This is a genomic window from Marinobacter sp. L-80 (genome assembly GCF_056859395.1).
This window is the reverse complement of sequence record NZ_JBSXOI010000070.1, coordinates 461,373-506,915: the sequence shown is the minus strand read 5'-3', so window position 1 is coordinate 506,915 and position 45,543 is coordinate 461,373. Positions and strand designations below refer to the sequence as shown.

Here is a 45,543-nt window from a genome sequence, read left to right as displayed (position 1 = left end):
CGCTTCTCTGCGCCACCGGGATAACAGGTTGGGATTGATGCCGATCTCTAAGGCTACCTGGCGACAACTCACACCGGGTTGCCGGGTTAAGGCGATGGCTTCGCGTTTGAACTCTGGGCTATATTTTCTGCGTCTGGACATGAACACTCCTTTGGCACAGTGTGCCTCTTTTTAGGAATGTCCGCAGTAACGGGGTAGAACCCCACCAGCTGAAGGAGAAGCAAGACCTATTGAGAAGGGAATTGACCAAAGCCCAGATAGCAGAGCTTATTAAGCTTGAACAAGCTTTACCGTATTGGTTTTGAGAAGTTAAAAATCTAGCTTTGCAGCCAAAGCAGCGCCCTTATGGCTGCTGACCTGCTCCCCTCTAGCTTAACCGTTTTCAGCTTAGTAATGTTCATCACAGCAGAGGACGATGAACATGAAAAAGCGATTTTCAGAAGAGCAGATCATCAGCATTTTGAAGGAAGCCGAAGCCGGCTTGGCGGTGAAAGAGCTGTGCCGCAAGTACAACATTTCTGACGCCACCTTCTACACCTGGCGCAAGAAGTTCGGCGGCATGGAGGTTTCAGAGGCACGCCGGTTGAAGACTGTCGAGGATGAGAATGCCAGGCTCAAGAAGCTGCTGGCTGAGTCTCTTCTGGACAACGAGGCCCTGAAGGCGGCCCTCAACCGAAAGTACTGACCGTCGAGAACAAGCGCGAGGCCGTGCGGGCGATGCAGGAGCAAACGCCGATATCCCAGCGCAGGGCCTGTTTTCTCGTCGGGTTATCCCGCGCTTCGTTTCACTATCGCTCCACCGTTGCTGCTGGTGACAGTGCGCTCACCGAGCGCATTTCGGAACTGGCCCATGAACGCCGTCGGTTTGGTTATCGACGGGTTCATCAACTGTTGCGACGGGAAGGAATCGATGTGAATCATAAAAAGGTTTACCGGCTGTATCGGGAGGCCGGTCGGGCCGTGCCGAAACGCAAGCGCCGAAAGGGTATCGCCATGGAACGTCAGCCGCTGGTGTTGCCGGAAGCTCCGAATCAGACGTGGTCCATGGATTTCGTTATGGACGCGCTGGCGTGTGGTCGGCGGATCAAATGCCTGACGATTGTTGATGACTTCACCAAGGAATGCCTCGACATCCCCGTAGCTAACGGAATCTCGGGTGACCAGGTTGCCCGCACTCTGGATGCCATAGCCGCCTTCAGAGGCTACCCTCAGGCTGTCAGGACAGACCAGGGGCCGGAATTTACCAGTAAGGCTCTGGATCAGTGGGCTTATGACAACCGGGTGGAGCTAAAGCTGATCCAGCCCGGAAAGCCGACTCAGAATGGCTTCATCGAAAGCTTCAATGGGCGTTTCCGAGACGAGTGCCTGAACGAACACTGGTTCCGGGATCTGGCCCATGCCAGAGAAGTCATCGGTAACTGGCGACGAGACTATAATGAAAACCGACCCCATTCAGCGTTGAGCTACCAGACACCACTGGAGTTTGCGGCTGGCTACCGGACTACGGAAAAAGGGTCAAAATTAACCGACATTACTAAGTAGTGAGTGGTTTAGTGATTGGGGGCAGGTCACTGCAGGCAAGCCTGTACGCACATTTACAATTCAGAATTGCAATTGAGGACTGCGTTGGCTATAACTCGGGTTAACTACAAAAAGTTGACTTTGCCACGCCTCCAAGTTAAAAGGCGTCACGTCTGATGCGCTGCATTGCCAGCGAAAGGTCACTCATCGAACTAGCAGGGAGCTGTCATGTTAGCTAACAAACGTAGGACTCTCTGGAACACAGATTCCAGACAGTGGTCGAAGCTTCCCAATTTTGAGCAAGAAGTCTCACGCGAACTGGCCGCTCGCCTTGTCGACCAAGTAAGCCGCCGGTTGAAGGACGATGAGGTCGAGGAACGAACTAAACCCTACCGCACTCCGGTAACGGAAGAAGAGCTGAGATACACAATCAGGTAGTAGCGAAGCGCTATCGTTTGGATCAAAGATTTCGAAGGGTCGAGCTTTATCAGTCGGCCCTTTTTCTTTTTGAGAATCAGGGATTGATATGGCCAACACTCCTAAAAAGCTAGAAATTCATAAATTCGACAAAGCCAGCCCCCTTCACAAGCTGCCTGATTTTCGTCAGAAAAATTATCTAATTAGATACTTGGCTGATTTAGGCGCTCAAACTGTCCTTGAAGAACCGAATTATTTCGATCGAGATTATCTTGCAGAATTTGCAGCTTTCTATTGCAAAAGCACTGCGGGTTACCCCAACACTTGCCGAAGGCTGCATTTCTTCGCTGGGGCAGCGTTTAATCGCTCCACGCTGCGATCAGCAGCAGCAGGCCGTGAGCGCGCTATTAAACGTCTTCAAGAAAATTATCTTGGGTTCGTAGTGATCCGACCAATCCCCGCAACCCCGTTAGGGAGGACCGTGCTGGCTTGGTACGAAGATTTGAAGCCCGAAACCCCACGGGTAGTTACACCATCTCGCGACTACCACGCCCACGTTGCCGGAATCAGATTGACGGTCCACGGTCTTGCGTGGCAACAACAGGACACTGGCGTCGGAGCCTGTGCAACTGTCGGGCTGTGGTCGATGCTGCACTCATCTGCCTTCGATGATCACCACGCTATTCCGACGACCGCAGATATAACTCAGGCAGCACATCAAACAGCTTCTATGGGAGATCGAGTTTTCCCATCCTCAGGGCTAAGCATCGAACAAGTCCGCGAGGCAATTAAGGAACATGACCTGTCACCCATAGTATTCAACGGTGACCTTGCGGCAGTTGCCGGCGTTAAGGGTTTCAGCATTGAGCGATTTTCAAGCTCTTGCGCTTCTTTGATCAGATCAGGGTATCCTGTATTGATTGTCGGCCAACTTGGCACTGCTGGCCTGCATGCCGTATGCGCCGTTGGCTTTAGATCTTGCCCTCCAAGCACAGTAGCATCCGGCCAAATAAATCTTCAGGACTCCCATATTCCCAATTTGTACATTCACGACGACAACATTGGACCCAGCGCAAGATTGAAAGTTGTCAACAAGGGGCCGACCGCCCCTGTAGAGCTCGTTCCTGACAGCCCACCATCACTGACCAAACCAGCTTTACCGGACCCCATTGGCGATTACCCCCCTTTCACACCACACCTACTCCTGGTAGCCGCACACAACGATCTGAGAACTTCTCCAGACACACTGCATAGGTGCGGCATTACAACAGCAAAATACTTGGCTCAGATACTTCAGCTCTACTATCAAAACACTGGGAAAAGCTCTCCAGGCCTTACGCTGAGTACTCGATATCTTAAGCTGTCAGAATATATGACCTATGAGTTACATGGACTCCTCAAAGATCGCCCTCAAATTCTGGCGAGGGTGCGGCTACAATTGGCAGAAAAAGTACAGCCAATGAGCCTTCACTTGGGAATTGTGCGAATAGGTCTAGACGATGCCACTCCGCTGGCGGACATTCTCTACGACACAACCGATAACGATCGAAATCATCCAGCATTTGCACACGTATTTTACGCTGATGCTATTGGAGCTTTTATGAGCAGCCTGCATTCACAAGGCGTTTTAGATTTAGGAGTAGGGGTTTCTGCGTGTTAAAACTGGCAAGTGATAAAGAATGATTGGGGGCATATTTGGGGGCACATTTACTATATAAAAAATTAATTTTTATATTTTACATTGGCTTAGGTATTTTTTTCGGTTGTCGCCGTCCCAAACAACCAAGAGAAAGCCCCTGATTTCAGGGGCTTTTTTCGTTACACGCTGTCCAAAAGTTTTCCGAACGTCAACGCATAGCCAAAGGGCATGCGCCCATACCCGCCTGCGCCTCAGCCAGCCAAGAATCGCCGGTACCGCAAACATACCGATTCACAATGGCCGCAAAGGTCCCATCGTCCAGCATCGCTTGCAGCACACGATCAAAATCCGCCACAAACTCGGAACTGACCGATGCTTTGGAGAAAACGAAGAACGCGGGTTTATTAGAGACAACCATCGAGCTGGGCGTAGTCGTGCCCGACAATCCCAGCGCCTGAATTTCGTACAGGCCAGTTAGCCTGCTGGCAACCACGCCATCCACCCGGTTCCGGGCCAGCATTTTCCAGAGCGACTCTCGGCGGGAAAGATACTGAATGTTTTTTTCGTAGTCGGGATTCTGGATGAGGGCACTGTATTCATCACTGTAGGACACATGAATCTGGGCACCAAGCCTGAAACCCGATTCCAGCAACTGCCGCAAGCCATTCAGCTCGAACCTGGACTCGTCAGATCAACGAATAAACAGGATATTGGGTGATACCAGACCGACCACTTCGGAGTAATGGGCATACTCCTCTCGCTCCGTAGTCCGGTAGGCGCCGGAGAGCATATCCACATGCCCGTCACGCAACTCCCGAAGCGCCCTGGCCCATGGCATCTTCTGGAAGGAAAGTCCGCAGCCCAGGCGTCCCATGGCCTCACGGACCAGGTCGGCATCAATGCCGACCAACTTACCCTCCTGAACCATGAAATAGGGCGGATCATCGTCCCAGCGCAGTGAGATGTCGCAGTCCCCATAGCTTGGGGCGGAAAAACAGAGAATGAACGCGAGCACCAAAGCAGATCTGCGCCGTGCGGGCGTCAAAAAATGCGGGTGCAACAACTTTGAGAACGGCAACCCGTTGCTCTGGCCTGGATACATCTTTGATGCCGCCGAGGAGGGGAGGTCTAATTAATATAGACTAATTAGTCAGGCACTCAATATTCTGAGCGGCAACGCCCGGGCTAACTCCCTGTCATCTTGTGTTCATGCACTCGTTGCCCAATCAAGGTAGTGTCTGCAAAACCTGTTCAATAGGAGACCACGAGCACCACCATGAACCAGCCAGACGATCCGGCCAGTCTGACAGAACTTCTGGAACGCCTTCGCGCAAACACCGGGGGACAGGTTCAGGTGTCTGTGGGCGATGTACTGGCAGCTGTTGGTGAACGTTCCTTCGGGCCGATGGTTCTGATCGCCGGCGTAATCACCCTGGCCCCGCTGATAGGTGATATTCCGGGAGTACCGACGCTGCTTGGTCTGATGGTGCTACTCACCCTGGGGCAACTGATTTTCCAGCGCCACTCGATATGGATTCCCTCAAAGCTGGCGCGCCGGAACATCGAAAGAGAAAAGCTTGCCAGGGGGCTGGACTGGATGAACAAGCCCGCCCGATTTGTGGATCGATGGACAAAACAAAGGCTGCTCTGGCTGGTTCGCGGGCCGGGGCAATACGTTATCGCCATCATTTGCATGGCCGTAGCGGCTGCCATGCCACTGATGGAAGTGATTCCATTCAGCGCCAACGGTGCCGGAATCGCCCTGATGGCGTTCGGCCTCGCCATCGTGGCGCGGGACGGTCTGCTTGCCCTGGTGGCAATCCTGGCGACCGGCGGCACCGCCTGGTTCATCCTGAATAACCTCCCCTGGTAGGCAGCACCTCCGGCAGGGATCGCCAGAGACCTGTGCTACTGTTGAGCCTCAGCCACAAGGAATACAAACATGACCATTCTTATCACGGGCGCCAATCGCGGCATCGGCAAGGGCCTGGCCGATGAATGGAGAGAGGCGGGCGAGCATGTCATCGGCACGGCCCGCAGCGAACCGGGCATGGAGGTGCTGGATGTCGCCGACCCCGCCAGCGTGACCGCGCTGGGCGAGCGCCTCGAAAATCAACCGATCTCAACCCTGGTCTGTAACGCCGGCATTCTGCTTGATCGCCATGAACAGCTGGAAGGCGGCTATCCGCCAGAACTCTGGGCGGAGCACTTCCAGGTCAATGTGACCGGCGTATTCCTCACCATACAGGCGCTGCTACCCAATCTCAGACTGGCATTGGCCGGGGTCGGCACCCCGAAAATCGCCATCATATCCAGCAAGCTTGGATCCCAGGCTTCTGCCGGTGGCGGCCGGTACATATATCGTGCCTCAAAAGCGGCGGCGCTCAATCTCGGGCGAAATCTGGCCGTGGACCTGCGTGAGCAGGGCATAGCCGTGGGCATCTACCACCCGGGCTGGGTGGCCACGGACATGGGCGGCAGCGACGCCGAGGTATCGGTTGAACAATCGGTTGATGGCCTCAGGCGGCAGATTGATAGCCTCACCCTCGCCGAAACCGGCTGCTTCAAGGCCTGGGACGGCAAGGACATGGCGTTCTGAGGGCACACTGGTATGGCAACACAAGGCCTCGCGCGGAGTGTTTCTGTCACCATTTGAAACAATCCTTCTGAACCCCGATTCACGGTAAAGCTGCTACTATTGCTACATACCTCAGGCTTATTGGCTTGGCAGCGTCCGCCCGCCAGACAGCCTGCTGAATCCAATTCTTGAAAAGCTCCTGCGGCAGGGGCTTTTGCGTTTGAAAGGACCCGGTTGTATGTCCAGCAAAGCGAAGCAGACCCAGAAACTTCTGCTGTTCCGGCTTTCCGGCGAGCGTCTGTTCGGGATCGGAACCCTGAAGATCCGGGAAATCCTGCCTTTCATGCGGCTGACGAAACTGCCCCACAGCCATCACGCCGTCATCGGCACGGCCACCTTCCGGGGTTCCGCCGTTCCGGTGATCGATATGGCTGCCGCGGTCGGCTATCCGCCGCTGACGCAGGAAGAACGGGAAAAAGCCTCGATTATTGTCACGGATATCCAGCGCCAGGAGATCGGTTTTCTGGTGCGCAGCGTGCAACAGATCATCGAGACTGACTGGAAATCGGTGATGCCGCCACCCAAAGCCCTGGGCAGCAAGGCGTTTATCACAGGGCTGCTGGACGTGGAGGGCGATATCATCCAGCTGCTGGATGTGGAATTGCTGTTGGCGAAGGTGTACCCGGAATCCCTGGACACCCAGGAGGTGGTTCTCACGGATGTGCAGAGTGAGACGCTCAAGTCCCTGAACATTCTGATGGTCGACGATTCCCAGGTGGCCCGTAAGCAACTCTCGGACGTGCTGGACAGCAAGGACATCCCCTACCAGGTGACGTCGAATGGTGATGACGCGCTGCAGATTCTGCTGCGCGACCATGAACTGGGCCGGCCCACGGACATTCTGGTCAGCGATATCGAGATGCCGGGGCTCGATGGGTACGAACTGGCGTTCAATGTGCGGGACAATTCAGCGCTGAAGCAGCCTTACATCATCCTGCATACGTCACTGAACAGTGAGATGAGCCTAAGCTATGCCAATCAGGTGGGCGCCAACGAAGCGCTGACGAAATTCGATGCCGAGGAGCTGCTTCAGGCCATGCTGCGAGGCGCCGAGCAAGCCCGCTAAAGTCTGAGCTGCTCGATAAATTCGTCCGCGTCAGCGCGCATCTCAGCCAGCCTCTGCTGCCACTCCTCCCGGTAACGATTCAGCGTTTCCTCACTCAGGCGCGTGAAGCGTTCGCCGGTTTCGGCCACGGTGCGGCTGGCACTGGCGATCGATTCCATGGTGGGCTCGTTCAGCTCATCGGCCTGGCGATCCAGATCCCGGGCAGCCTGCTCCAGAATCACCCGGTCCTCTTCCGGTGTCGGCTCACTGTCTTTCAGGGCGTCTTCCACCGAGCGCTCAAGCTCCCGCATGGCTTCCTGCAACTTCTTGCCGAACGCCTCCATGGCGCCCTCTGCCTCGCGGCCGATTTCCTCGGAGTAGGCTTCCAGATCCCGCGCCAGCTGCTCCATCTGCTGCTCAAAGTCATCCGAAGACGATGAGAAACGGGCGCTGAGCTCGTCACCGAGCCGGCTGAGCTCGCCCATGATGCTGCTGAACGGGGAAGGATTAAGGATGGCCTCGCCAGTACGGTCGTAATCCACCAGCCACTGATCCTGGAACCGTACGAGATAGGTGACCAGCTCCAGCCGCTCACCTTCGGTTCCGGCTTCGGCCGGCAGGCGGGTCACGATAGTGGCTTCGCGATCTTCAATGACGACCCGGCCGAAGGATGGCACAGCGTCGGTCCAGCTACGCTTGTAACCGTCGAACGCGGTGGCTTCTGCCAGGGTGGAGTATTCCATCACATCACCGGCGTCGTTCTCGGCCATGGCCTGCCAGAAGGCCGCCGCCACTTCCTGGGGTGTCTCGGGGTTGCTGCAACCGGCGAGCAACGTCAGTGTCGCGATGGCCACCAGGCCGCGAAAAAAGGAACGGATCATTGCAGTGCTACCTCGGGTTCATCATCCATGGACGCATAATACACCCCTCAGAGTTTGCAGGTCAGTTCCGCCAGCTCCTCATCAAACACCCGTCGGTTTTCACTGTAATCCACGGGCACGTCCACCACATGAACACCGCCTTCAGCCAGGGCACCTTCCAGGGTTGGCCGAAGGTCCTCTGTGCGGGTCACGCGGTGACCCTTGGCGCCATAGGATTGGGCATAGGTGACAAAATCCGGGTTGCGATAATCCAGGCCGAAATCGCTGTAGCCTTCCTGGCCCTGCTTCCACTTGATCATGCCGTAGGCACTGTCATTGATAATCAGGACCACCAGATTCAGGTTCAGTCGAACCGCCGTTTCCAGCTCCTGGCTGTTCATCATGAAGCCACCATCGCCACAGATCGCCATCACTTTCAGATCCGGATACAGCATGGAGGCCATCATGCCGCTGGGCAAGCCGGCGCCCATGGAGGCCAGGGCGTTGTCGAGCAGTACCGTATTGTTGTCGTAGGCGCGGTAATTGCGGGCAAACCAGAGTTTGTACATGCCGTTGTCGAGCGTGATGATGCCGTCATCGGGCATTACCTGGCGCACATCATGAACAATGCGTTGGGGGATCACCGGGAAACGATCGTCTTCAGCTCGTTCCTGCAGGTGCGCATCCACCGCCTCCTTCACCTCCATCAGGCGGGTGAAATCATGGTTGGCGCACTGGCCACAGTTCTCGGCCATGTATTCCACGCTGTTGGCGATATCCCCGACAACCTCGTGCTGGGGGAAGTACACCGGGTCCACGTCGGCCGCACTGAAGTTCACATGAATGACCTTCTTGCCGCCGGGGGTCATGAAGAAAGGTGGCTTTTCCACCACATCATGGCCCACGTTGATCACCAGGTCGGCGCGGTCGATTGCACAGTGAACGAAGTCCCCGGCCGACAGGGCAGCGTTGCCCAGGTAGCGCGGATGTCGCTCATCCACCACGCCCTTGCCCATCTGGGTGGTGAAGAACGGGATGCCGGTGACATTCACGAGATGCAGCAACGCCTGGGAAACCCGTTTCCGGTTGGCGCCGGCGCCGATCATGATCAGCGGATGCCGGGCCTCGCGCAGCATTTCGCACGCCATTTCCAGGCTTTTCGGGCTGGCCGAGGGCCGCCGGGCGTCACTGGGTTTGAAGATATGGGTATCGGATTCGGGCGCCTCATCGGCGATGTCCTCCGGCAGCTCCAGATGCACGGCACCCGGGCGCTCTTCAGAGGCCAGGCGGAAAGCTTCCCGAACCTTGGCGGGGATGGTGTTGGCATTGCTGATTTGCCGGGTGTACTTGGTGAGCGGACGCATCAGGTCCACCACATCCAGAATCTGGAATAGCCCCTGCTTGGAGGACTTGATGGGTTTCTGGCCCGAGATCATCATCATGGGCATACCGCCCAGCTGGGCGTAGGCGGCGGCAGTCACGAAGTTGGTGGCGCCGGGCCCGAGCGTGGAAAGGCAGACTCCCACGCGCCCCGTCAGGCGGCCGTAGGTGGCGGCCATGAACCCGGCAGCCTGTTCATGGCGGTTGAGGACCAGCTGAATACTGGAGGTCCTCAAAGCCTCAAGGAAGGCTAGATTCTCCTCACCGGGCACCGCGAAAATGTATTCAACGCCTTCGTTTTCCAGCGCCCGGATAAACAACTCGGCCCCATTACGGGCCGGGGTCTGTTCGTTGGCCATGGCCTTCCTCTTGATCTGTGGATTCCGGGTGATCGGCAGGTTCCGGGATCAATCGGTTATGGGCGGCTCCGCCTGCAAAGCATCCGCCGGCACGCGATCCAGACCCCAACTGCGATACACACCCTCTGTTACGCGCCGAAGGGCATCCTCGTTCACTTCCGCAGGCTCCCCCCGCTCCAGGGGATCGTAATGGAAGATGTACAGTCGCGATGTGAACTGTTCGAAAGGCAGCGACGACTCGCCAAAACGCTCTCCGTTGCCCGAGGTACTGACTTTGACTCCATCGCCCCAGTTCTGGCCGCTGTCGTTATTGGGATTGAAGAAATAAATCCGCATCTCACCTTCCGGGTCGAGCGCGGCCCGGAGAATGGTAATGGCGTGCCAGCCGATAAACCGGGCGGCACTGTCGGTCACTGCAATACCCGCAGGCTGCGGGTGGATCAGCGGCTGATTGCCGTTGTAGTAGGGGTGATAGCTGGCATAGAAATGCCGGATAAAGCCTTCCAGATCATGCAGCTTGCCAGTGGCCACATCCACGTTAATAGCAAATCCGCGCCCGGCAGACCAGCCGTGGAACTCCGGGTTCACCCATTTGTGGGGATCGCCCTGGCGGCCGACGCACAACCGGCCCATCTCCACATAAATGCGGTCCAGATGCGGCACTACAACCAGGGAGACAGGATCCAGATCGAGGGTTACCTCGGACGCGACACCGCCGACACTGCGGGCCGACGACACCGGCTGGCCTTCAAAGTGAATGACGATCTCATTGTCTCGGGCAGCCCAGGCAACCATCTGCAAGAGATAATCCGGATCGTTATAGGCCCACATCGAGAGAGCACGGGCCGACTGGCAGGTAGGATTGTTGCCCTGCCCCACGCCCAAAGGCTGGCCCAACATGTTCAACACGCCCTGAATCAACCAGGCATTGGGTTGCGGTTGGTAGCCATAGGCCAGTTCAAGTCGCTCCCGCGCATGGGGGCACAGAGAGAGCCGTGCCTGGCGCCACAGACCCGGCGCAACAGGAGGTTGATAAAGAATACCCCGCTCCAGCAGTAGCGCCAGGCCGTAGATGCCCTGTGCCGTTTCCGGATAGATACCTTCTTTAATCAGGGTGTGGACCAGCTCCCGATAGCACATCAGGCAATCCCGGCCGGTACTGGACAGCCCCAGCGCCTCGCTCAGCAAGGTGTCCTGGTCCAACAGGATGAAACGTATGAACGAGGCATGGTAAGGCGAGACCAGGCCGGTATCGTGCATGGAACGCGCAAACCCGGTGGCTTCGTTCTGCAGGGCCTGGGCGTCCATGGTTTCCAGCCGCTGCTCGTAGACCACGGTTCCGGGGTCTTCACTGCAGGCCCGGGTGGGCCCATAGAGGCTGGAGATCAACCGGTCGGCACCGCGCCCGGCACTGCCCAGATCGGCCTGCGGATCGGCCCGGCAAAGGGCAATCTGGGTAATCATCTTGCGTACGTCCGATACCTGGATCGGTCGCTGTTCAAGGATGCGCCAGATCTCCTCGATCAGACTATCAATGACATGTTCGTAGCCGATGTGGTGGGCCACGTACTGCACAAGGTTCTGGCTGATCAGCGCGAGCTTGCCCTGCTCCCGCTCAGCCTCGCCGGTCATGCCAAACAGCAGGCCGAGGTTGATGGCAAGAACCTGGGTCAGATAGTGGTGGGCCTGTTCAGCCGACACCGAAGGGTGCAGATAGCTGCCCCGGGCGACGGCAAGCAGCCGCAATTCGCTGAAGGCCTCAATGACGACGGTATCGGCATTCTGGCTCTGCAGCGAATAGGTTGTCAGCGTGGGAAGGAGAATACCGGGTTCGGCCCAGTCGGTGCCGGCAAAGACGCCCGCCAGCTCAAGGCGCTCAGCGCGCTCCTCGATGATCCGGCAGCCATCCGGCTGCAGCAGGACCCGGCGGGCAATATCCAGCACACGCGGCAGTTTGCCGGCCTTGGTAAAAGACCGGCTTTCTTCCAAAGCCTGAATGGCGTCATCCAGGCGTTGAGCCAGCTTGTCAATGTTTACAGCTGGCGCTGCGCTGCCCGATTGGTGATCGTTCAAACGATAATCCTCAGGGCCTGGCACCAAACCCGGTTGTTGTTAATGCTTCTCCTGATTATACATAGAAATCGAGGTCTTCCTGATGTTTCAGGAGGTCCCGCATGACATAGGGGTCTTCACCGAAGAAATACACCAGCCCCCAGTGGGTACCGAAAGCGGTACGCTTGGTGACCGTTTCTTCAAGCGGCGCAGTCAGCTCGTGAGACTCGAAATACTCGTGATTTTCGGTCTCCTCCGGGATTTCCAGCTTGCTGACAACCCGGCGGCGCGGATACACACCGAAACAACCGGCGTAACCCTTCGCATCCACCACTTCCTTCGGGAAGAAGGCCTTGATTTCCTCTTCCGTGGTCTTCGGGTCAAAGGCCAGGATCATGCCCTGATACGCGTTGAAACCATAGGCACGCTCAAGCAGCTCGAATACCTTGAAGCCCGGTGGACGATAGGCCACCTCGCCAAAGTACATGGTCCGGTCGCTGGTCACGAAGTACTCCGGGTGGATAAACCCGAATTCGATATCGAAGGTCTTGATCAGCTTCTCGATTTCGCCGCGAATCTGGTCGCGATACTTCTCCAGGTCCGGTGTTGCGGGCACAAATACCGAATAGCCCAGCGTCACGTACTCGGAAATGTTCAGGAAGGCGATCTTGCCGTTGTGAATCCAGGCCTCGACCGCAAACTCCCAGCCATCCAGGTGCGACTCCATCAAAACCGGGAATTCTTCTTCCGGGATGGTATCGACTTCATCAGGCGTACGGATCACCCGGTGGCCAAGGCAGCCGGCCTTATCAAAGGCCTTGAGGTGAATCGGATCGTTGGGGTCACCATCCAGTTTCAGCAGAGTCTGGTTAACCCGCTTGAGGAACCGGATAACATCACCCTTGTCGTGCGCTTCCTCGAAGATACCCACCCGGATACCACCGAGCTGGGCACGGCGTTTCATCAGGGCCTTGTCACGCAGCAGCATGGCCTGACCGAACAAACGAGGCTTGTCCATCAACACCGAGTTAATGGCACCTGCCCACTCCACAGTCTCCTCAAACAACGGGATGGCAACGTCTACGCCCATCTCCTTGAGGGTCTGCGCAATTTCTACCGAACGGTCATTCAGGCGCTCAAAATTCCAGGGCACGTAGGGAATGTCATGCTCTTCGCAATAGGCTTCGGCCCAGTCCGGTGCCACGACAACATACCGACGATCGAATTTGTCGGCCGCTTCAACCGCATTCAGGCTCCAGCCCAGTAATGCAATATACCCTTTCTCAGGATTGTACTTTTGCTCACTCACAGGCTCTCTCCTTTCATAAGGGTTGACTTATAACCCTACGCATTAGCTGTGAAATCGCAAATTTCGCCCCCATTTGAAACGCAAAAAGCACTACGACAGCCGGGAGTGAATCCAGCAATCGCAGTGCCTTAGGCTTTCTTAGATCGATTGGGAATATCAGCCCAGTTTCAGGGTCGACAGGGTCCTCTCGCGAACTTTGGTAAGCAGTGCTTCGTCCTCTACCAGGGACTGGCCATAGGACGGAACAAGCTCTTTCATCCGTTCCTGCCACTCCGGCGTCTTGATCTTCTCCGGGAAACAGCGCTCGATCACGTTGATCATGGCATTGGCTGCGGTGGAGGCTCCGGGCGAAGCACCCAGCAGCGCCGCCAGCGTTCCATCTTTTGCCGCCACAATTTCGGTGCCGAACTCAAGCTTGCCACCGCCACCATCGACCTGCTTGATGATCTGAACGCGCTGGCCGGCCATGCGCAGTTGCCAATCCTCTTCCATGGCGTCCGGGAAGAAGTTGCGCAGCGATGCCACCCGGTCACCGTGGGACTGGAACACTTCCCCGATCAGGTAGCGGGTCAGGTCCATGTTGCTCTTGCTCACCGAGAGCATGGGCTTCAGGTTGGTGGGCTTCACCGAACCAATCAGATCAAAGATCGAGCCCTGTTTCAGGAAGCGGGTGGTGAAACCGGCGAAGGGGCCAAACAGAAGGGCCGGCTCGCCATTAATGATGCGGGTATCGAGGTGCGGTACCGACATGGGCGGTGCCCCGATCGGCGCCTTGCCGTATACCTTGGAGTTATGCTGCTTGACGATGTCGGGCTTGCCACACACCAGCCACTGACCGCTCACCGGGAAGCCACCGTAGCCACGGGCTTCGTCGATACCGGATTTCTGCAGCAGCGGCAACGCGCCACCGCCGGCGCCGAGGAATACGAAGCCGGTCTCGAGCTTGGTCAGCTCGCCGGTCTTCTGGTTCTTGACGCGGATCTTCCATCGGCCGTTGTCCCGCTGGTCGATGTAGTGCACCGGTGAGCTGAGCATCAGCTCGAAATTCGGCTGGGTTTCCAGCCAGCTCACCATGCTGCGGGTAAGCGAGCCGAAATCCACATCGGAACCGTGCTTGATCCGGGTCGCGGCAACCCGCTGCATGGGGTCCCGGTTATTGACGATCAGCGGCATCCATTCCTCGAGATCCTTCGGAGACTCGGTGTATTCCATGTCGCGGAACAGGTGATGGGCACTCAGGCGTTCATAACGGCGCTTGAGGAAGGCCACATCCTTCTCGCCCCAGACAAAGCTCTGATGCGGTGTGCGATTAATAAAGCTGGAGGGTTCGGGCAGGATGCCCTGCTCCACAAGGTAGGACCACAGCTGCAGTGACACCTCGAACTGGGCGTTGATCTGCAGGGCCCGATCGATGGTGACATCGCCATCACCGGTCTCGGGAGTGTAGTTAAGCTCACAGTATCCGGCATGCCCGGTACCTGCGTTGTTCCATCCGTCTGTGCTCTCATGGGCAACGTGGTCGAGACGCTCCACCATGACGATGTCCAGGGACGGATCAAGCTGCCTGAGCATCATGCCGAGAGTGGCGCTCATGACGCCACCGCCGACCAGCACTACGTCTGCCTGTCTAACGGCCATTGGTTTTCACCCTAGCTAGTGTTGAGCCTTTTGCCCTCTCACGATCAGCAAGAGAGCCTGTCGGAAGCCGGCCGGGCGCGAGGTAAACGGCGCCGCCGTCTGCTTCCGGTCTGAATGTGCGCGCAATTATCCCGATTTTTGCCGGGATAATAAATTGCGATTGTCAATCGTTGCGTCTTTCTTCGGCATCTAGTTGCTTCAGGGGCAGATACGTGCACTTACGAACAGTGGTTTGCTACGGGTCAAAGGTCTAAAATCCAATCCGCCCACGTGATCTGTCTGGCCGGCTCAGGCCTCCACTTTGACAAACCAGGACGGGATTTCCCCAATGTCTGCCCTTGATGCGTTTCTGATTATGCTCGCGGTTCTGGCACTGCTTGGCGTCATATTTGAAGAGGTCATCCACATCAACAAGGCCAAGGTAACGCTGTTCTTTGGCACCATGAGCTGGATGCTGCTGTTCCTGTTCAGTGATAACGCTGGTGAAACGTCTGCCATTTCCGATGGTCTGTCCGAGAGCATCGCCGAAATCGCCGGGCTGTGGCTGTTTCTGGTCGCAGCCATGACGTTTGTCGCCTACCTGAACAAGAAGGGTATGATCGAAAACGTGATTTACCTGATCATGCCGAAGCAGGTAAGCGAGCGACGGCTACTATTCCTGACCGGTCTTTTTTGTTTCATTTTCTCCTCTTTAGCAGACAATATCACCGCCACTTTAGTCTCATGTTCGCTGATTCTGTCTCTGGATCTGGAGCTGAAAAAACGTATCCAGTTCGTCACGCTGGTTGTGTTTGCGGTCAACTCGGGAGGCGTTTCTCTGATCACCGGCGACGTCACTACGTTGATGATTTTCCTGGCGGAAAAGGTTGAAATACTGACCCTTCTGACCCTGGCCATTCCGGCCTCGATCACCGTTTTCATCCTTGCGGTTTTCCTGTCGCGAGGGCTCACAGGAACCGTGACACTGCGCTCCAACACCACCCCGGTGCGACGGGTGGACGCGATCATCAGCGGGCTGTTTTTGTTAACAATCCTGAGCACCATTGCCGGTAATGCCCTGTTCGGGATTCCACCGGTACTGACCTTTCTGTTCGGCCTGTCCATCATGTTCCTGGTGTCTCGATTCATGAGTGACGACTCCGATCTGGACCCGATTCTCGAGTACATCCGCATCATCGAGTTTGAAACGCTCCTGTTCTTTCTCGGCATCCTCCTGCTGGTGGGCATGCTCAAGGAGATCCATGCGCTGGATTCGCTGGTGGCGATTTACGACATCCTGCCGCCGCTGTACGCCAATTACCTGATGGGCATCTTCTCGGCCGTTATCGATAACGTGCCTCTGACGGCGGCCCTGCTGAAGGCCGGCATCGACATGAGCCCCGGCGAGTGGATGGGCCTGACCTATGCCGTGGGTGTGGGTGGATCGCTCCTGGTGATTGGCTCAGCCGCCGGTATAGTGGCAATGAGCAAGATTCCGGGGCTGACCTTTGCCGCCTATATGCGGTATCTTGCACACCTTCTGGCGGCCTATACCCTGGGCTACGCCGGTGTCTACATGCTCGGGCGTTTCATCAACTGAGGTCTATCTATGCTAATGGCATTTGGCGCAATCATCGCCGGCCTGGTCCTCCTGGTCTGGAGTGCCGATAAATTTGTGGAGGGCGCCGCGGCGACCGCCAAACATCTCGGCATGCCCACCCTGCTGATCGGCATGGTGATTATCGGTTTCGGTACCTCGGCACCGGAACTGGCCGTGTCTGCCATGGCAGCCTCCGATGGCAATCCCGGGCTGGCACTGGGTAACGGCTATGGCTCCAACATTACCAACATTGCGCTCATTGTCGGCCTGACAGCCATCATCGCGCCCATCGCAGTGCACTCTCAGGTAATCCGTAAAGAACTGCCGCTGCTGATCGTGCTCACCCTCATTGCCGGCGCCCAGCTGCTCGACGGGCAACTTTCACGTATGGATGGCTGGGTGTTGCTGGCGGTATTTGCAGTGGTTATGGGCTGGTCAATCTTCCAGGGCCTGAAAGGCAAGGCAGACCCCCTGGCCGGTGATGCCGACGCCGAGATCATTGCGCACCCCATGCCCCTGAAAACCGCCGTGATCTGGCTGGTAATTGGCCTGGTACTGCTGATCGTCAGCTCCCGGATGCTGGTCTGGGGTGCCGTGACGATTGCCCAGAGCCTTGGAGTCAGCGATCTGGTGATCGGTCTCACCATCGTTGCCATCGGCACTTCCCTGCCCGAACTCGCCTCGGCTCTGGCCGCGGTCAAAAAGAACGAACACGACCTGATCCTGGGCAATATTCTGGGGTCGGGCATTTTCAACACCCTCGCCGTGGTGGGTCTCGCGGCTGTTATCGAACCCCTCGCGGTGGACCCGGAAGTGCTCTACCGTGACTGGACGCTGATGCTGGCGCTCACGGTGGGTCTGTTCCTGATGGGTTACGGGCTTACCGGATGGCGAAAACTGGTGAGCCGTGTGGATGGTGGCATCCTGGTGCTGGTGTACGTGGCCTATACCGGCTATCTGCTCTCCACGCTGGTGGCTGCCGGTACGGCCTGATCTGCGTGCCGATGTGAGGCCGGTGCTAACCGGCTTCACCGTCTCCCAACAGCTCCGTCAGCCTTGCGCGCACCTCGGTCATGACTTCGTCCAGGTCGGCTTTGGTCTTTCCTGCCGTATCCAGCGGTTCTCCTACCCTCACATCCACCGGCTGCCCGAGGTTGATCTGCCAGGTGCGGGCCGGTAAAACACGGTGGATACCCCGCACGGCCACCGGCACGATCACCGCCTCAGTATCCAGCGCCAGGTGAAAACAGCCTTTCTTGAAAGGCAGAAGTTTTCCGTCCGGCGAGCGGGTTCCCTCGGGCGCGGCCCAGAGCACGATTCCACTTTCCATCATCGCCCGCGCCTTCTCCAGATCCCTGACTGCACGTTGCCGATTGGAGCGGTCTACTGAGGGGAATTCCGCTGCACGCATGGCCCGCCCCAGCAGCGGGATACTGAACAGCTCCTTTTTTGCCAGCATACGGATCGATCCCGGCAACGATACGAAGGTGACCGGAATATCATAGTGGCTGGCATGAGTGCACATGATGATGTACCGGCGCCCGTCGCCGAAATCAGGCACTTGCCCGCGTACGGTGAGGCTGGCACGAACCAATCGTAACAGCGAGGCCGACCACTCGCGGCAGTATTTGTCGACGATGGGCCGGTTCAACCTCCCGAACAGCGCCCTCAGCAAAACCAACAGGGAAAAGAGTGCTGTCAATCCGACACTGCCCAGAACCACACCCGCCCGCCGAAGAAGCGTTGCTGACTCCGTTAGCGGATTCATCTTCAATCGAATCATCTCAGCTACCCTTCTCTGTTTCCCGGGTTCGTTCGCGGCCTCGTTGCTGCGCGTTCAATAGGGGGCGAATTATAGCGACTGAAAAACCCGTTGAATAACACACAAAAGTATTGATTAATTTTTGACCATTACCTATAAGGTATAAGGATATAACCGCGAAGAATTGAAAAAGCAGTCCCACCGTCCGACGACAACCCTAAGAAGGAGACGGATAATGAAGCAGGAATCAGCGCTGATGCGAGGCCCGAATGACCCGGGCCTTCAGAACCCCTCCCGCCGCACCCTGCTACTTGGCAGTGCCGGCGCCATGGCCGCGGTAAGCGTGCTGGGATTTACGCCCCTTGCCAAAGCCGATGAACCAAAATCACTCCCGGATTACGCCGCCTGGAAAGAACGCAACGCCCTGATTGTTCACAGTGCAAACACGATGGAAACCCAACGGGGGGCCATCGGCAATGGCGTTATTACCTCAAGTGACCGCTTGTTCGTTCGTAATAACCTGCCCGCGCCACCAGCCTCGGTAACCGATAACCCCGATGTCTGGGAGGTGCGGATCGAGGGCGTGAAAAATCCCCGAACCCTGACGGTCGGCGACCTGAAACAGATGGGGGTTACCACCGTTGCCTCCGTATTACAATGTTCCGGTAACGGTCGCGCCTTCTTCCCCCATGGCGCGAGTGGTACCCAATGGTCTGTTGGCGCTGCGGGCTGCATCATGTGGACCGGTGTACCGCTGAAAGATGTTGTGGAGGCTCTTGGCGGCCCTGTTGACGGTACACGGTACATCACCAGCACCGGCGGCGAGACACTTCCCGACGGCCTGGACCCGAAAACGATTATCGTGGAACGTTCCGTTCCCACCCGTGCCATGGAAACCGCATTGCTGGCCTGGGAAATGAATGACGAGCCTCTGACCCACACGCACGGTGGCCCGCTAAGAATGGTTGTGCCGGGTTACTACGGCGTGAACAACGTGAAGTACGTCAAGAACCTTGCCTTCACCGAAAACCAGACGGACGCCAAGATCCAGGCTTCAGGCTACCGGGTTCGTGATGTCGGCGTGAAAGGCGCCCCGGATCAGCCTTCCATGTGGGAAATGAACGTCAAATCCTGGGTAACATCGCCTCTGGAAAGCGGTCAGAACGGTCGCAATATGATTTATGGCGTCGCTTTCGGTGGCACTGTTCCGCTCGAAAAAGTCGACGTTTCAGTGGATGGTGGTAAAACCTGGAAACAGGCTCGTTTCCTGGGACCGGACCTTGGCCCCTATGCCTGGAGGCCGTTTGTCCTGGCAGCGGATCTCGCGGCCGGAGAGCACCGTATTGTCAGCCGGGCGACCGACGTGCAGGGCAACACCCAGCCTGAGGGTCGGACCGAGAATGAACGTGGCTACGGTCACAATGGCTGGAGCGACCACGGAGTCACGGTTGCCATCAGTTGATCATTGGCGGAGCCGACCCGGGAGTAAGGCGGCTCCGACCTATCCGGAAAGCAATGATATGAGAAAAACTGCAGTACTGGGCGCCATAGCTCTGATCGGACTGTCGCCCCTGACGATGGCCAGCGACTTTGACAAGGGGAAACAGGTATTCACTCAGGAGGCTCAACCTTCCTGCACCATATGCCACACCCTGGCGGACGCCGGTTCGGCTGGTGCCATCGGCCCGGATCTCGATGAACTCAAACCCACGATGGAACAGGTGGTCAATGCCGTAACCAGCGGGGTGGGTGTCATGCCGGCGTTCAACGAGTCGCTGTCTGAGGAACAGATAAATGCGGTGGCCCACTACGTGGCGACTGTGACAGGCGGCAATAAATAGAATCGGGGGCCCTGCGGCCCCCTTTTTTCGTCTCAGGCGTTTTCCTGAAACACCATGGCAACCGAGTTCAGGCAGTAGCGCTGCCCGGTTGGCGGCGGGCCGTCAGGAAAGACATGGCCGAGATGGCTGTCGCAACGGGGACAGCGGATTTCGGTGCGGGTCATGCCAAGACTTGTGTCCTCAATGTATCGGATATGCTCCGGATCAAAGGGCTGGAAGAAACTCGGCCAGCCGGTTCCCGAGTCAAACTTCGAGTCCGAGCTGAACAAAGGCAGATCGCAAAGCCGGCAGTGGTAAACACCGGCTTTTTTGTTATCCAGCAAGGTTCCGCAAAACGGATGCTCGGTGCCATGGTCGAGCAGCACGCGCCGCTCTTCCGATGTCAGATCCGCAGCTTTCTCCTCAACCTGTGCTTCGTTTAGTGGTGTCAGGTCATAACCTGCAGCGGAAACTCCCATAGTCTGCCTCCTCAGGCGGTGCTGCCTGCGTCGTTGTCTGTAAATTCCGGCTTCAGGCGATCAGGATAGCTGTCTACAAGCTTTTCCATTTTCGGGGCGGCCACGGCCATGATGTATGGCTGGTAGGGATTCCGGGCAGCAAAATTCTGGTGGTACTCTTCTGCCGGGTAAAATGCCTCCAGCGGCTCCAGCGTGGTCACTATCGGATCCGGGTACACTTCGGCCTGATTGAGCTGGTGGATGTAGGCCTCGGCTACCCGCCGCTGTTCGGCAGTCTCGTAGAACACAGCCGAGCGGTACTGGGTGCCCCGGTCGTTGCCCTGGCGGTTCAACTGGGTGGGATCGTGAGCAACCGAGAAGAACACCTTTAGCAGTTCGCCAAAACTGACCCTGGCAGGATCATAGTGAACATCCACCACTTCTGCGTGGCCGGTAGTACCTGAGCATACGGCCTCATAATTGGCAGAGCTGGCGTGACCGCCAGCGTAACCGGACTCAACCCTGGTTACGCCATCGATGGCCAGGAAAACGGCTTCCACACACCAGAAACAGCCGCCAGCCAGCACGACACGCTGTTCGCCCTCGGCCGCAGGCAGGTCCTGTTCAGGATCGGGAAAACGGCTACGTGGTACGTTGAGACCCGGGATACTGCAGGATGTCGTCATGGTAACCTCTGCGTTCGAATTATCTGCCTTTAACCGCTCGATTGTGGCTGGAAACCTGCCGATTTGCCAACCCATGTGCCGGCTCAGGAAGAAGGGATTATATGTACGTTGATCAGGACAGCAGGATCACTCCAGCCAGCGCACTCAGCGGCGCCAGTACCCAGACCGGAACCCGCCAGACAGCGAGACAGACCCAAATGGCGAGCACGAGTGCCAGATCATGCGCACCATGGACGGCGGAGACCCAGACCGGATCGTAGAGAGCCGCCAGCAACAACCCCACCACGCCTGCATTCACGCCGGCCAGCGCTGACCGGGCGCGACGATGCTCCCGAAGCCAGCTCCATAGGGGAAGACCGGCGAATACAAGCAGGGTTCCCGGGAGGAACACAGCCAGTACCGCAATCACACCACCGAGAACACCGGCCTGTGAACCACCCAGAAATCCTGAAAAGGAAAACAGCGGTCCCGGCATAGCCTGGGCAACGCCATACCCCGCCAGGAAAGTGTCCGCCGGCATGGCACCGGAGGCCACGAAGCCCTCCTGCAGCCAGGGCAGCACTACATGTCCGCCGCCAAACACCAGGGCACCGGCCCGGTACATTTCAGCGCCTATCCAGCCAAGACTGCCGGTGGCCTGAGGCAGAAAGGAAACCAACAACAGAATCAAAAAGGCCCCCGCAAAAAGCGCAGGTTTCCGGGATTGCAGTGGCACATGCAGCGGCTCAGATGCCTCTCCGCTCCCCAACCCCAGAAAGGAACCCACAGCCCCGGCAATGACCAACGCCAGTATCTGCATCCAGGTTTCGCCCATCATCAGAAGGCTCACCGCTACCAGCAACGCCATGGCGATTCGGGGACGGTCCGGGCACAGGGTTGTTCCCATCTGCCAGACCGCCTTGGCCACCACCGCCACCACAAACAACTTGAGACCCTGTACCCAGCCGCCACTGCTGGCCTCTGGCCAGGCGTTCAACCCCAACGCAAGACCAATCATGATCACCGCCGATGGCAGGGTGAACCCCAGCCACGCTGCGAGTCCGCCGCGGTAATGGCCGCGCAGGAACCCGATGGTTAGACCGACCTGGCTGGAAGCCGGTCCCGGCAGCAACTGGCAGAGGGCCACAACTTCTGCGTAGGCACTGTCTGAGAGCCACCGCCGACGTTTGACAAATTCATCGTGAAAGAATCCGAGATGCGCTGCCGGACCACCAAACGACGTCAGCCCCAGCCGAAGGAACAGCAGGAAAATCTGGCTGAACGACAGCCTGTCATCACTCGATGGTTCCGTCATAAATCTCCTGAGTCTGTTGCTCCGCCGGTTTCACCGCCAGTGTGTCATCAAACATGAACATTGTGTCGTTTTGGTTGCATACCTTCGAGGGCCATCCATAATGACAGACAGGGTTTGCCACTTAGCACATCGGCCATGCCCGGCTCGGCATATAAGGGAAGAAAAATGACGGCAAGGGCTCGTACACCGGAGAACCAGGATGAACTCCTGGAATACCGCCTGAGCCTGAGGCTCGGCCCTGTTCACGCCCGCCAGAGGCTCGGCATTGAACGGGAAGCTGAAGCGAAGGTATTCGGGCAGGATCACAGCTCATTCCATCTGGAAAACTGGGCCACCGCGCCCGGCTTTATCCGTACCTGTTTGCGCATGGTTGGCCTTTGGGGCCGGGGCCAGAGCAACAGCCGGCGTCTGAACACCGTGCACAATCATTTCCAGCTTCCCGGCCTGCCGGAAGCCTTCGAGGGCTTTCGCATTCTGCATCTGACCGACCTGCACGTAGACATGGACGAAGCCAACCTGCAGGCAGTCCTGCGCCAGATCGAACCGTTAGACTACGATCTGTGCGTGTTGACCGGCGACTACCGGAAACTCACGTGGGGCCCGATTGAGGGCGCCCTGGACGGCATGGCGCGGCTGAGGGACGGTATAAAAAGCAAGCCCTATGCGGTTCTGGGTAACCACGACAGCGTTCGCATGGTACCGGCATTGGAAGACATGGGTTACCAACTGCTGATGAACGAAATGGCGCCCATTGAACGGGGAGGCCAGACCCTGTACCTCGCGGGTGTGGACGACGCCCACTTCTTCAAGGTCCACAACCTGCACCAGGCGGGGGACAATATCCCTGCGGGAGGCACCAGCATCCTCCTCAGCCATACGCCGGAGATCTGGCGCGAGGCTGCCCACGCCGGCTACGACGTCTTTCTCTGCGGACACACACACGGCGGCCAGATCTGCCTGCCCGGAGGTATACCGGTGACTCTCGACTCTGACTGCCCGCGCACACTCGGTCGAGGTTACTGGCGGATGAATGGCATGCAGGGCTACACCTCACCGGGTTCCGGAACGTCCGTGGTAAACGTTCGCCTGAACTGCCCGCCGGAAGTAACCCTTCACACCCTGACTCGCGGCCCGGTTTAGTGGGGCTGCCGGCGTATACCGAGACGGTAGAGCAGCGGTGAGCCATAGATGTTGGACAGGGTAAAAACCACCACGACAACCAACACTACCCACAGGCTCACCGGCAGCCACCACATCGCCAGCAGCATGGGCAGGAGGGCTTCCGGGATCTGATCCAGCCCGACAGCCCGGGCACTTGATGCCAAACCCATTCGACGCTTCATGAAGCTGCTCAGAAGATCTCCTCCCAGCCCCAGCAGGCCGAACAGAAGCCCGAACACGAATCCCAGCCCGGTAAACAGCGCAAAAAGCCCGCAAGCCAGTGCACCGGATACAACACCCCGCCAGGTTTTGCTTTCACCAAATACGGGGCGACCATCGGACAGCAGTCGACCGCCGTCCACCGGGGCCGACCAGCGGTTTTTCAGCAGCCCGGCCGCAACCACCGGCGTGCCGTTGGCCAGCACCAGCATCACAAACAGCTCCAGGATGATCAGCAAGCGTTTGCGCCCCTCTGAAACGACCGATCAGGCGATACCGCCCCGGGTCAGCTTGAGCGGATCCATCAACTCCTCGAGCCGCTCCCGGCTCAGGCCGCTGCGTTCCTCCGCCACATCGATGACTGGCCGGCCCGTTTTATACGCTTCCTTGGCGATGTCTGCCGCCAGGCTGTAGCCGATCTCGGGATTAAGCGCTGTCACCAGTACGGGATTCTTGCCCACACCTGCGTTCAGGTTGTCGGCATTGACCGTGAAATCCTTGATCGCCTTGTCCGCCAGCATGATGGCCGCATTGGCGAGCAAATCGGTCATGTCCAGCAGGTTGCCGCCCACCAGAGGGAGCATGACGTTGAGCTGGAAATTACCGGACTGACCGGCAATGGCCACGGCGCTGTCCAGCCCCATCACCTGGGCGCCAACCATGGCCACGGACTCCGGGATGACCGGATTGACCTTGCCCGGCATGATACTGCTGCCCGGTTGCAATGCCGGAAGACTGATTTCAGCCAGGCCGTGAATAGGGCCGCTGTTCATCCAGCGTAGATCGTTGGCGATCTTGGTCAGCACGATGGCTGCACCGCGCAATTGTGCGGAGAGGGCCACCGGGGCATCCACCGCGCTCTGGCCGGTGAATTTGTGATCGAGCGACGTAAAGGGATAGCCGGTGTTGGCCCGCAGGAACTTGACGAACTGGCCCGGAAATTCCGGGAGCGCATTGATTCCGGTACCCACCGCGGTGCCGCCCTGGGGAACGGCCAACAGCTCATCAGCTGCGGCTTCTACCCGCTTTTCCACGGCCAGAAGCTGTTCGCGCCAGGTTTTCAACTCCTGGCCGAGGGTCACCGGCATGGCATCCATCAGGTGGGTGCGGCCGGTTTTTACCTGGCTGGAAAATGCCGCTTCCTGCTCGTAGATCACACCGCAAAGATGCGACAGCGCCGGCAGTAGCTTCTCCTTGGCTGCAATCACGGCACTCACGTGGATCGCCGTTGGAATCACGTCGTTGGAGCTCTGGCTCATGTTCACGTGATCGTTCGGGTGCACCTCGAAGCCTGCGTTGCGGGCGATACTGGCGATCACCTCGTTGACATTCATATTGGTGCTGGTGCCGGAGCCGGTCTGGTAGCGGTCTACCGGAAACTGATCTGCGTATTCGCCCTTGACCAGATCTTCGCAAGCCTGGGAGATCGCATCCCGCAGATCGTTGTCGAGCAGGCCCAGGCTGGTATTGGCCTCGGCGGCTGCGCGCTTGATCTGGGCAACGGCGGCAATAAACGGCTGAGGCATTGGCTGGCCACTGACCGGGAAGTTTTCCACCGCCCGCTGGGTTTGAGCGCCCCAGAGCGCATCAGCAGGTACCTGGACGTCCCCGAGGCTGTCGGTTTCCGTTCTGAATTCGCTCATATTCCCTCCTGTCCGTGCATTTGCACTGTGGGCTTCTTGGCGTGTACGCCAGGGGCCCGGCCATGGCTCAGCCGCCGCCCTGGGATCTGAGCCGGACATGGTCGCAGATGCCCGTAACCTGTTCAAAATTGAGGATCAGGGTATGAACGGTGTTGGTGTAGGTGTCGTGCAGGTGAAACTTGTAACGGTGCTGCTTTTCACCCTGCAGAAACGCATCGTACTCGCGGACCAGCTCACGCACATCCCCACCGGAATCCTTGCTCCAGGTCGCATTGAACGGACCCAGCACGGCACCGCCAGCCAGGCAGATGGTGACTTCGTGATTCGTCAGACCATTCTCAGGAACTGTCATGGTTATCTCCCTTTCGATGAGCCTCTGGTAAGTGTAGTCGCTCCTGACGCCAGGACAGTCCATAGTGCCAAGGCTGTCACAGAACCAGGTTTTCATTGCCGGCAAAGGCACTGCTGTAGGAAGTTCCTACACCGCTAAGCCACTGTTGTTGCTAATCTCTTCCCTACCCCATTAACAGGATACAGAGTAATCATGGCGACCAGCGGAGCGGCGGAGATCCTTCTCCGGTATGACGACGACCAGGACCGACAGCACTTCGAAACCTTGTTTGCCAGCGATTTCGTTATTCACGCGTTCGCCACTGACCAGGGGGCACTCGACTACCTGCCCTCGGCTGCCACCATACCCACCGCCATCGTTCTGCTTCCGAACCGCGCTGATGACTATCTTGAGTCGTCGCTACTGGCACGGGCCAGGGACCACCACCCCCGGATTCTGAAGATCCTCATAGGAGATGCCATTGCGCTGAACCTCCTCGTGAAACTGCTCGACCATCAGCTGGTCGATCGCTGCTTCGAACAGCCGGTCAATCCCGATGTTATCCGGTCGCACGTGCTCACAGCCGCGCTTACCCGCGAAGGACAAACCTTCTCTCCGGATACCAGCGAGGCCCACGAGGGCCCCAAACCGGCGATTCTGATCGTGGATGACGAACCGACTGCCACCCGTTATCTGTCGAGGCAGTTGGAGCGCATGCAGGACGAATTCCGCGTGCTGAGCGCCATCAGTGCAGAAGAGGCTCAGCTCGTGTTGCAGAAAGACAGCGATGTCGCGGTGGTGATGACAGACCAGAGAATGCCCGGGATGCATGGCAAAGAGCTGCTGGACGAACTACGCCAGTCGCACCCGACAATTGTCCGAATTCTCACGTCAGCCTGGGGCGAGGTTGATGTGGCCATGGATGCAGTTAACGAGGGCCGGATCTTCCGCTATCAGAAGAAGCCATGGAACGCAGCCGAATTGCTGTCGCTCTTCCGCAAGGCTCTTGTCCAACATCGCACCCTGGTCTCTGCAAGAGACCGTTCACGCTCAATTGCAGAACAACAGTTCGCGGAGCTTCGCCAGCAACGACGAGCCAGACTGCTTGAACATCTAAACGAGCGAGTGGACGGTTTTACCGGCGAACCGATCACCGCCGACTTTCTGGATGCCCTGGCAACCGTTCGCACACTTCCTGCCCAGCCACCCCATCTGCGCGCAAGCCGGGAAACCGCGCTTGAGCATGATCTTGTAAGAGACTTTGCCGGAATGGCGGGCAGGCAGCTCAGCACCCTTCAGCCAGGCCACGTGCACGGCATCCAGAACCGGCAAGCCTTTGACCAGGCTCTCGCGAACGCCTTGGAGAACCCGGCAGGCACGAGCGAAACACAAACACCGTTGATGGCCCTTTGCCAGGCACTGGCAACCCTGATGAAGGCCTCCGGGCTGGAGCGCTCTGCTCTGGAATTGACCCGGACCGAAAGCGGCCTCATGGTCGCCAGCGCCAGCCCACTTCACATGTACAGCCATCTGCTGGCGCCAATCACCCGCCTCTCCCGCCCCCTGCTGGAGCAGCAGAGCGCTCTTCTGATGCTCTTCGTAAGCACCCGACTGCTTGCTGGCGATATCGACGTGACCGGAGGCGACCAGTGTCTTCGATTGAGTCTCCATCTGCCGGCCAGGGCAGACTGATGGCGTCAGGTCAGCGCAGGCTCAGGTTGTACGTCACCATGGGGCAGCGACTGCTCCGTGACAGCCTGCTATTCCAGATCCTCTTGCACGATGAGGTCGAGCTGGTTGGCGAATCGGAGACCGGAGTGGCAACGCTCAATCGGCTAAAGAGGGCCACCCCTTCGGTACTGCTGATTGAGGAAAACCTGCAGGACAACGACGGGCTCACCATCGCCGAGCATGCATTGGCGGTGAATCCGTCATTGTCCGTGCTGCTGATATCGGACACGCCGGTCAGCAGCGGGCGGATGGCGATCTATCTGGAAGCAGGCATCAAGGCCGTGGTGTCCAAGGACCAGCCAGTGCAGGAGTTGATCAAGACGCTCTTCTACATTCGAAACGGGCAGGTTTATGTCGGTAACTGGCAGCAGGAACCAGCACCGGCCGCCATGCTCGCCTATCAGGCCTTGTCCGGACGGGAGCGGGAAGTGGCACAGCTGATGGCCAGCCGGCTGCCGGTACGCGATATTGCAGGCAGGCTTGGCGTTTCCTGCAAGACGGTGCATTCCTACAAGGACCGGATTTTCGTGAAATTGGGCTTCGAGCGCCTGCCCGAGCTCATTCTCTTTATGCAACGACACCAACACGGAGCCGCCGAGTGAAACTGCTTTCCGGGATGGATCAGATCCGCCAGCTGCCCGCCTACCGACAGCGACGCTTCGAACGCTTCTACCACACCCAGTATCGGTACCGGGTGCTGCCCCTGTTCGCCGACGTTTACCTGGTGATTGCCTTTATCGGTACCCTGCTGTTTCTCGGGGGCCTGGCCCTGAACCCGGATGCACCGGACGTATTCGGTATCTACCTCATCTACACCGCGATTCTGACCGGTCTGATCGCCGCTCACCGGTTCACGCGCCTGCGCCGGTCAGCGCCGATGATTGTCTACCTGGTGTTTTTCAACATGGCGGCGTTCAGCTACCTGGGATACATGACAACGGGCGCGTCGCTCGCTCCCATCGTGGGCTTGTTCTTTTTCATCAGCTCCGTGGGCATCATTACCCTGTCCCTGTTCCACACCAGCGTGATTATCCTGATCAACCTGACACTGCTGGTACTCGCCACGTTCGTGGCGGTCGACAGCACTCAGGTAAGCGACACCCTGATCGGCATTCTGACCAACTGGCTGATTCTGATGTGCCTGGTGGTCGCACCGCTATCGGCCTGGTTCCTGTCGCAGTTCCTGCGCAACCTGCTGGCGCTCCAATTCCTGCTCCGAGACCGGAATCGACAACTTTCCCGCACTTTGGAAACCCTGAAATCAACGGAAGAAAGACTGGCCCAGGAACAGAAACATCAGGCCCTTAGCCATATGGCTAAGGGGCTGCTCCACGAGATCATGAACCCGTTGAACTGCGCCAGCCAGGCCGTGGATTTTGCCAACTCGGTAAACCGGGATGTCGAGGTCGCAGACGCCCTGACCGACGCTAGCACCCACCAGAAACGCATTGCCGATATTGTGTCTGACCTGATCGAGTTTTCCCGCCCCGTCCCTGAACACAGCCTGGAAACGGCAGACCTCGGCAAACTGGTGACCACCGCCACCCGCTTCTGCCAGCATCAGCTACGAGGTGTCGAGCTTCAGACTGACATCCCGGAGGGAACGACCGTTCCCTGCTATCCATCTGCCCTGACCCAGGTGTTCGTTAACCTGCTGCTCAATGGCGTCTCTGCCGTGAGCAAAAACCGGCAGCCCGGCAAAATCGAGATAACGGCCGAAAGCGCTGACAGTGCCCATCGAATCGTAATTCGGGACAACGGCCAGGGCATCGCGCCAGACGATATGAAGCGGCTCACTGATCCGTTCTATTCCACCAGTGATACACCGGACAACCTGGGGCTGGGCCTCAGTATCTGTCAGACCATCATGCGCCATCACAAGGGCAACATGTCGATTACCAGCGAACCCGGCCAGTGGACGCAGGTGACCCTCACGCTGCCTAGAACCGCAGCACAGCACGCAGGGTAACAGCGTCTCCGTCCGGCACGGCCATCAGGGTATTGCCGCGAATATCCGGCATCAGGTAATTCAGGCGCAGCTGGAACAGCTCGCCCAGATACCAGGCAAGACCCAGCAGCGTCACACTCGCCTCGGCGCCCAGGTTCCGGTCTCTCAGGTCCACAGCACTGTGCCGTGCGACCAGTTCCAGGGCGCCCGCCCGGTGCCGGGGCTCTATCCAGTCAAACTCACCCCGGCTGTAATAGCGCCGATCATCGGTCAGGAACACACCGGCCTGGAGGTAGGCGCCACCGAACTGCCAGCGTGACCCGTCGGTTCGACGCACGCTCTGAGCCATGGCCTCCGCCACGAGGGTCAGACGATGATAAAGCCAGGCGGCCTCGAGACCTGCCAGCCAAGCATCACCAGCCTCGAATCGTGGGCTGCGGATGACATTATCGGCACTGAACACCTCTCCCTCATCCTTGATCTGAAAGCGGCTGTCGCCAAGATCACGATAAGAGGCCGCGGCGCCCAGATGTAGGGTCTGGTTTTCTGAACGAATGGGGGCACGGGTCAGTCTCGCGGTTATAGCGTGAGTGGAGCCACCATCGGGCTCATCGGTGAACAGACCCAGGGACCAGGTGCCGCGTTTGCGGTACTGCCCCGCCATAACACCGATGGAACGCCCCGGTGCGAACGCCGAGGTCACCAGCGAACGTTCGCTGGTGTTCAGGCTGGTGTAGCTGGCGAGGCGTTCCAGGCCAAAAGGCTCCTTGAAGCGCCCAATTTGAGCCTCGAAACGGCTCTCCCCGTCATACAGGAGATAGGCATCGCCCAGATCCAGCTCTTTCTTGTCGCCTTCAATCTTGTAGCTGCCATCCAGCTCTGCCTCCCAGCGCTTGCCCAAGGCCAGTTCCAGTTCAATTTTCGCATTTCTCAGGACGCCCCGGGCTGTGCTGCGCTCACCGTCTTCATCATAAAATGACCCGTAATGGTCAACACCGGCGGCGACGTAACCGCCCACTTCTGCCTCGACAGGGGAAGCCACAGCGAGCAGAGGCTGTAACATGAACGCCAGTGTCAGACCGATCACCATCCACGCCCATTTCAGCTCAGCGAGCATGATCGGCCTCCTGACGAAAGTGCATACGCAACATGGCGGTGTCCCTCAGATAGCTGACAGACACCACATCCACCCGAAACACATCCAGACCGGTGCGCTCTCGCAGGTCCGCAATGAGCAACTCCCGGCGGTCCCGGTGAACGTTCTCTATCTTTTCGTACTCCACCTCTCTCTCACTGTGTCGCGGCAAAAGCACACGGGTTTCGAGCACCAGCGCCAGAACAATGACCAGCAGGTTCAGAAACACCAGCTCCAGGTGGTGCATGTTGCCAACTGCTGCCAGCAGGGCCATGGCGATCACCAGAAACAGGTAGGTCATTTCCTTTATGCCCAGGGCCTCGGTTCGGTACCGGAGCATCGAGAAAACGGCGAACAGACCGAAGGCAAAGCCCATGGTGACGGTGACCGAATGAAGCAATGCGGTCACCAGGAAAACGCCGACACCAAACAGAATGAACGAGGCGGCATTCTCCCGGTGACGGGAAAACGCGTAGTAGCAGCGAATCAGCACAAACACGGAGGCGGTATTGATCAAAAGCCGGATCGCAAAATGGACATCAACTGCAGATTCCATGAAGTCTCCTTAACAGCGGTTTGAAGCGATTGGTTTTGCATTCGTGGCCGAACAACAGGCTTGTGCCGATGCAGTATTTGCTGAACTGCACGGGGCGGCAGCCGAGCTGACCAAGACGTTCCAGGAAAGGGGAATATGGGACCTTGCGATCGTACTTGACCTCGAAAACGGCAACATCAGGCAGGCACAGACCGCTGCGACGGTCGGCCGAGTGAAAACCCAGCCCTGTATCCACCGTAATACGCTCGGTCCCCCGTGCGCTCATGAAGGTCATCCGGCGGTAGCCGACAAAAAGAGCCGGCAGCATCCCTGCCACCGGTCGGCCCAATTGCTCTTCAAGGAAAGGGACCACCCGGCTGCTCGCAACGGTTTGCGATGTCAGCGGCAAACGGTTCTTGATGGTTCTCTCCCTGTTGTTCTTTTTCTTGACCTCCAGGAAGCTGTCCCCGGTTTCACGGTAGTGCCGGATACGGAGCTTGAACCGGTTCAACTTGCCGTTGTGGTGATCCAGGTAAAGCTGGCGTTCCGGTGTATCGAAATACAGGGTGTCGTAGGTAAACCGCCGGCGCCCGTCGATCTCCAGGATGGAGTAATGGTGCTCCAATCCACGCAGACAGGCATCCAGCAGGTATGCAGGCACCAAAAACTTGGTGTCGACCCGATTCATCAAACGGGCCTGCATCTGTTCGGCCAGACAATGCCCGCGGAATCCTTCCAGCGGGCTGGCGACAGCCATGTTCATCGAATCGCCGAATCGTATTCCAGGGTGGCGTTCAGGCTCAGTTCCACGTCGCCCTCACTGGCCCCGGATCCCACCCCGATGACAGTAATACTGCCCTCTGCGCCAAGGGCCAGGGTGCGCACATCCCCGGGCTGGCTTTCATCCACCTCAAACAACAGAGCGTTGGTGGCAAAGCCATGGAACTCGTGTGTGCCCGGCACGTAATCGGATGCCTCGATAAACAGTTGCAGCACATAGGGCGTGAAGTTGTCGTTGATATCCGCGCCAATCAGCAGGAGGCTGATCACCGCCGGCTTTGATTCGCGATCAACCGAGTAAACCAGGCTGTCCACCTCGAAGGCGGCAAAAGTCAGGCTCGCGTTCACCGCCCGACCTCCGGGCAGCGTGAAGCGGAAGGCACCTGTGTCGGCACCGTCCTCGGACTTGATGGTGCCGGTCAGGCTGGTTGTCGCCGGCACGCTGCAATCCGGTTGCGTGTCCGCAAGCCGGTACACTTCCCCGGAGGGCGTCTCCTCGGCGATGGCCTGTTCAATAACAGCTCGGCGGGCAGGCCGGAAATCGTCATCACCGGCCACGCCGCGGCCACCAATGAAGGCATTCAGGCTGGCAGTCGCCTCCGCGCTGGTGCCGGTGAGTTCACGTATCCGCTCCACTTCCGCCAGCAAATCGGCCTCATCCCACTGGGTGGCCAGCAGGTCTTCAAGCTCGGCCTCATAGCGCGCCCGGTACTCGGGAATGCTGAAAAGCCGGTCCGCCAGCGAGAAGTTGCGGTATAGCACCCCCGTGAGCGGCTTCAGGGGATGCGCCCCACGAAAGGCCGTATCAGCGCCCCAGGGAATAAAATGGAACAGGCCGTCTCCGGGATCCCGATAGATGTGGAAATTGTTGGCGTTGCCAGTGGCGGAATCCCAGGCGCCCAACAGGGTTTCCAGCGCCCAGAACCGGATAAATTCATCCACATCCACCAGCTGCGGCAATACATTCACCATCTGCTCATCGGGCAAGTCCAGAGCATCGGTAACGGCCTGCAGGTCAGTCCGGTCGTTTTCTTTTTCGTTGGTCTTTTTCTCGAAACGTTCGCTCAGCCAGGTACCGAAGTCCGCCGTTTGGGCTTCGTACTGGTTACCGTCGTCGTCCCCGAATACCCGTGCCAGAAAGGGCTTCTTGATAGGCTCGACATTGGTAAACACACCCAGATCCTCGCCATTAACAGACACTCTGGCGTAATTGCATTTCGGCGCCGCGAGCCCGGCCTGCCGAAACTGGTCATAGGCCATGCACTGGCGGGCATTGGAGGGGTCCTGGCGGTTATTGTTCAGGGTCATCCGGGTCATGTTCTGATAGGTGCGGCCAGGCCAGAGATCGTTAAAGTCCAGCTTGAGAGAGGGGATACTGGGGCTCAGGGAGCCCATGTAGCCCTTCTTGCGCACGATCACCCGGTCCATACGGTCACCGTCGATGGTGACGCTGGCCGTGAATTCCGTGTATTCGAACTCGGGCACACATTCCCGGTCGGTGCTGGCCAGGGTTCGGGCTTCCGATTTCAGTTTGCTGAAATCGGCGGAGCTCATGGAGACCGACACATCAATCAGCCGCTCGGGATCATAAAGCTCGGCATCGCCCCCTATGTTCACGGGCTCCGCCGGGGGGTCGAAATCCGAGGGGCTGGACACCTCCGTCTCGCCGCCCCCACCGCCGCAACCGGCCAATAGCCCGGCGCCGATCATTGCCAGCCACCAATGCCCAAATCCACTGCCGGCTTTCCGGCCAATCGTTGTTGTTTTCATCTGTTACTCCCTCAGATGTTTTGAAACCTGCCGGTATCGGAGACCGGTTGAGGGAGTATTTCGCGAAGGGCTTCAGAGTGTATGTAAGAAGGTCTTACAGGACGGGCGAGAAGGGGTCACGCCGAGGCAGAGGTCAGCAGGCTGGTCATCAGGGCCCTGAGCCGGTTGGGTTTCACCGGCTTGTTCAGTATTGGCAGGTACTGGGCGCGCAGTATCTTGCGGGTGTCATCGCTGCGATCTGCGGTAATGATGGCGGCGGGAATATCCCGACCAAGGTGGCGGCGAACCCCGTGAACTGCATCGTAACCGGTTCGCTCATTGTTCAGGTGATAGTCCGCAAGGATAAGGGCCGGTATCTGGCCGGTTTGCTCGAGAGCCTCCACGGCCTCTGCCTTGCTTGCGGCTGTGAGCACATCACAGCCCCAACGCTCCAGCAGCAACTGCATGCTCTCCAACACCGCCGGCTCGTTGTCGATCACCAGCACCGGCACACCATCAAAGCCATCGGCGAAATTCTGGAGCGAATCTGTACGGGCCATATCCGGTCTGGCCTGAGCGGGTTCAAGCGGCAGGGTCAGCACGAAGCGGGAGCCACGACCGGGCCGTGATGACACATCAATGTCGTACCCCAGCACCCGAACCATCCGTTCCACGATGGCCAGCCCCAGGCCCACACCCTGCCGGCCGCCGGTGCCCTGGGGCAACAGCTGGTGAAACTCGGTGAAAATGTCCCGCAGCTTGTCTTCCTCGATGCCAACACCGGTATCCCAGACTTCAATCCGCAGACGGTCGCCGCGGGATCTCAACGCCATGACAACACCGCCCTTGCGGGTGTACCGGAAGGCATTGCTGAGAAGATTTCGGAGGATACGGGTCAGCATGCGCTGATCTGTTCGCACCATCGCCGGAATGGTGCGTACCCGGAACCCGAGGCCGGCATTGCTGGCAACGGCCTCGAACTCCTCCCCGAGGGATCTGGCCAGGGCGGCCACATCGGTATAAACCAGATCAGGCTTCATTGCCTGCTGGTCGAGCTTGGAGATATCCAGCAGGTCCGCCAGCAGGTCTTCGGCGCCCTCCAGAGCCCGATGTACCTGGTGCACCATGCGGGTTTCCTGTTCCGGCAGCGTGCTGTCCTGGAGCGCGGATATCATCAGCCGGGCTGCATTCAGGGGCTGGAGCAGGTCATGGCTGGCCGCCGCGAGATATTTATCCTTGCTGCGGTTGGCCTCTTTGGCGGCTTCCATGGCAACAAAGAGCTCGCGCTCAACCTTCTCGCGCTCCTCAATCTGGTAGCGCAGGCCCACATTGGCATTCTGCAGTGCTTCGGTCCGCTCTTCCACGCGCCGCTCGAGGGTGGCGTTCAACTGCTCCAGTTTCTGCCGGGCCAACACTCGCTCGGTAATGTCGGCAACGAAGGCTTCCACCACTTCCGGTCCGAGGTCCGGGCGTCGCAGCAGGGTGACAGCAACGTGGACCGGCGTGCGATCAGCACGCTGGAAACGGGTTTCCCGGGCACTCAGACTGCCCTCGTCGAGAAGCTCCTGACGTATGGCATCGAATTCACTGGAACTGCAGAACAACTGTTCACGGAGCCGGATGACCTTTTCCGTGAGCGCCTCGGGGCTGTCATAACCGCAGATTCTCGCCATCGCCGGGTTGCAGGCCAGAAAGCCGCCCCGCAGGTTGGCCTGGAAGATACCGTGCAGCGCGTTCTCGAAAAGCCATTTGTAGCGGTTGCGTTCCTGCTCCAGCTCGTCAATGCGTTCCTGCAGAGCCGGGTAATAGTTCTTGCGGACGGACTGGCTGCCCAGCCCGAGAAGATCGCCAATTCCGTAGCTACTGTCCTGTTCGCCATCCTTGCTGTCAGAGGGCTTCTTCATAGACAACCTGGACATCCCGCAGCGACGACTTCCGGGGGTTGGTGAGAATGCACGGGTCCTGCAACGCAAAGCCGGACAGGTGGGGAATGTCGGACACCGAAACACCCAGCTGGGCGAGACGCGCCTCCAGCCCAACCCGACGCTTGAGCTCTACAATGCGGTTCATTAACCGTTTTTTGATTTCCGGCTTGGCCATTCCACGGGTATCGATATCCATGGCTTCGGCAACGCGGCGGAAACGATCTTCGGCAGACTGGAAGTTGTAAGCCACCACGTGCTCCAGCAGCAGCGCATTACACAGACCATGGGGCAAATCCAGGAAACCACCCAGGCTATGGGACATGGCGTGTACTGCCCCGAGAATGGCATTGGAGAAGGCCAGCCCCGCCTGCATGGAGGCCAGCATGATCTGCTCCCGGAGATAGGGATCTGCCGTGTTGTCCACCAGCGGCTCGAGATTCCGGTTGATTAACCGGATTGCCTCCAGGGCATGGGTATCGGTCAGCGGGCCGCTGCCAGTCGACACGTAAGCCTCAATGGCATGCACCAGGGCATCCACCCCGGTGCAGGCGGTGAGGTAGGCATCCATGGTCTCGGTAACTTCCGGATCGATCAGGGAAACATCCGGCACTACGGCCTTGCTGATGATCGAGAATTTGAACCGGCGGTTGGGGTCGGAAATGATCGCAAACTGGGACACATCCGCCGAGGTACCTGCCGTGGTGGGAATCAGTATCAGAGGCGGTGACGGGTTGGTGATGGTATCGACGCCCTCGAACTCCAGGATGCTGCGACCGTGAGTGGCCACGATACCGATGCCCTTGGCGCAGTCCATGGGGCTGCCGCCACCGATGGCGACAATGACATCACATTCACTGGATTTGTAGAGCTCGGCCCCGGTCATCACCTCATCCACCTTGGGGTTTGGTGAAACACCGGTATAAACGGTGGAGCGGATACCTGCATCGGTCAGCAGCGTCACGATCTCATCGACCCAACCGGCGGCAGCCACACCCGGATCGGACACCAGAAAGACATGCCGGGCACCGAAATTACTGGCGAAGTTGGCCACGGACTTCCGGGAGCCGGCACCAAATACGATTTCCGGTGAGACAAACTTTCGCAAGCTGGATATATCGTGACTCATCAGACTGCACTCGACCGTTTGTTGTTATAGGAATAGCCGAGAGTTTAACTCAAGTTCTCCGCCTGATCATTGGCCTTTTGGCTATGCTTTCGGTAGAAGCTGAACATCCATTCGAGCATACCTGCCTGGTTGGCCTGTCGCCGGAAACCATGCCCCTCGTCTTCAAACCAGTGCAGCTCCGGCGCCCTGCCCGCGGCTTTCATGGCCTCGGTCATTGCCCGGGTCTGCTCAGGCACCACAACCCGGTCCTGTCCGCCCTGGAAAAAGATCATGGGCGCGGTAATGCGTTCGGCGTGCAACAGGGGCGTTCTCTCCTGCCACCGCTCCGGGTATTTTTCTGGCGACCCCAGTAGCCAATCCAGATAACCGGATTCAAACCGATGGGTCATGGCCCGTAAACGCATGGGATCCGTTACGCCGAACATGCTCGCGCCAGCGGTGAAACGCCTGCTCCGGATCATCGCCATCAGGGCCGTGTAACCCCCGGAGCTGCGACCCTGGATAAACACCCGTCTCCCATCAGCCAGGCCGAAGGAGGCAAGGTGGTCTGCCGCCCGTTCCATATCCGCGACATCCACGTCACCCCACCGACCTTCCAGGGCCAGGCGGAACTCACGACCAAAGCCGGTGCTGCCTCGATAGTTGATTTCAGCGACGGCAAAGCCCCGCTGACACCAGTACTGAACCTGGGGATTGAACACCGGATAGGCCGCCGAAGTGGGTCCTCCGTGAGCAATCAGAATCAGTGGAGGGACATCTGGCGTGGCCAGCTTCGGAGTGTAGAAAAATCCGTGGATAGAAGCTTCACCCGGGTTCAGAGCCGGAATCTCGATATCCAGCGGCAGTGCCGCCCGCGGCTCTGGCATGGCCTCCTCGCCCCCGGCAATGGTGCGGGCCTGGCCGGTCTCGAGATCAATCTGGAGGACCGCGTCCAGGCGGGTGGCGGCTCGCCCGATGCAGTAAAGATGCTCGCCAGCCGACTGCAGACATCGGAAGTCGCCAAAGCCCCGGGCAACCCGGATTGCTTCACCCGTTTCGCCGGAGCTTAGCCAGAGCTCGCCGGTCCCATTGCAGTAACGAACCCGGGCCCAACTGCCACTGCCTGTCGGGCAGTGGTGGGATTCACCCAACTGCCAGGGCGCGTTGCCATGATCCCGGGCTGGCGATTCGGTGGCGTGCCAAGCGCCCTCGCCCGAAGTATCAATATGCCAGGGTTGCCACCAACCCCCGTGGTCTGACAAAACCCAGAGTTGGTTGCCATCGAACACCGGCTGCTGTACCGACGCCTCAGAAGGTGTGGGCCATTCCCGGCCTTGATCCAGCAATCCATCTTCAGAGCAATTTGCGGTCCACAGCCGTGAACGCAGCCAGGGCATATCCGGCAACTGCCAGCTGGTCCAGGCAACCTGACTGCCATCGGCCGAGACCGCCGGCGCGCTGTAAAAATCCAGGCCGGAATGAAGCACCGAACGCTCGCCCAGCATGGAGACGGCAACCAGCTGCTGCTTGCCCTCTGCTTCCCGTACCGCGAGCACCCGTCGACGGGACTGGTCAGCGACCAACCCACCATAGGCCGCTCCGGGGTCATCGGTCAGGTTGTGGCACTGGCCGTCGGGCAGACTGACAAACCGTATCTGTTGATCCTCGCCAACCACGAACACACCGCTGTCGGCAGCCGCCAGGGCGCCACCACCATAGCCATTTACCCGGCTGCGGATGCCAAGATCATCAGGTCCAAGGCGAACAGGCCCCTGATCGGAAAGGTGCCAGAGCGTATTGCAGCCGCGTGCCGGATCCGTCTCCAGCCAGAACACACCCGCCGGGGCCACCGCAAGTTCCCCACGCTGGACATGCGCCGAGCAGGCCTCGTAGGCACTCAGTACCGTTTTGTCGTGGTGATGGCCGACCAGTGCAGGCTTGATGGCGGAGTTGTTAACCCCGGAAGAAAAGCCGTGAATTATCCGCATTTCGATATACCAGTTCAGTCAGGCCGGCCGTGGCATGATCGGCAGCTTTCCTCGCTGCCAGTATTCGATCATGATACGACGATTTGCTGCATACTGGATCTGCGTTATCCGCTTTGCCCGTCAAAAGATAGGCCTGACAGCGACAGCCACCGAAGTCCTTCTCCTTCTCATCGCAGGAACGGCAAGGCTCGGGCATCCAGGTGTCGCCGCGGTAGTGGTTGAACCCCGGGCTGTCGTACCAGATGTTTTGCAGATCCATGTCTCGGACATTGGGAAAGTCGATGGGCAGCAAACGGGCGCTGTGGCACGGCAGTGCGGTGCCATCCGGGGCCACGGTCAGGAACAGATTACCCCAGCCGTTCATACAGGCTTTCGGGCGCTCTTCGTAATAGTCCGGTGTCACAAAGATCAGCTTCATGGCCGAACCGGATTGCTGCAGCCGTTCCCGGTACCGGTTCACTTCCTGCTCTGCCTTCACCAGCTGCGCTTTGGAAGGCATCAACCCTTCCCGGTTTTCGAAGGCCCAGCCGTAATACTGGCAGGTGGCCAGCTCGACGTAGTCCGCCCCCAGGCGCTCGCACAAATCCATGATGTCGTTCATCTGGTGGATGTTGTGGCGGTGGATCACGAAGTTGAGCACCATGGGATAGCCGGCTTCCTTCACCGCCCGGGCCAAGGCCAGCTTCTGGTCAAAGGCCTTTCGGGAGCCGGCCACGGCGTTGTTCAGTTCCGGATCGGACGCCTGAAAGCTCACCTGGATATGATCCAGCCCCGCCTCGGCAAAGGCATCCACCTTGGCCTCCGTCAGGCCCAGCCCTGAAGTAATCAGGTTGGTGTAATACCCCAGGTGCCGCGCCTCGGCGATCAGCTCCGCGAGGTCCTGGCGGACCAGGGGCTCGCCGCCGGAAAAACCCAGTTGCGCCGCCCCCATCGTGCGGCCCTGTCGAAGCACACTCACCCACTCCTCGGTGGTCAGCTCCTGTTGGGTTTGCGCAAAGTCCAGCGGATTGGAGCAATAGGGGCATTGCAGCGGGCAGCGATAGGTCAGCTCTGCCAGCAGCCACAGGGGCGGCCCGGCGTTGTGGGGGTTGGTCGTGCTCATGACAGTTCAATCCAGTGTTGGTGCCGGGCGTCCTGCAAAAATTCGCTGACGTCCTTGCCAAGCGGGCCGGCGTCGGGGAACTGCTGCTCCAGACTGGCGACGATGTCGGCCACGGTACGCTGGCCGTCCACTTGATTGAGAATGGCACCGGCACTGCCATTGAGCTTCACCATTCCTTCCGGATAAAGCAGCACATAACTCTCCTGGGCCGGCTCCCACTGGAACCGGAACCCTCGACGAAAACGCGGCACCTCATTCATACCCACCTCCATTACAGCCCCCGGTGCCAGACCTGTTCGTCGGTCACGGTATGGTACGGCGGGGTGCGATGGCCGTAGGCCATGGTCATGGCATCCAACATGGTCCAGAGGATGTCCAGCTTGAACTGAAGAATCTCCAGGGCCCGGGCCTGCTGTGCCTCTGTGGTGAAGTGGTCGAGGGTAATGGTCAGGCCATGTTCCACGTCTCTTCTGGCTTCGGACAGACGCTTGCGGAAGTAGCTGTAGCCGCTCTCTTCAATCCACGGATAGTGGGCGGGCCAGCTGTCCAGTCGGGACTGGTGGATTTCCGGGGCAAACAGCTCGGTCAGTGACGAACAGGCCGCCTCCTGCCAGGTCGCCCGGCGGGCGAAGTTCAGGTAGGCGTCCACGGCAAAGCGGACACCCGGCAAAACGTGGCGCTGGTCAATCACCTCTTCCCGGCTAAGGCCCACCGCCTCGGCCAGGGACAACCAGGCTTCGATGCCGCCGACATCGCCGTCGTGGCCATCGTGATCCAGAATCCGCTGCAGCCAGAGCCGGCGCACACCAGCGTCCGGGCAGTTGGCCATGATGGCGGAGTCTTTCTGGGGAATCTTGATCTGGTAGTAGTACCGGTTGGCCACCCAGCCGCGGATCTGTTCGGGCGTGCACTGCCCGCCGTACATGGCTTTATGGTACGGGTGGTGGATGTGGTAGTACTGGCCCTTGGCGCGCAGGGCCTGCTCGAAATCCGTCCGGTTCATGGCGGTGTTGGCTTTGGCGTTCATGGCTGCCCCGAAAGGTCGATGTGCATTCCATCCCAGGACACCTCGATGCCGTGGCGGGTCAGCTCCGCCCGCTCCGGGGAGTCCTCGTTCAGGATCGGGTTGGTGTTGTTGATGTGTATCAGGATCTTGCGCTGGGCCGGCATGGTGTCGAGCACCTCGATCATGCCACCCGGGCCGCTCTGGGCCAGATGACCCATGGCCTGGCCGGTCTTGGTGCCTACTTCCTGGCGGATCATCTCGTCGTCGTGCCAGACGGTCCCGTCCACCATCAGCACGTCGGCCTGGCGCATCCAGCCGAGAATACGGTCGTCCGGCTCGCCGAGGCCCGGGGCATAAAGGACTGTCTGACCGGTGCGGGTGTCTTTCAGGAACAGGCCAATGTTATCGCCCGGATGCGGGTTGTCCCGGCGCGGTGAATACGGGGGTGCGTTGCTCAGCAGCGGAATGGCGGTCAGCTCGATGGACGGTGCGCAGGGAATGGTAAAAGGCGTCTGCTCGGATGCCTCGATGCGCTGCCAGTTCAGGCCACCGTTCCAGTGCTTGAGCATGGTGAACAGCGGAAAACCACCGCTGAGGTCTTCATGCACCTGTTCGGTACACCAGACATCCATCGGAAGACCCTCGCGCAGGGACAGCAGGCCGGTGGTGTGGTCCACCTGGCTGTCCATCAGCACAATGGCATCAATGCCGGTATCCCTTAAAGCACGTGCCGGCTGCATCGCTTCGAAGGAAGCCAACTGGGCGCGAATGTCGGGGGACGCGTTAAACAGGATCCAGTGCTCGCCGTCTTCACTGATGGCAATGGAAGACTGGGTACGGGCCCGGGCGTTCAGGGTACCCTTCCGGAAGCCGTCGCAGTTGGCGCAGTTACAGTTCCACTGGGGAAAGCCACCGCCTGCAGCGGAGCCCAGAACGTGAATCAACATGGTGGGTCACTCCACAAGCAAAACGGCCAGCTCGAGGCTGGCCGCTTCAGCACTCAGCGATTGGCGAAGTACATGGTGACTTCGAAACCGATGCGGAGATCTTCGTAGGCTGGTTTGGTCCACATAATGCTCACCTCTATTGTCATGATTGTTAGCGCATTGAGGGTGAATCAACGACATTGCCGATAACCCAGTTCCCATCCTATCGGCCGGGGCAAGGGGCCAATATGGTACTTTGGAACTGTTTTTGGCCACCACAAAGTAGCATCGCTCCCACTTGGGAGAGCGAATCCCATTCCGCCCTGGCTGCACCCCATAGCAACTTCACTTGATTTTATTAGACGACCAGTCTAGTTTATTCTGATAATTAAATAGACGATCGGTCTAAATTGAGTCAAGACGATGAACCAGACAGCAGACATCAAGCGAAAACGGGGCCGCCCCCCGAAGACTGAAAATGCCGATTTCAGGGATACCCGGGAAACGCTCATCACCGTGGGCCTGTCAGTGCTGACGGAGAAGGGTTACTCCTCCACCGGCATCGACGAAATACTTCGCAAAGCCGGCGTACCGAAAGGCTCCTTCTACCACTACTTCGACAATAAAGAAGCCTTCGGCCGGATCCTGATCGAAGCCTACGGCCGCTATTTTGCGCGCAAATTTGATCGCTGGTTTGAAGATCGCGCCCTCACTCCCCTGCAGCGGCTCGAAGCGTTTGTTGAGGATGCCAAAACGGGCATGGCCAGGTTCGAGTATCGCCGCGGCTGCCTGATCGGCAATCTGGGACAGGAAATGACCGCCCTGCCCGAGGGTTTCCGTGTTCTGTTACAGGACGTTTTCACGGACTGGGAGTGCCGCACCGCTGGGGTATTGAGAGAGGCCCAGCAGGCCGGTGAGATTTCCAAGGATCTAAAGTGCGATCAGATGGCGCACTTCTTCTGGATTGGTTGGGAGGGCGCGGTGTTGCGCGCAAAGCTGGATCAATCCCCAGAACCACTGGATCGGTTCGCCCAGGGATTTTTGTCGCTACTTCGCGGCTCATGACCCGGGACGAAAAACCATCCTCATTACCCAAACACGGAGGCAACATGTTTAAAGGCATACTCATTGAAGGATCACGCGGCGACCAAAAAGTGTCACTGACATCCATAGAAGAATCGGAACTGCCGGAAGGCGACGTTACCGTGGATATAGCCTTCTCAACCTTGAACTACAAGGATGCTCTGGCCATCACCGGAAAGTCACCGATCGTGAAACAGTACCCGATGATTCCAGGCATCGACTTTGCCGGCACCGTATCAAGCTCCACGCATGCAGACTTCAAGGCAGGCGACCCGGTTGTCTTGAACGGGTGGGGCGTTGGCGAGAAACACTGGGGCGGCCTGGCCGAGAAAGCCCGTGTTTCCGGTGACTGGCTGATTCCTCTGCCCAAGGCGTTTTCTCCTCGACAGGCCATGGCCATTGGCACCGCCGGCTATACCGCCATGCTTTGTGTCATGGCACTGGAAAAGAATGGCGTAACACCTGATTCCGGCGACATCCTGGTGACCGGGGCAACCGGCGGCGTTGGAAGCATTGCGGTGGCGCTGTTGGCCAAGCGGGGTTATTCCGTGACCGCGGTGACCGGCCGATCCGAGGAAGCAGACTATCTGAAGTCGTTGGGGGCCGGAAACACCCTCGATCGCGCTGAGCTGAGTGAACCAGGCAAACCCCTGGTGCGCGAGACCTGGGCCGGCGCCATTGATGTGGCCGGTGGACAGGTGCTGGCCAATGTCTGTGCCGGCATGAAATACCGTGGCGTCGTCGCAGCCTGTGGTCTGGCGGCCGGCATGGACTTCCCGTCCACCGTTGCCCCGTTCATTCTTCGGGGTGTGACCTTGTGTGGCGTGGACAGCGTGATGGCGCCCAAAGCTGAGCGACTCGAAGCCTGGAAGCGCCTGTCGGAGGATCTCGACATCGATCTGCTCGAGCGCATGATCACGGAAATACCCTTTGAAGACGCCATCGAAGGTGCCAGCCAACTGCTGGACGGCAAGGTTCGTGGGCGTATCGTCGTACCGGTCGCAGGCTGAACCGAAACTTCTTGAACCATAAAACCGCCATTAAAGGAATTGTTATGAGCTCGTCCAACGAACAACCAATAAGCCGATTCCCGGTTCCGTCGCTTGAATCACTCCCGGCGGACATCCGGGAGAAGATTCTTGCCGTTCAGGGAAAGTCGGGGTTTATCCCCAATGTCTTTCTGGTACTGGCACATCGCCCCGCCGAGTTTCGTGCCTTCTTTGATTACCACGATGCCCTGATGGAAAAAGACAGCAACCTCACCAAGGGCGAACGCGAGATGATCGTGGTCGCTACCAGCAACCTGAACCAGTGCCAGTACTGCGTGGTGGCCCATGGCGCTATTCTGCGCATCCGTGAAAAGAACCCGGAGATCGCAGACCAGGTCGCCGTGAACTACCGAAAGGCCGACATCACTGAACGCCAGAAAGCCATGCTTGATTTCGCCATAAAGGTTTCGCAACAAGCCCAAGAAGTGAGTGACGCGGACTTTGAGGAACTCAAACGTCATGGTTTCAACGACGAGGATATCTGGGACATCTCCGGCATCGCCGCGTTCTTCGGGCTTTCCAATCGGATGGCAAACGTGACAAACATGCGGCCTAACGCAGAGTTCTACTCACTGGGGCGATAAAGCGCATTGACACCAAAATCCGCCCCAATAAAAAAGGCCCTGGGAAGGGCCAAAAGAGAGTGACAGAAAAACCCGAACTCTCGTCAGAGAGTCGCCCCGGCCAGACACCGGGGAATGAAGGTGCACATCCGCTGTGCTGACTCACAGGCGGGCCCGTGTGGGAGGCCCGCTTACCGCTCATTGATTCAGAAGAAACCCAGCGGGTTGGTGTCGTAGCTGGTCAGCATGCACTTGGTCTGCTGATAGTGCTCGAGCGCCATCTTGTGGGTTTCACGGCCAACGCCAGACTTCTTGTAACCACCGAAGGCTGCGTGAGCCGGGTAGGCGTGGTAACAGTTCATCCACACCCGACCGGCCTGGATGTTGCGGCCCATCCGGTAGGCGAGATTGGTGTCGCGGGTCCATACACCGGCACCCAGACCAAACTCGGTGTCGTTGGCGATGGCCAGGGCTTCTTCCTCGGTCTTGAAGGTGGTAACGCCCACGACCGGTCCGAAGATTTCTTCCTGGAACACGCGCATCTTGTTGTCACCCTTGAACAGGGTGGGCTGGATGTAGAAGCCATTGTTGAACTCTTCATCCAGATGCTCGCGGTCGCCGCCAGTCAGCACCACAGCGCCCTCTTCCTTACCAATGGCCAGGTAGGACATGATCTTGTCGAACTGTTCTTTCGACGCCTGGGCACCTACCTGAACATCGGTGTCCAGCGGGTTGCCACGCTTGATCGACTTGGTGCGCTGAACCACCTTCTGCATGAACTCTTCGAACATGTCTTCCTGGACCAGCGCCCGTGACGGACAGGTGCAGACTTCGCCCTGGTTGAAGAACGCCAGAACCAGACCTTCCACGCACTTGTCGATGAATTCCGGCTCGGCCTTCATCACGTCGGAGAAGTAGATGTTCGGGGATTTGCCACCCAGCTCCACTGTGGACGGGATGATGTTTTCAGCCGCGCACTTGAGGATGTGGGAGCCAACCGGGGTGGAGCCGGTGAAGGCAATCTTGGCAATACGCTTGCTGGTGGCCAGGGCCTGGCCGGCCTCGATGCCGTAGCCGTTAACAATGTTCAGCACGCCCGGCGGCAGC

Annotated in this window: 44 protein-coding genes (1 of these 44 cut by a window edge); 16 read left to right on the top strand and 28 right to left on the bottom strand. The window is 58.5% G+C overall.

What is annotated here, in order from left to right; all coding sequences use genetic code 11:
- On the bottom strand, nt 1-141 hold a 141-nt coding region (locus AC13E3_RS15385), incomplete at its 3' end, for a transposase (protein ID WP_482902197.1).
- A gap of 280 nt (nt 142-421) precedes the next feature.
- On the opposite strand from AC13E3_RS15385, the gene AC13E3_RS15380 reads away from it, so the two are divergent.
- Nucleotides 422-1,542 (top strand): IS3 family transposase gene (locus AC13E3_RS15380; RefSeq protein ID WP_085986435.1). Its coding sequence is split into 2 segments (ribosomal slippage): nt 422-680 and nt 680-1,542, totalling 1,122 coding nucleotides; the frame shifts between segments, so codons are not numbered across the junction.
- Between the two features lie 505 nt (nt 1,543-2,047).
- Complete coding sequence (locus tag AC13E3_RS15375) at nt 2,048-3,598, top strand: hypothetical protein (RefSeq protein WP_008173682.1); 1,551 nt, start codon at nt 2,048-2,050, stop codon at nt 3,596-3,598.
- Between the two features lie 187 nt (nt 3,599-3,785).
- Here AC13E3_RS15375 and AC13E3_RS15370 read toward each other — a convergent pair whose 3' ends face one another.
- Together AC13E3_RS15370 and AC13E3_RS15365 are read right to left on the bottom strand one after the other, a co-directional pair.
- On the bottom strand, nt 3,786-4,238 hold the full coding sequence (locus tag AC13E3_RS15370; protein ID WP_008171098.1) for a type 2 periplasmic-binding domain-containing protein: 453 nt from the start codon (nt 4,236-4,238) through the stop codon (nt 3,786-3,788).
- A 30-nt stretch (nt 4,239-4,268) separates the two neighbouring features.
- Nucleotides 4,269-4,592 carry a substrate-binding periplasmic protein gene (locus AC13E3_RS15365; protein WP_008171097.1) on the bottom strand — a complete coding sequence of 108 codons (324 nt, stop codon included), beginning with the start codon at nt 4,590-4,592 and terminating at the stop codon, nt 4,269-4,271.
- Nucleotides 4,593-4,853: 261 nt separating this feature from the next.
- On the opposite strand from AC13E3_RS15365, the gene AC13E3_RS15360 reads away from it, so the two are divergent.
- The 3 genes from AC13E3_RS15360 to AC13E3_RS15350 all read left to right on the top strand — a co-directional run bounded on the left by AC13E3_RS15360 (nt 4,854) and on the right by AC13E3_RS15350 (nt 7,281).
- Nucleotides 4,854-5,450 carry an exopolysaccharide biosynthesis protein gene (locus tag AC13E3_RS15360; RefSeq protein WP_008171095.1) on the top strand — a complete coding sequence of 199 codons (597 nt, stop codon included), beginning with the start codon at nt 4,854-4,856 and terminating at the stop codon, nt 5,448-5,450.
- A 69-nt stretch (nt 5,451-5,519) separates the two neighbouring features.
- The gene (locus tag AC13E3_RS15355; RefSeq protein ID WP_008171094.1) at nt 5,520-6,176 is read left to right on the top strand and encodes an SDR family oxidoreductase; all 657 of its coding nucleotides are present in this window, start codon (nt 5,520-5,522) and stop codon (nt 6,174-6,176) included.
- A gap of 217 nt (nt 6,177-6,393) precedes the next feature.
- On the top strand, nt 6,394-7,281 hold the full coding sequence (locus tag AC13E3_RS15350) for a chemotaxis protein (protein ID WP_008171092.1): 888 nt from the start codon (nt 6,394-6,396) through the stop codon (nt 7,279-7,281).
- On the opposite strand, the gene AC13E3_RS15345 is transcribed toward AC13E3_RS15350, so the two are convergent.
- The 5 genes from AC13E3_RS15345 to mqo all read right to left on the bottom strand — a co-directional run bounded on the left by AC13E3_RS15345 (nt 7,278) and on the right by mqo (nt 14,858).
- Nucleotides 7,278-8,141, bottom strand: coding sequence for a hypothetical protein (locus AC13E3_RS15345; RefSeq protein ID WP_008171090.1), 864 nt, complete (start codon nt 8,139-8,141; stop codon nt 7,278-7,280). The two genes, AC13E3_RS15350 and AC13E3_RS15345, sit on opposite strands and share 4 nt — an antisense overlap.
- 47 nt (nt 8,142-8,188) lie before the next feature.
- On the bottom strand, nt 8,189-9,859 hold the full coding sequence (locus AC13E3_RS15340; RefSeq protein ID WP_008171088.1) for an acetolactate synthase large subunit: 1,671 nt from the start codon (nt 9,857-9,859) through the stop codon (nt 8,189-8,191).
- A gap of 48 nt (nt 9,860-9,907) precedes the next feature.
- Nucleotides 9,908-11,932, bottom strand: coding sequence for a hypothetical protein (locus AC13E3_RS15335; protein ID WP_039881863.1), 2,025 nt, complete (start codon nt 11,930-11,932; stop codon nt 9,908-9,910).
- 55 nt (nt 11,933-11,987) lie between these two features.
- Nucleotides 11,988-13,220 (bottom strand): ATP-grasp domain-containing protein, encoded by a 1,233-nt coding sequence (locus AC13E3_RS15330; protein WP_008171084.1) that lies wholly within the window; start codon nt 13,218-13,220, stop codon nt 11,988-11,990.
- Between the two features lie 156 nt (nt 13,221-13,376).
- On the bottom strand, nt 13,377-14,858 hold the full coding sequence (gene mqo / locus AC13E3_RS15325) for a malate dehydrogenase (quinone) (RefSeq protein WP_008171082.1): 1,482 nt from the start codon (nt 14,856-14,858) through the stop codon (nt 13,377-13,379).
- Between the two features lie 328 nt (nt 14,859-15,186).
- Here mqo and nhaD point away from each other — a divergent pair, with 328 nt between their 5' ends.
- Together nhaD and AC13E3_RS15315 are read left to right on the top strand one after the other, a co-directional pair.
- The gene (gene nhaD, locus AC13E3_RS15320) at nt 15,187-16,437 is read left to right on the top strand and encodes a sodium:proton antiporter NhaD (RefSeq protein ID WP_053113081.1); all 1,251 of its coding nucleotides are present in this window, start codon (nt 15,187-15,189) and stop codon (nt 16,435-16,437) included.
- A gap of 9 nt (nt 16,438-16,446) precedes the next feature.
- The gene (locus tag AC13E3_RS15315) at nt 16,447-17,430 is read left to right on the top strand and encodes a calcium/sodium antiporter (protein WP_176443030.1); all 984 of its coding nucleotides are present in this window, start codon (nt 16,447-16,449) and stop codon (nt 17,428-17,430) included.
- 25 nt (nt 17,431-17,455) lie between these two features.
- Here the strand turns inward: AC13E3_RS15315 and AC13E3_RS15310 are convergent, their stop codons facing one another.
- The gene (locus tag AC13E3_RS15310; protein ID WP_053113082.1) at nt 17,456-18,220 is read right to left on the bottom strand and encodes a lysophospholipid acyltransferase family protein; all 765 of its coding nucleotides are present in this window, start codon (nt 18,218-18,220) and stop codon (nt 17,456-17,458) included.
- Between the two features lie 214 nt (nt 18,221-18,434).
- Here AC13E3_RS15310 and sorT point away from each other — a divergent pair, with 214 nt between their 5' ends.
- Complete coding sequence (sorT, locus tag AC13E3_RS15305) at nt 18,435-19,661, top strand: SorT family sulfite dehydrogenase catalytic subunit (RefSeq protein WP_053113083.1); 1,227 nt, start codon at nt 18,435-18,437, stop codon at nt 19,659-19,661.
- Between the two features lie 58 nt (nt 19,662-19,719).
- Nucleotides 19,720-20,040 (top strand): SorU family sulfite dehydrogenase c-type cytochrome subunit, encoded by a 321-nt coding sequence (gene sorU, locus AC13E3_RS15300; RefSeq protein WP_053113084.1) that lies wholly within the window; start codon nt 19,720-19,722, stop codon nt 20,038-20,040.
- Nucleotides 20,041-20,072: 32 nt separating this feature from the next.
- On the opposite strand, the gene msrB is transcribed toward sorU, so the two are convergent.
- From msrB to chrA, 3 genes are all read right to left on the bottom strand, one after another.
- Nucleotides 20,073-20,498, bottom strand: coding sequence for a peptide-methionine (R)-S-oxide reductase MsrB (gene msrB / locus AC13E3_RS15295; RefSeq protein ID WP_008171070.1), 426 nt, complete (start codon nt 20,496-20,498; stop codon nt 20,073-20,075).
- 11 nt (nt 20,499-20,509) lie between these two features.
- Nucleotides 20,510-21,163 carry a peptide-methionine (S)-S-oxide reductase MsrA gene (msrA, locus tag AC13E3_RS15290; protein ID WP_092030602.1) on the bottom strand — a complete coding sequence of 218 codons (654 nt, stop codon included), beginning with the start codon at nt 21,161-21,163 and terminating at the stop codon, nt 20,510-20,512.
- Nucleotides 21,164-21,275: 112 nt separating this feature from the next.
- Nucleotides 21,276-22,457, bottom strand: a complete 1,182-nt coding sequence (chrA, locus tag AC13E3_RS15285; RefSeq protein WP_053113086.1) for a chromate efflux transporter — start codon at nt 22,455-22,457, stop codon at nt 21,276-21,278.
- Between the two features lie 165 nt (nt 22,458-22,622).
- Between chrA and AC13E3_RS15280 the strand changes: the two genes are divergently transcribed.
- Nucleotides 22,623-23,597: a metallophosphoesterase gene (locus AC13E3_RS15280; RefSeq protein ID WP_008171065.1), complete on the top strand. Its 975-nt coding sequence runs from the start codon at nt 22,623-22,625 to the stop codon at nt 23,595-23,597.
- Here the strand turns inward: AC13E3_RS15280 and AC13E3_RS15275 are convergent.
- The 3 genes from AC13E3_RS15275 to AC13E3_RS15265 all read right to left on the bottom strand — a co-directional run bounded on the left by AC13E3_RS15275 (nt 23,594) and on the right by AC13E3_RS15265 (nt 25,832).
- Nucleotides 23,594-24,076, bottom strand: coding sequence for a CDP-archaeol synthase (locus AC13E3_RS15275; RefSeq protein ID WP_008171063.1), 483 nt, complete (start codon nt 24,074-24,076; stop codon nt 23,594-23,596). The genes AC13E3_RS15280 and AC13E3_RS15275 overlap by 4 nt on opposite strands.
- A 27-nt stretch (nt 24,077-24,103) precedes the next feature.
- Nucleotides 24,104-25,480: a class II fumarate hydratase gene (locus AC13E3_RS15270; RefSeq protein WP_014578343.1), complete on the bottom strand. Its 1,377-nt coding sequence runs from the start codon at nt 25,478-25,480 to the stop codon at nt 24,104-24,106.
- A gap of 67 nt (nt 25,481-25,547) precedes the next feature.
- Entirely contained in the window at nt 25,548-25,832 is a 285-nt protein-coding gene (locus tag AC13E3_RS15265; protein WP_008171059.1) for a hypothetical protein, read from the bottom strand.
- Nucleotides 25,833-26,024: 192 nt separating this feature from the next.
- Between AC13E3_RS15265 and AC13E3_RS15260 the strand changes: the two genes are divergently transcribed.
- From AC13E3_RS15260 to AC13E3_RS15250, 3 genes are read left to right on the top strand one after another with little or no spacing between them, the layout of a single operon-like run.
- Nucleotides 26,025-27,503 carry a response regulator gene (locus AC13E3_RS15260; protein WP_008171058.1) on the top strand — a complete coding sequence of 493 codons (1,479 nt, stop codon included), beginning with the start codon at nt 26,025-26,027 and terminating at the stop codon, nt 27,501-27,503.
- Nucleotides 27,503-28,144 (top strand): helix-turn-helix transcriptional regulator, encoded by a 642-nt coding sequence (locus tag AC13E3_RS15255; protein ID WP_039881850.1) that lies wholly within the window; start codon nt 27,503-27,505, stop codon nt 28,142-28,144. Before AC13E3_RS15260 ends, AC13E3_RS15255 begins: the two co-directional genes overlap by 1 nt.
- Nucleotides 28,141-29,511, top strand: coding sequence for a sensor histidine kinase (locus AC13E3_RS15250; RefSeq protein ID WP_008171053.1), 1,371 nt, complete (start codon nt 28,141-28,143; stop codon nt 29,509-29,511). The genes AC13E3_RS15255 and AC13E3_RS15250 overlap by 4 nt, the downstream gene beginning before the upstream one ends.
- On the opposite strand, the gene AC13E3_RS15245 is transcribed toward AC13E3_RS15250, so the two are convergent.
- The 12 genes from AC13E3_RS15245 to pqqA form a co-directional block, all read right to left on the bottom strand.
- Entirely contained in the window at nt 29,483-30,607 is a 1,125-nt protein-coding gene (locus tag AC13E3_RS15245; RefSeq protein ID WP_008171052.1) for an OprO/OprP family phosphate-selective porin, read from the bottom strand. The genes AC13E3_RS15250 and AC13E3_RS15245 overlap by 29 nt on opposite strands.
- Nucleotides 30,597-31,181: a DUF4956 domain-containing protein gene (locus tag AC13E3_RS15240; RefSeq protein WP_008171050.1), complete on the bottom strand. Its 585-nt coding sequence runs from the start codon at nt 31,179-31,181 to the stop codon at nt 30,597-30,599. The genes AC13E3_RS15245 and AC13E3_RS15240 overlap by 11 nt, the downstream gene beginning before the upstream one ends.
- Entirely contained in the window at nt 31,165-31,923 is a 759-nt protein-coding gene (locus AC13E3_RS15235) for a polyphosphate polymerase domain-containing protein (RefSeq protein WP_008171048.1), read from the bottom strand. Before AC13E3_RS15235 ends, AC13E3_RS15240 begins: the two co-directional genes overlap by 17 nt.
- Entirely contained in the window at nt 31,920-33,710 is a 1,791-nt protein-coding gene (locus tag AC13E3_RS15230) for a CotH kinase family protein (protein WP_008171046.1), read from the bottom strand. Before AC13E3_RS15230 ends, AC13E3_RS15235 begins: the two co-directional genes overlap by 4 nt.
- Before the next feature lie 116 nt (nt 33,711-33,826).
- On the bottom strand, nt 33,827-35,593 hold the full coding sequence (locus AC13E3_RS15225) for a PAS domain-containing hybrid sensor histidine kinase/response regulator (RefSeq protein WP_008171045.1): 1,767 nt from the start codon (nt 35,591-35,593) through the stop codon (nt 33,827-33,829).
- On the bottom strand, nt 35,577-36,740 hold the full coding sequence (gene ercA / locus AC13E3_RS15220; RefSeq protein WP_008171044.1) for an alcohol dehydrogenase-like regulatory protein ErcA: 1,164 nt from the start codon (nt 36,738-36,740) through the stop codon (nt 35,577-35,579). Before ercA ends, AC13E3_RS15225 begins: the two co-directional genes overlap by 17 nt.
- A gap of 44 nt (nt 36,741-36,784) precedes the next feature.
- Nucleotides 36,785-38,707, bottom strand: a complete 1,923-nt coding sequence (locus tag AC13E3_RS15215; protein ID WP_008171043.1) for a S9 family peptidase — start codon at nt 38,705-38,707, stop codon at nt 36,785-36,787.
- Nucleotides 38,673-39,809, bottom strand: coding sequence for a pyrroloquinoline quinone biosynthesis protein PqqE (gene pqqE, locus AC13E3_RS15210; RefSeq protein ID WP_008171042.1), 1,137 nt, complete (start codon nt 39,807-39,809; stop codon nt 38,673-38,675). The genes AC13E3_RS15215 and pqqE overlap by 35 nt, the downstream gene beginning before the upstream one ends.
- Complete coding sequence (pqqD, locus tag AC13E3_RS15205; RefSeq protein ID WP_008171040.1) at nt 39,806-40,081, bottom strand: pyrroloquinoline quinone biosynthesis peptide chaperone PqqD; 276 nt, start codon at nt 40,079-40,081, stop codon at nt 39,806-39,808. Before pqqD ends, pqqE begins: the two co-directional genes overlap by 4 nt.
- Nucleotides 40,081-40,836, bottom strand: a complete 756-nt coding sequence (pqqC, locus tag AC13E3_RS15200) for a pyrroloquinoline-quinone synthase PqqC (protein ID WP_008171038.1) — start codon at nt 40,834-40,836, stop codon at nt 40,081-40,083. The genes pqqD and pqqC overlap by 1 nt, the downstream gene beginning before the upstream one ends.
- Nucleotides 40,833-41,762: a pyrroloquinoline quinone biosynthesis protein PqqB gene (gene pqqB / locus AC13E3_RS15195; RefSeq protein WP_008171036.1), complete on the bottom strand. Its 930-nt coding sequence runs from the start codon at nt 41,760-41,762 to the stop codon at nt 40,833-40,835. Before pqqB ends, pqqC begins: the two co-directional genes overlap by 4 nt.
- 53 nt (nt 41,763-41,815) lie before the next feature.
- A complete protein-coding gene (gene pqqA / locus AC13E3_RS15190; RefSeq protein WP_007153157.1) occupies nt 41,816-41,887 on the bottom strand; it encodes a pyrroloquinoline quinone precursor peptide PqqA in 72 nt (23 codons plus the stop codon).
- 277 nt (nt 41,888-42,164) lie between these two features.
- Between pqqA and acuR the strand changes: the two genes are divergently transcribed.
- Genes acuR through AC13E3_RS15175 form a run of 3 tightly spaced genes read left to right on the top strand, consistent with a single transcriptional unit; the run spans nt 42,165 to nt 44,457 of the window.
- Nucleotides 42,165-42,806 carry an acrylate utilization transcriptional regulator AcuR gene (gene acuR, locus AC13E3_RS15185; RefSeq protein WP_008171034.1) on the top strand — a complete coding sequence of 214 codons (642 nt, stop codon included), beginning with the start codon at nt 42,165-42,167 and terminating at the stop codon, nt 42,804-42,806.
- A gap of 44 nt (nt 42,807-42,850) precedes the next feature.
- Nucleotides 42,851-43,834, top strand: coding sequence for an acrylyl-CoA reductase (NADPH) (gene acuI / locus AC13E3_RS15180; RefSeq protein WP_008171033.1), 984 nt, complete (start codon nt 42,851-42,853; stop codon nt 43,832-43,834).
- Between the two features lie 44 nt (nt 43,835-43,878).
- On the top strand, nt 43,879-44,457 hold the full coding sequence (locus AC13E3_RS15175; protein ID WP_092030402.1) for a peroxidase-related enzyme: 579 nt from the start codon (nt 43,879-43,881) through the stop codon (nt 44,455-44,457).
- Nucleotides 44,458-44,642: 185 nt separating this feature from the next.
- Here AC13E3_RS15175 and exaC read toward each other — a convergent pair whose 3' ends face one another.
- A protein-coding gene (gene exaC / locus AC13E3_RS15170) for an acetaldehyde dehydrogenase ExaC (RefSeq protein WP_008171025.1) crosses the window boundary here: on the bottom strand, nt 44,643-45,543 show its 3' portion. It continues 620 nt past the right edge of the window; only the last 901 of its 1,521 coding nucleotides appear in the window; the start codon falls outside the window, past its right edge; its stop codon occupies nt 44,643-44,645.

Bases quoted from the DNA above. Each gene is read 5' to 3' on its own strand.
- AC13E3_RS15310 (WP_053113082.1), bottom strand. From the start codon at position 18,220: ATGATTCGATTGAAGATGAATCCGCTAACGGAGTCAGCAACGCTTCTT.
- sorU (WP_053113084.1), top strand. From the start codon at position 19,720: ATGAGAAAAACTGCAGTACTGGGCGCCATAGCTCTGATCGGACTGTCG.
- AC13E3_RS15355 (WP_008171094.1), top strand. From the start codon at position 5,520: ATGACCATTCTTATCACGGGCGCCAATCGCGGCATCGGCAAGGGCCTG.
- AC13E3_RS15235 (WP_008171048.1), bottom strand. From the start codon at position 31,923: ATGAACATGGCTGTCGCCAGCCCGCTGGAAGGATTCCGCGGGCATTGT.
- nhaD (WP_053113081.1), top strand. From the start codon at position 15,187: ATGTCTGCCCTTGATGCGTTTCTGATTATGCTCGCGGTTCTGGCACTG.
- AC13E3_RS15230 (WP_008171046.1), bottom strand. From the start codon at position 33,710: ATGAAAACAACAACGATTGGCCGGAAAGCCGGCAGTGGATTTGGGCAT.
- AC13E3_RS15175 (WP_092030402.1), top strand. From the start codon at position 43,879: ATGAGCTCGTCCAACGAACAACCAATAAGCCGATTCCCGGTTCCGTCG.
- AC13E3_RS15225 (WP_008171045.1), bottom strand. From the start codon at position 35,593: ATGAAGAAGCCCTCTGACAGCAAGGATGGCGAACAGGACAGTAGCTAC.
- AC13E3_RS15255 (WP_039881850.1), top strand. From the start codon at position 27,503: ATGGCGTCAGGTCAGCGCAGGCTCAGGTTGTACGTCACCATGGGGCAG.
- msrA (WP_092030602.1), bottom strand. From the start codon at position 21,163: ATGACGACATCCTGCAGTATCCCGGGTCTCAACGTACCACGTAGCCGT.
- chrA (WP_053113086.1), bottom strand. From the start codon at position 22,457: ATGACGGAACCATCGAGTGATGACAGGCTGTCGTTCAGCCAGATTTTC.
- AC13E3_RS15315 (WP_176443030.1), top strand. From the start codon at position 16,447: ATGCTAATGGCATTTGGCGCAATCATCGCCGGCCTGGTCCTCCTGGTC.
- AC13E3_RS15350 (WP_008171092.1), top strand. From the start codon at position 6,394: ATGTCCAGCAAAGCGAAGCAGACCCAGAAACTTCTGCTGTTCCGGCTT.
- AC13E3_RS15215 (WP_008171043.1), bottom strand. From the start codon at position 38,707: ATGCGGATAATTCACGGCTTTTCTTCCGGGGTTAACAACTCCGCCATC.
- pqqB (WP_008171036.1), bottom strand. From the start codon at position 41,762: ATGTTGATTCACGTTCTGGGCTCCGCTGCAGGCGGTGGCTTTCCCCAG.
- msrB (WP_008171070.1), bottom strand. From the start codon at position 20,498: ATGGGAGTTTCCGCTGCAGGTTATGACCTGACACCACTAAACGAAGCA.
- AC13E3_RS15265 (WP_008171059.1), bottom strand. From the start codon at position 25,832: ATGACAGTTCCTGAGAATGGTCTGACGAATCACGAAGTCACCATCTGC.
- mqo (WP_008171082.1), bottom strand. From the start codon at position 14,858: ATGGCCGTTAGACAGGCAGACGTAGTGCTGGTCGGCGGTGGCGTCATG.
- ercA (WP_008171044.1), bottom strand. From the start codon at position 36,740: ATGAGTCACGATATATCCAGCTTGCGAAAGTTTGTCTCACCGGAAATC.
- pqqE (WP_008171042.1), bottom strand. From the start codon at position 39,809: ATGAGCACGACCAACCCCCACAACGCCGGGCCGCCCCTGTGGCTGCTG.
- pqqC (WP_008171038.1), bottom strand. From the start codon at position 40,836: ATGAACGCCAAAGCCAACACCGCCATGAACCGGACGGATTTCGAGCAG.
- AC13E3_RS15280 (WP_008171065.1), top strand. From the start codon at position 22,623: ATGACGGCAAGGGCTCGTACACCGGAGAACCAGGATGAACTCCTGGAA.
- AC13E3_RS15270 (WP_014578343.1), bottom strand. From the start codon at position 25,480: ATGAGCGAATTCAGAACGGAAACCGACAGCCTCGGGGACGTCCAGGTA.
- sorT (WP_053113083.1), top strand. From the start codon at position 18,435: ATGAAGCAGGAATCAGCGCTGATGCGAGGCCCGAATGACCCGGGCCTT.
- AC13E3_RS15345 (WP_008171090.1), bottom strand. From the start codon at position 8,141: ATGATCCGTTCCTTTTTTCGCGGCCTGGTGGCCATCGCGACACTGACG.
- AC13E3_RS15245 (WP_008171052.1), bottom strand. From the start codon at position 30,607: ATGCTCGCTGAGCTGAAATGGGCGTGGATGGTGATCGGTCTGACACTG.
- AC13E3_RS15375 (WP_008173682.1), top strand. From the start codon at position 2,048: ATGGCCAACACTCCTAAAAAGCTAGAAATTCATAAATTCGACAAAGCC.
- pqqD (WP_008171040.1), bottom strand. From the start codon at position 40,081: ATGGAGGTGGGTATGAATGAGGTGCCGCGTTTTCGTCGAGGGTTCCGG.
- acuI (WP_008171033.1), top strand. From the start codon at position 42,851: ATGTTTAAAGGCATACTCATTGAAGGATCACGCGGCGACCAAAAAGTG.
- AC13E3_RS15260 (WP_008171058.1), top strand. From the start codon at position 26,025: ATGGCGACCAGCGGAGCGGCGGAGATCCTTCTCCGGTATGACGACGAC.
- AC13E3_RS15360 (WP_008171095.1), top strand. From the start codon at position 4,854: ATGAACCAGCCAGACGATCCGGCCAGTCTGACAGAACTTCTGGAACGC.
- AC13E3_RS15240 (WP_008171050.1), bottom strand. From the start codon at position 31,181: ATGGAATCTGCAGTTGATGTCCATTTTGCGATCCGGCTTTTGATCAAT.
- AC13E3_RS15340 (WP_008171088.1), bottom strand. From the start codon at position 9,859: ATGGCCAACGAACAGACCCCGGCCCGTAATGGGGCCGAGTTGTTTATC.
- acuR (WP_008171034.1), top strand. From the start codon at position 42,165: ATGAACCAGACAGCAGACATCAAGCGAAAACGGGGCCGCCCCCCGAAG.